Origin of the sequence: Methylobacterium variabile (genome assembly GCF_001043975.1) — a bacterium.
GTDB classification, from domain to species: Bacteria; Pseudomonadota; Alphaproteobacteria; order Rhizobiales; family Beijerinckiaceae; genus Methylobacterium; species Methylobacterium variabile.
The window spans coordinates 1-57,671 of record NZ_LABY01000055.1 but is presented as its reverse complement, the minus strand read 5'-3'; the positions used below and the strand labels follow the sequence as shown (position 1 = coordinate 57,671).

Sequence of the window (57,671 nt, the reverse complement as noted above, 5' to 3'; positions counted from 1 at the left end):
CAGGCGCCAACATCGCGCTCGGCATGTATCCGGGCCTGACCCAGGGCGCGATGGCGACCCTGCTGGTCCACGGCTCGGAGGAGCAGAAGCGCACCTACCTGCCGAGGATGGTCGAAGGGACCTGGACCGGCACGATGAACCTGACCGAGCCGCACTGCGGCACGGATCTCGGCCTGCTGAAGACCAAGGCGACACCGAACGGCGACGGCTCCTACGCGATCACCGGCACCAAGATCTTCATCTCGGCCGGCGAGCACGACCTGTCGGAGAACATCATCCACCTGGTGCTCGCCCGGATCGAAGGCGCGCCCGCGGGGACCAAGGGCATTTCGCTCTTCGTGGTGCCGAAGTTCCTGGTCGGCCCGGACGGCACGCTCGGGGCCCGCAACGGGGTGTCGTGCGGCGCCATCGAGCACAAGATGGGCATCCACGGCAACGCGACCTGCGTGATGAACTACGACGGCGCCACCGGCTGGCTCGTCGGCGAGGCCAATCGCGGCCTCAACGCGATGTTCGTGATGATGAACGAGGCCCGCCTCGCCGTCGGCATCCAGGGCCTCGGCCAGTCGGAGGTCGCCTACCAGAACGCAGTCTCGTACGCCCGCGACCGGCTCCAGGGCCGGGCGCTCACCGGCGCCGCCGCGCCCGACAAGCCCGCCGACCCGATCATCGTCCATCCGGACGTGCGCCGGACGCTCATGACCATCCGGGCCTTCAACGAGGCCGCCCGTGCCCTCGTGGTCTGGACCGCGCTCCAGGCCGACGTCGCCCACCGCTCCGAGGACCCGGCCGCCCGACAGGCGGCGGAGGACCACATGAGCCTGATGACCCCGGTGGTGAAGGGCGTGCTGACCGACCGGGGCTTCGCCAACGCGGTCGATGCCCAGCAGATGTTCGGCGGCCACGGCTACATCGAGGAATGGGGAATGTCGCAGTTCGTGCGCGACGCCCGCATCGCCCAGATCTACGAGGGCGCCAACGGCATCCAGGCCATGGACCTCGTCGGCCGCAAGCTGCCCCGCGACGGCGGCCGGGCGATGATGCGCTTCCTCGCGGAGGTCGAGGGCTTCTGCAAGGAGAACGCCGAGGATCCGACGCTGAAGGCGTACTGCGCGCCGCTGGCGAAGAGCCTCGGCCACCTGCAGCAGGCGACGATGTGGCTGATGCAGAACGCCATGGCGAAGCCCGACAATGCCGGGGCGGCGGCGACCGACTACATGCACCTGATGGGCCTCGTCGCCATGGGCTACATGTGGGGCCGGATCGCCAAGGCCGTCGCGGCGAAGCGCGAAGCCGGCGAGGGCATCGCCGAGCGCCTCGACGCCCGGCTCGCCACCGGCCGCTTCTACGTCGAGCGCGTGCTGCCCGAGACCGGCACCCGCCTCGCCCGCATCTCGGCCGGGTCCGACGCCGTCATGGCGGTGCCGGCGGAGCTGTTCTAGCCTCTTCCAACACCTGAACGCCGTCCCGGTCCCTGGCCGGGGCGGCCCGACGTGCCCGCGGTCCGCGACTGGGCCGCCCGCGAGACATTTCCGGGAAGACGCCCATGCCCGACGCCTACATCTACGACCACGTCCGCACGCCCCGCGGCCGCGGCAAGCCCGACGGCTCGCTGCACGAGGTGACGGCGCTCCGCCTCGCCGAGACGGCGCTCCGCGCGCTCAAGGACCGCAACGCCCTCGACACGACCCTCGTCGACGACGTCGTCCTCGGCTGCGTCGATCCGGTTGGCGAGGCCGGCGGCGACATCGCCCGCGCCGCCGCCCTGGTGGCCGATTACGGCACCCACGTGCCGGGCGTGCAGATCAACCGGTTCTGCGCCTCGGGCCTCGACGCGGTGAACTTCGCCGCCGCCCAGGTGATGAGCGGCCAGCACGACATGGCGGTCGGCGGCGGCGTCGAGTCGATGAGCCGCATCGGCATCGGCGCCTCGGGCGGCGCCTGGCCGGTGGATCCTGCCATCGCCATCAAGTCGTACTTCATGCCGCAAGGCGTCTCGGCCGACCTGATCGCCACCAAGTACGGCTTCTCCCGCGACGAGTGCGACGCCTACGCGGTCGAATCGCAGAAGCGGGCCGCGCGCTCGTGGGAGGACGGCCGGTTCAGCAACGCGGTCGTGCCCGTGCGCGACGTCAACGGCCTGACGCTGCTCGCCCGTGACGAGCACATGCGGCCGAGCACCGACATGCAGTCGCTCGCCAGCCTGAAGCCCTCCTTCGTCCAGATGGGCCAGATGGGCGGGTTCGATGCCGTCGCGGTCGACGCGCATCCGGACGTCGAGGCGGTCGAGCACGTCCACCACGCCGGCAACTCCTCGGGCATCGTCGACGGCGCCGCCGCGGTGCTGATCGGGTCGAAGGAGGCCGGGTCGGCGGCGGGCCTCAAGCCCCGCGCCCGCATCCGCGCCTTCGCCAATATCGGCTCGGACCCGGCCCTGATGCTCACCGGCCCGGTCGACGTCACCCGCAAGGTGCTCAAGCGCGCCGGGATGAGCGTCAATGACATCGACCTGTTCGAGGTCAACGAGGCCTTCGCGGCGGTGGTGCTGCGCTTCCTCCAGGCCTTCGAGGTCGATCCCGCCCGGGTGAACGTCAACGGGGGCGCCATCGCGCTGGGCCATCCCCTCGGCGCGACGGGGGCGATGATCCTCGGCACGGTGCTCGACGAGCTGGAGCGCACCGGCAAGCAGACGGCCCTCGTCACCCTGTGCATCGGCGCCGGCATGGGCACCGCCACCATCATCGAGCGGGTGTGAGGCCGATGCGCCGCGCCCTCTCCCTCCTCGTCGCCGGACTCGCCCTCGGCCTCTCCCTCGCGGGTGCGGCCTTCGCCCAGGACGAGCGCGTGGCGCTCGCCCGCGACATCGTGGCCAAGACGGTGGCCCGCAACCTGACCTCCGCCTTCGCGCAGGCGGAGGAGAAGACCCTCGCCTCGATGAGCGCCGAGCAGGCCGCGAAGCTGCGCCCGGAGCTGGAGAAGTCCTTCGGCCAGGAGCGCGACACCCTCGTCGACCAGCTCTCGAAGGAATACGCCCAGAAGTTCGATACCGGCGAGCTGAAGCGCCTCGCGGCGATCTACGACGACCCGACCTACCAGAAGTTCCAGGCGCTCAACGCCGACCCGACCTCGATGGTCACCTCGATCACCAAGGACGCGGTGACCAAGATGATGAACCTGCTGACCCTCGCGGTCCTGTCGCAGCAGGGCAACGGGCAGACGCCCGCCCCGCAGGGTGCGCCCGCACCGGCACCGGTGCCTGCGCCGGCCAAGCCCTGACATCGCCCACGCATCCACGAGGCCTCCTGAGATGAACCTCACGAATTTCCGCTTCGAGACCGATGCCGACGGCGTGGCGCTGGCCACATGGGACATGCCGGGCCGCTCGATGAACGTCATCACCCCGGAGGTGATGGACGACCTGAACCGGATCATCGACGCCGTGGTGGCGGATTCCGCCATCAAGGGCTGCGTGATCACCTCCGGCAAGGATACCTTCTCGGGCGGGGCCGACCTGACGATGCTGCAGGGGCTCGGCGCCGAGTACGCCCGGCTGTCGCGCGAGCGCGGCGAGGAGGAGGCGATGACCTTCTTCTTCGAGGAGTCGCGCCGGCTCACCCTGCTCTACCGCAAGCTCGAGACCTGCGGGAAGCCGTTCGCGGCCGCCGTGCACGGCACCTGCCTCGGCGGCGCCTTCGAGCTGGCGCTCGCCTGCCACCACCGGGTGGTGTCGGACGACGACAAGACCCGGGTCGGCCTGCCGGAGATCAAGGTCGGGCTGTTTCCGGGCGCCGGCGGCACCCAGCGCGTCGCCCGGCTGATGCAGACCGGCGACGCCCTGCAGATGCTGTTCAAGGGCGAGCAGATCCGCCCGCTGATGGCCCGCAACATGGGCCTCGTCCACGCGGTGGCGCCACGCGGTGAGATCGTCCAGAAGGCGAAGGAGTGGCTCAAGGCCGGCGGCTCGGCCGTCGCGCCCTGGGACCAGCCGAAGTTCAAGGCGCCGTCGGGTAAGGTCTACTCACCCGCCGGCATGATGACCTGGCCGCCGGCCAACGCGATCTACCGCCGCGAGACCCACGACAACTATCCCGCCGCGAAGGCGATCCTGCAGGCCGTGTACGAGGGCCTGCAGCTGCCGATGGACCTCGCGCTCAAGGTCGAGAGCCGGTACTTCGCCAAGATCCTGCGCTCGCCCGAAGCGGCGGCGATGATCCGCACCCTGTTCCTGTCGATGGGCGAACTCAACAAGGGCGCCCGTCGGCCGAAGGATGTCGGCGCGGTGCCGCTGAAGAAGGTCGGCGTCGTCGGCGCCGGCTTCATGGGCGCGGGCATCGCCTACGTCTCGGCCAATGCCGGCCTCGAGGTCGTGCTGGTCGACCAGTCGACCGAGGCGGCCGAGAAGGGCAAGGCCTACGCCCACAAGCTCGTCTCCGACCAGATCATGAAGGGCCGGGCCAAGACCGCGGACCGGGACGCGCTCCTCTCGCGCATCGCGGCGAGTGCCGACTACGCCGACCTCGCGGCGTGCGACCTCGTGATCGAGGCGGTGTTCGAGGACCCGAAGGTCAAGGCCGAGGTGATCGCCAAGGTCGAGGCGGTGATCGGGCCGGACGCGGTCTTCGCCTCCAACACCTCGACGCTGCCGATCAGCGGCCTCGCCAAGGCCTCGGGGCGCCCCGAGCAGTTCATCGGCATCCACTTCTTCTCGCCGGTCGAGAAGATGATGCTGGTCGAGATCATCAGGGGCAAGGCGACCGGCGAGCGGGCGCTCGCCGCCGCCCTCGACTACGTCCGGGCGATCAAGAAGACGCCGATCGTCGTCAACGACGCCCGTGGCTTCTTCGCCAACCGCTGCGTCGGCGCCTACATCCTCGAAGGCCACCTGATGCTGGCCGAGGGCGTGCCGGCGGCGATGATCGAGAATGCCGGTCGCCAGGCCGGCATGCCGGTGGGCCCGCTCTCGCTCAACGACGAGGTCGGGGTCGACCTCGCCCTCAAGATCGTCAAGGCGACGAAGGCGCAGGCCGGCGAAAATGCCGTCAACCCGACCCAGGAGCGCCTGCTCACCGCCCTCGTCGAGGGCGAGGGCCGGCTCGGCCGCAAGAACCGCAAGGGCTTCTACGACTATCCCGAGCAGGGCCAGAAGAAGCTCTGGCCGGGTCTGCGCGACCTGCAGGAGACCCGGCTCGACCCGGACGCGGTGGACTTCCAGGAGTTGAAGCAGCGCCTCCTCGTCACCCAGGCGCTGGAGGCGGCCCGGACCTTCGGCGAGGGCGTCGTCACCGACCCGCGCGAGGCCGATGTCGGCTCGATCCTCGGCTTCGGCTTCGCGCCGTTCACCGGGGGCGCCCTGTCCTACATCGACTTCATGGGGGCGGCCCGGTTCGTGGAGCTGTGCCGGACGCTCGAGGCCAGGCACGGCGCCCGCTTCAGCCCGCCGGCGACGCTGGTGGCGATGGCGGAGAAGGGCGGCACCTTCTACGGCGAGGCAGCTAGGCAGGCGGCGTGATCGAGGGACCGGCCCTGCCATCGTCCTGAGATGCGGGGCCGGCATCCTGCCCGGGCGGCGCTTCGCCGCCCGGGACAATCGCGTGACGAGACAGGATGGTGAGGCGCCGGCCCGCAGGATCGTGCTGGTGGCGAATGGGGCGGCGGGCTCCCTGATCGATGGGGGCGTGACGCCGGAGGCCCTTCATGCCCACCTGGAAGGCGCAGGCCTGCACGTCGTGCCGGAGCCTCAGCCCGACGCGCCACTGCCGGAGCGGCTCAAGGCCGCCGCCGCGATGCCGGGCATCGATGCCGTGGCGGTCGCCGGCGGCGACGGGACGCTGGCCTGCGCGGCGCAGGCCCTGGCCGGGCAGGACGTGCCGCTCGGCATCCTGCCCCTCGGCACCATGAACCTGCTCGCCAACGATCTCGGCCTGCCCCTCGATCTCGACGCGGCGGTGGCGGTGCTGGCGACCGGCATCGTCCGCGCGATCGATGCCGGCGAGGTCAACGGCCACGTCTTCCTGATCAACTCGGTGCTCGGCATGCCGGCCCGGATGGCGCGCCATCGCGAGGCGAGGCGCAGCCGGATGGGCGCCCTCGACCTCCTGCGGATGGCCTCAGGACTCCTGCGCCATCTCGGCCGCTACCCGCGGGAGCGGGCGGAGCTCACCCTCGCGGGGCGAACCCGGCGGGTCCGCTTCCGGGCGCTGGCGGTGGTCTGCGGTGACTATCGGGAAGGTTTAGGCCAGGTGTTGTCGCGAGTGGGCGTCGACGGCGGGCACCTCACGCTCTACCTCGTCGAGACCCTGTCGGCGGCGCGGCTCGTGCGCCTCAGGCTCGGCTTCGCGGTCGGCGAGTGGCGCCGCCTGCCGGACCTCGAGCGGCACGAGACCGACGCGCTGACCCTCGACGCCCGCAGACGCGCGCTGCGGGTCATGAATGACGGAGAGGTCGTGCTGATCGCCCCGCCCCTGCGCTACCGCATCCGCCCCGACGCCCTCCGGGTCCTCGTGCCCGCGGAGGACGACCGGTGAAGCGGATCGCCCACATCTCGGACCTGCATTTCGGCCGCACCGATCCGGCGGTGGTGGAAGGTCTGGTGGCGGAGCTCGTCCGCGACCGCCCGGACCTCATCATCATCTCGGGCGACTTCACCATGCGGGCCCGCACCCGGGAATACGAGGAGGCGAAGGCGTTCCTCGCCCGGCTGCCCGAGCCGTGGATCGCCGTACCGGGCAACCACGACATCTCGCCGTTCCGTCTCTGGCAGCGCTTCTTCCATCCGTTCCGGCGCTACCGCCGCTACGTCGCGCCCGAGACCGAGCCGGTCTACCAGGACGACGAGATCGCGGTGATCTGCCTCAACACCGTGCGGACCTGGGCGCCGGAAACCGACTGGTCGCAGGGCAAGATCACCCGGGGGCAGATCAAGCGGACGGAGGCCCGGCTCGACGCCCTGCCGCCGGGGCTGTTTCGCATCGTGGTCGGCCACCATCCCTTCATGCCGCCGCCCTGGGACGAGGAGGCGCGCCTGGTCGGCCGGGCCGACGAGGCCCTCGACGCCTTCCAGCGCCACGGCGTTGGCCTGACGCTGGCCGGCCACCTTCACCGCGGCTACGCCTGCTTCGCCGAGCCGACGCCGGAGGGACCGCGGGCGGAGATCGACCGGCCGGAAGCCAAGGCCACCGGCCGGCGCCTGCTCGCGGTCCAGGCCGGCTCCGCCACCTCGACGCGCCTGCGCGGCAACGAGCCCAACGCCTACAACCGCATCACCGTGGCCGACGGCGTCGCCACCGTGCAGGTGCGGCTGTGGACCGGGACGGACTGGTGCGACGCGGCGGAGTCGGGCGCGGCGCGCTGTGCGGCCGAGGAGTGATACCGCCGCGCCTTCGAACGGACCCGTTCGGAGGCGCAAGGCAAGCCCGAACGGGCGCCGGCGCTGATGCGCCGGACGCCTTCGCATCGACGTGTCGATGCGAAGGCGCGAGGGTATGAGTCACGCCGCGGGCAGCGCCGCCGTGACCTCGATCTCCACCTTCATCTCGGGCCGCAGCAATCCGGCGACCACCACCAGGGTCGCGGCCGGGCGGATCTCCCGCAGCACCCGGCCGCGGACCGTCAGCACCGCCTCGGCCTCGGCCCGGTCGGTGACGTAGTAGGTCGCCCGCACCACCCGCTCCAGCGACGAGCCCGCCTCCGCCAGCACGCCCGCGATGGTGCGCCAGCATGCCTCGGCCTGGGCGGCGGCGTCTTCCGGCATCGTCATCGCCGCGTAGTCGTAGCCGGTGGTGCCGGCGACGAACACGAAGCCGTTCTGCACCACCGCGCGGGAATAGCCGTAATCGCGCTCGAAGCTCGAGCCGCCGTCGATCCGCCGCCGCATCCCCTGCCCTCCCGATTCGCTGCCGGGCAGAGCATAGCCGTCAGCCGACCTCGCTCCAGCCCGCGAAGCCGGCGAGCGGCTCCTGGTCGTAGGCCGCCATCAGGGCCCGCATCGCGCCCTCGTCGCGCAGGCGGTCCTCGGCGGCGAGCGCCGCCAATCCCTCGAAGAAGCCCTCGCGGTGGAGCGCCGGGGTGAAGGTCAGGGTGAACCGGACCGGTTCATCGCCGCGGTTGGCGAAGGCGTGCGCCTCGCCGGGGCGCACCAGCACGAAGTCGCCCGGCCCCGCCGTCACGTCGCGATCGTTCAGCCGCAGGGTGAGTGCCCCCGCATGCACCTCGAACGCCTCGGTGAGCCGGGCGTGGCGGTGCAGCCCCGCGCCGGGCGAGCGCGCCGCAAGGGTCACGGCGTAGATGCCGATCGCGTCGCCAGTGGCGTCGCTGCGGGCGAGGTAGCGCACCTGCATCCCGCCGATCGTGACGCCGGTGCCGGGTTCGGGGGCCGTGTCCATGGCGCTTGCTCCTCGTTGATGAGCACGCCGGAATAACGCCGGTTCAGGGTTTCAGGATGCGGATCAGGGCGATGATCGCACCGATGATAGCCACAGTCTGCAAGCCGACCACACCGACCATCCACTTGATGATGTCGGTCTTTGCATCGGCGACCTGCGACCTGATCTCGGCCCGCAAGGTCGCCTCCGTCGTCCGGAGATCGTTGGCCACGACCTTGATCTCCGCGCGCAGGCTCGTCTCAACCGTCTTTATATCGGCCCTCAGCGCCGATTCAGACGCCTTCACGTCAGCTTTGGTTGCAAGATCACCCTGTACCGCCTCCGAGATTGCCTCGGCGAAGCCCTCCGCCTGATCCGGCGGGAGCTTTGCCTTGTCCCGCAGGGTACGGGCGAGCTTCAGGGTGTCGAAGGCGACGGCGGTCATGCGGAACATCCGGGCACGTCGTCGTGCCTCAGGCCGAACATAGCACCACGGCCGTTCCGCTTCCATCCTTCCCTAACGTCAAAAACCCCGCCCGGATCGCTCCAGGCGGGGCTCGTCACTCTCTAAGTTGTTGCGGCCTCGGCCTTACTCGGCGGCGACCTTGTGGGCCTGCGTGCCGTCCGTGTAGGTCTCGGCCTTCAGGCGCTGGCCCGGAGCGGCGCGGCCCGGCAGCGGCGGCAGGGCCTTGGCCTTCTCGAGGTCGATGCCGGCGCCTTCCGCGACGCGGCGGCCGTACTCCTCGTCGGCGTGCCAGAAGTGCCAGACCATCCGGAGCTGGATCGCCTCGGGGCACTCCTTCATGTCGGCCACGAGGTTGGCGATCAGGTCCTCACGCTCCCAGTCCTCGAACGAGCGGTAGCGCTCGCCGGCCTGGACGTAGTCGTCCTCGGTGCGGCTGGTCTGGTAGCGGCCGAGCTTGCCCTCGACCGGCTGGTGGTACTCACGCGCGGGCTTCGGCGCCTCGCGCAGGCCCTGGCCGATGGTGCTCGGCTCGTAGTTGATGTGCTTGTTCTCGCCGACGCCGTCGACGTAGAAGGTCATCTGGCCGTCGCGCTGGTTGGTCGAGGTCTTCACGCCCGGAGCCGGGGCGTTGATCGGCAGCTGCAGGTAGTTCGGGCCGACGCGGTAGCGCTGGGTGTCCGAGTAGGACAGCGTGCGCCCCTGGAGCATCTTGTCGTCCGAGAAGTCGATCCCGTCGACCAGTACGCCGGTGCCGAAGGCCGACTGCTCGACATCGGCGAAGAAGTTGTCCGGCACCCGGTCGAGCACCATGCGGCCGCACTTCAGGAGCGGGAACTGGTCCTCGGGCCAGCGCTTCGTGTCGTCGAGCGGGTCGAACGACAGGTGGTCGTTCGGGCCGTCCGGCATGATCTGGACCGCGAACTCCCACTCGGGGAAGTTGCCGGCCGCGATGTTGTCGTACAGGTCCTTGGTCGCGTGGCCGACGTCACGCCCCTGGATCTCGGCGGCCTGGGCCGAGGTCAGGTTGCGGACGCCCTGCTTCGGGATCCAGTGGAACTTGCAGAGATGGGCGACGCCCTGGTCGTTGACCAGCTTGTAGGTGTTGACGCCCGAGCCCTCCATCTCGCGATAGTTGGCCGGGATGCCCCACGGCGACTTCAGCCAGGTCACCATGTGGATCGACTCGGGGTGAGCCGCCACGAAATCGAAGAAGCGCCAAGCCTCCTGGCGGTTGGTCACAGGGTCAGGCTTGAAGGCGTGGATCATGTCCGGGAACTTGATGGCGTCCCGGATGAAGAAGATCTTCAGGTTGTTGCCGACGAGGTCCCAGTTGCCGTCGACGGTCTTGAACTTCACCGCGAAGCCGCGCGGGTCGCGGGCGGTCTCCGGGCTCTCCTTGGCGCCGGCCACGGTCGAGAAGCGCACGAACATCGGCGTCTTCACGCCGGTCTCGTTGAGGACGCGGGCCCGGGTGTACTTGGAGGCCGGCTCGTCGCCGATCTTGCCGTAGGCCTCGAAGTAGCCGTGGGCGCCGGCGCCGCGGGCGTGAACCACGCGCTCGGGGATCCGCTCACGGTCGAAATGGGTGATCTTCTCGATGAACTGGTAGTTCTCGAGGGTCGCCGGGCCACGCTCGCCGACCGTGCGCATGCTCTGATTGTCGCGGACCGGGTGGCCCTGGCGGGTCGTCAGGATCGGGCGTTGGTCGCTCATGGAATCTCCTCTGGCGTGCAGGCGAAGGGTGCCCGGTTGGGGACGTCTCGGGGACCCCGCGCGAGGAACCGCTCACATAGGGTCGCAGGGCTCTCACCCCAACACCCTGGAACTGGTCTCGCTCCAAGCTATGACCGCTGCATGACCTGAAAACAAATGCATCGTTGCGAAGCATGTGATAGGCGTAGCCTATGAACGTCTCCGGTTTGTCCCTGCGGGACCTCGAATACGTCGTCGCCGTCGCCGAGGAGGGTCACTTCGGCCGGGCCGCCGAGCGCTGCGCGGTGAGCCAGCCGACCCTGAGCGTGCAGGTGCGCAAGCTCGAGGAGTCCTTGAGCCTCGTGCTGTTCGAGCGCACGAACCGCCGGGTGCTGCTGACGCCGAGCGGCCAGGCGGTGGTGCGCCAGGCCCGTGCGGTGCTGGCCGAGGCGCAGCGCCTGCTGCTGCTCGCCCGCGAGGGCGGCGGCAGCGGCTTGAGCGGCCGTCTCGTCCTCGCGGCGATCCAGACGCTGGGCCCCTACCTGTTTCCCCAGGTGCTGCGCGGCCTGCGCCAGGCCTTCCCGCACCTCGCCCTGAGCTTGAGCGAGGGCCGCACCGCCGAGATCCTCGATGCCCTGCGCGAGGGCCGTGCCGACGCGGCGCTGATCTCCCTGCCGATCCCCGATTCGGGCCTGACGGTGGTGCCGCTGTTCGACGAGCCGTTCCTGCTCGCCTGCCCGGCCGAGCATGCCTTCGCGGCGGGGCCCGCGCCACGGGCCAGCGACCTCGCAGGTCCCGACCTGCTGCTGCTCGACGAGGGCAACTGCCTGCGCGACCAGGCGGTAGCGGCCTGCGGGGCTGGCCCGGCCAGCGGTCGCCACGCGACCAGCCTCGAGACCCTGCGCTCGATGGTGGCGGCGGGCGCCGGGTACACCCTGCTGCCGGCGCTCGCCGCACCGCCGGGCCCCGATCCGACCGGGCTCACCGTCTGCCGCTGCTTCGGACCGGACGGGCCGAGCCGCACGATCGCCCTGGCCTGGCGCGCCAGCGACCCGCGGGGCGAGGGTCTCGCCGGCCTCGCCGAGTTCTTCCGCCGCCATGCTCCGCACGCAACGCTGCCCCGCCGTCAGCCGGCCGAGGGCGGCACGGCGGTCGCGCGTCGCGACAGCGGCGCGATTCCCGTGTAGCGACGCGGGCGAGAAAGCCTCGCCCGCCCCGAGATCATGGACGCCATGCACCCCGCCTCGACGGATCGCCGCCGCTCGCTCACCCGCGCGGGGGCGCTGTGGGCAGGCCTCGTGCTGGCCTCCGTCGCCCTCGCGGCCCTGTTCCACCTCGCCGGCTTCCCGGCCGCCCTGCTGCTCGGCCCGATGCTCGCCGGCATCGTCTTCGGCGTGCGCGGCGCGCCGATCCGGGTGCCGGCGCTCGGCTTCCAGGCCTCCCAGGCCCTGATCGGCTGCCTCGTCGCCCACGCGGTCAACGCCTCGATCGCCGCGACGCTGCTGGAGGACGGCTTCCTGATCCTGGCGGTGGTCGGGGTCACCGTGGTGGCGGCGTCCCTCACCGGCTGGATCCTGACCCGCATCCGCCTCCTGCCCGGCACCACCGCGGCCTGGGGCTCCTCCCCCGGCGGCGCCTCCGCCATGGTGACGATGGCGGAGGAGTTCGGAGCTGATCCGCGCCTCGTCGCCTTCATGCAGTACGTCCGGGTCGCCTGCGTGGCGCTGACCGCCTCGGTGGTCGCCCGTTTTCTCGCGGTCGGTGATGGGGCGGCCCCGGGCGCCGGCATGGAGCCGGCGCCGCTCACCGTCCTCGGCACGCTGGCGGTCGCGGCCGGCGGGGCCTGGCTCGGATTGCGGCTGCGGATCCCGGCCGGCGCGATGATCGGCCCGCTGGTCATCGGAGCGACCCTGCACGCCACGGGCCTTGCCGGCATGGCGCTGCCGTCCTGGCTCCTGGCGCTCGCCTATGCGGGCATCGGCTGGAGCGTCGGCCTGCGCTTCACCCCCGCCACCGTCCGGGCGACGCTGTTCGCCCTGCCGGGCGTGCTGGTGGCGACCTTCGGGCTCATCGCGCTGTGCGGCCTCTGGGCCTGGGGGCTGACCTTCCTGCTGCCGATCGACCTCCTCACGGCCTACCTGGCGACGAGCCCGGGCGGGCTCGATTCGGTCGCGATCATCGCGGTCGGCTCCCACGCCGACGTGTCCTTCGTCCTCGCGGTGCAGACCCTGCGCCTCCTCGTGGTGCTGATCACCGGTCCCCTGGTGGCGAAGTGGATCTCCCGCAGCGTCCGCGACGCCGCCCGCTGAGGCGATTCGGCACCAGTCAAGCTCGCGTTCCGCAGCGAAACCCGCTATCCCGGCGCCTCCGGCGCAAAGCCGTCGCGACGCCTCCCCGGGGGCGCCGCCCGCCCCTCGGACGTGATTCAAGCCGTGCACGACTACATCAAGAAGATCCTGGGCGCCCGCGTCTACGACGTCGCCATCGAGAGCCCCCTCGACCCGATGCCGCGCCTGACGCAGCGCCTCGGCGCCAAGGTGCTGCTCAAGCGCGAGGACCTGCAGCCGGTCTTCTCGTTCAAGCTGCGCGGCGCCTACAACAAGATGGCCGGTCTTCCGGCGGACGCGCTCGCCCGCGGGGTGATCTGCGCCTCGGCCGGCAACCACGCCCAGGGCGTGGCGCTCGCGGCCAAGCGCCTCGGCGTCACCGCAGTGATCGTGATGCCGCGCACCACCCCGGCGATCAAGGTCGAGGGCGTGAAGTCCCGCGGCGGCCAGGTGGTGCTGCACGGCGACGCCTTCGACGAGGCCTACGCCCACGCCAAGACCCTTGAGGCCGAGCAGGGCCTGACCTTCATCCATCCCTACGACGATCCCGACGTCATCGCCGGCCAGGGCACGATCGGGCTCGAGATCCTGCGCCAGCACGGCGACCCGATCGAGGCGGTGTTCGTGCCGGTGGGCGGCGGCGGCCTGGCGGCGGGAGTCGCCACCTTCATCAAGTTCATGCGCCCGCAGACCAGGGTGATCGGCGTCGAGCCGGCAGACGCGGCCAGCATGGCCGCCGCCATCGCGGCCGGCGAGCGGGTGGTGCTCGACTCGGTCGGCCTGTTCGCCGACGGCGTCGCGGTGCGCCAGGCCGGGGCCGAGACCTTCCGGCTCTGCCGCGAACACCTCGACGAGGTCATCACCGTCGACACCGACGCGATCTGTGCCGCCGTCAAGGACGTGTTCGACGACACGCGGGCGATGTCCGAGCCCTCCGGGGCCCTCGCGCTGGCGGGTCTCAAGGAGTACGCCGCGCGGGGACGCGTCACCGGCGCGGGCGCCCTCGTGGCGATCAACAGCGGTGCCAACCTCAACTTCGACCGGCTGCGCCACATCGCCGAGCGGGCCGAACTCGGCGAGCGCCGCGAGGCCCTCCTCGCCGTCACCATCCCGGAGCGGGCGGGCAGCTACCGCGCCTTCATCCGGGCGCTCGGCCGGCGCGCCATCACCGAGTTCAACTACCGCTACGCGCCGGGTGCGGAGGCGCACATCTTCGTCGGCGTCCAGCTCGCCGGCGGCACCCCGGAGAAGCAGGCGCTGATCGAGTCCCTGCGCGGCCTCGGCTACCCGGTGGTCGACCTGAGCGACAACGAGATGGCGAAGGTCCACGTCCGCTACATGGTCGGCGGCCGGGTGCCGGGCCTCGCCGACGAGCGGCTCCTGCGCTTCGAGTTCCCGGAGCGTCCGGGCGCCCTCCTCAAGTTCCTCGACAGCCTCGGCGTCGCCTGGAACATCTCGCTGTTCCACTACCGCAACCACGGCGCCGATTACGGCCGGGTGCTCGCCGGCATCCAAGTGCCGGAGGCCGAGCGCGGCCGCTTCGCCGCGGCGCTGGCGGAACTCGGCTACGAGCACCACGACGAGACCGACAACGCCGCCTACCGGCTCTTCCTCGACGGCCATCCCCGCCAGGTCGCGGTCGCGCCGGCGGCGTGACGGCGCAGGCGCCGGGCCGTCGTCCCGCCGGGGCATGACGGCCCGGTGCCCGATGCCGGCTTGACGCCACCCCGCCGCCGGTTCACCTCTCGCGCCCGATGCCTCTGCTCCTCGCCCTGCCCTTCCCCGCCATCGACCCCGTCGCGGTCGCGATCGGGCCGCTGCAGATCAAGTGGTACGCCCTCGCCTACATCGTCGGGCTGGTGGGCGGCTGGTACTATGCCAAGCGCCTCGTCGCCGCGCCGTCGCTGTGGGGCGCGGTGCGCCGGCCAACCGCCGCCGACATCGACGACCTCATCGTCTGGGTGGCGCTCGGCGTCGTGCTGGGCGGGCGCATCGGCTACGTGCTGTTCTACAACCTCGCCGCGTACCTCTCGAACCCGGCCGAGATCCTGGCGATCTGGCGCGGCGGCATGTCGTTCCACGGCGGCTTCCTGGGCGCGGTGCTGGCGCTGCTGCTCTTCGCCCGCCGCCGCGGCCTCAACGGCTACGCGATGCTCGACCTCGCCGCCGTGGTGGTGCCGATCGGGCTCTTCTTCGGGCGGCTCGCCAACTTCGTGAACGGCGAGCTCTGGGGCCGGCCGGCGCCGGACTTCGCCTACGCCATCGTGTTTCCTCATGGCGGTCCCCTGCCGCGCCACCCGAGCCAGCTCTACGAGGCGGTGGCCGAGGGGCTGGTGCTGTTCGTGCTGATGGCCTTCGCCGTCCGGCGCTTCGGCTTCCGCCGCCCCGGCCTCCTCGGCGGCCTGTTCGTGGTCGGGTACGCCCTCGCCCGCACCGCCTGCGAGTTCTTCCGCGAGCCCGACCCGCAGCTCGGCTTCCTGTTCGGCACCGAGGTCGGGGCGCTGGGCGGCGGCATCACCATGGGGATGCTGCTCTGCGTGCCGATGCTGGTGGTCGGCGCGGTCTTCATCGTGCGGGCCCTGCGCGGCGACACCCGGCCGCGACCGCGCCTCGACGAGCGTCCCGCCGCCGAGGCGACCTCCGGGGCTGGGCCGGCGTGAGCGAGACGCCGCTCCTCGGCGAGCTGCGGCGCCTCATCGCCGTCGAGGGGCCGATCACCATCGAGCGCTACATGGCGCTCTGCCTCGGCCACCCGGTCCACGGCTACTACCGCACCCGCGACCCCCTGGGGGCGGCCGGCGACTTCACCACCGCGCCGGAGATCAGCCAGATCTTCGGCGAGCTCCTGGGGCTGTGGACCGCCGAGGTCTGGCACGGGCTCGGGCGCCCGGCCTCGTTTCGCCTCGTCGAGTTCGGCCCCGGCCGCGGCACCCTGATGGCGGACGCGCTCAGGGCGCTCCGGGCAGCGGCGCCCGGCTGCCTGGCGGCGGCCGACCTCCACCTCGTCGAGACCAGCCCGGTGCTGCGGGCCGCGCAGGCGCGGGCCCTCGCGGGCGCCGCGCCGACGGCCGTGACCCCGGCCGCTGCGATCCCGACCTGGCACGACGGCATCGACACCCTGCCGGGCGGCCCAGCGATCATCCTCGCCAACGAGTTCTTCGACGCCCTGCCGGTGCGCCAGTACCAGCGCACCGACCGGGGCTGGTGCGAGCGCCGGGTCGGCCTCTCGGCCGAGGACGCCCTCGCCTTCGGCCTGAGCCCGGACCCGACGCCGGAGATCACCGCGCAAGGCGCGCCCGGCGCGATCCTGACCCTGCCGGCCGTTGCCCTCGACCTCACCCGGCGGCTCGCCGGACGCCTCGCCCGCGAGGGCGGCGCGCTGCTGGCGATCGATTACGGCGATCTCTACGGCGGCACCGCCGACACGCTCCAGGCCGTGGCGCATCACCGCTTCGCCGATCCCCTCGCCGCCCCGGGCGAGACCGACCTCACCGCCCAGGTCGACTTCGGGGCGCTGGCCCGCGCCGCTGCAGGTGCCGGTGCCGTGGTGCACGGCCCTGTGCCGCAAGCAGACTTCCTCCTCGCGCTGGGGCTCGCCCAGCGAACCGAGCGCCTCGCCGCCCGGGCGAGCCCGGCGCAGGCAGCCGCCGTGAGGGCGGGAGCCGAACGCCTGATCGACCGCACCACCCGCGGCATGGGCAACCTGTTCAAGGTCATGGCCCTGACGGGGCCTGGCCAGCCGGACCTGCCCGGCCTGCCCCCGGCGCCCCATCCCTGATCGCGCTTTCGACACGATTTCCCGGCGATCCTGCGGGACGCCCCTCCCTGGCCGTCAGGACGACCCCGCGATGTTCATCGAAGCACCAGAGCTGAGCTCCCATCCCGGCATCCGCCACGCCTTCTTCACCCGCCGGGGCGGGGTGTCGGAGGGGCTCTACGCCTCCCTCAACGGCGGCCTCGGCTCCGGCGACGATATCGCCCGGGTGCGGGAGAACCGCCGCCGCATGACGGCGCAGCTCGGCCTGCCGGAGGAAAACCTCGTCAGCCTCTACCAGATCCACTCGGCCGAGGTGGTGGTGGTCGAGGCGCCCTTCGCCGAGCGACCCCGGGCCGATGCCATGGTTACCCGGGTACCGGGCTTGGGCCTCGGCATCCTCACCGCCGATTGCGGGCCGATCCTGTTCGCCGATCCCGCGAACCAGGTGTTGGGGGCGGCCCATGCGGGCTGGAAGGGGGCGCTCACCGGCGTGATCGAGGCGACGCTTTCCGCCATGGAGGATCTGGGCGCCGCGCGCAGCGGCATCGTGGCGGTGCTGGGGCCGACCATCGGGTCCTCCGCCTATGAGGTCGGCCCGGAATTCCGCGAGCGTTTCGAGGCGGCGGACCCGGACAACGCCCGCTACTTCGTGCCGAGCGGCGAGCGGGACGGCCACAGCCTGTTCGACCTGCCGGCATACATCGTCGCGCGGCTGGAGCGGGCTGGCATCGGCGAGGTCGCGGATCTCGGCCTCTGCACCTACGGCGACCCCGAGCGATTCTTCAGCTACCGCCGCACCACCCACCGGGCCGAGACTGATTACGGCCGCCTCGTCTCGGCGATCGCCCTGACGCCCTGAGGCTGACCCGCGGACCGGTTCGGGGCGGCCCGAATCATCCCTTTAGGGCGCCGTTCGACATTCGTTAGGATTCGCCAGGCAAGCGTAGCAAAAAAATTCGTGCGTTCGTGAACCTTGGCCGTTCGCATGCGTTGAGGGGTTAAGGAGCCAAGGGGAATGCTCGCGATGAACAGCCGTTAAGGCTGCGGTGAAACTCACCAGCGTTGTCGCGAGGACACAGCTTTCACAAGGCTGCCGGGGTATGTCGGAGACACTGCTTCGGTTGGTCGCCGACCCGCAAACGGGCGCGATCGCCGCCGCATAGTAGGAAGGACCAGTTCCATGAAGTCGCTTCTCAAGAGCGCTACCGCCCTCGCTGGCATCGTCGTTGCCGGTTCGGCCCTCGCCGCCGACCTGCCGCGCCGCGTCGCCCCGCCGCCGGTGTTCACGCCGGTGCCGGTCTTCACCTGGACCGGCTTCTACGCCGGCCTGCACACCGACTACACCTTCACCGACCGCCAGCGCATCATCACGCGCGGCAACAACGGCCCGTTCAGCGGCACCACCGACACGATCGGCAACGTCACGAGCCTGCGCCGTCCGCCGTCCGTGCGCAACGAGCAGGACGGCCTCGCCAACATCGGCGGCGGCTTCGGCTACAACTACCAGTTCACGCCGGGCTCGGGCTTCGTGGTCGGCGTCCAGGCCGACTGGGCCTGGACCGACATCCACAAGAACACCTTCTACCTCGGGCCGCGTCTCGCCGCGAACGGCTTCACGCCCGACCCGAGCGCCTTCCGGCAGGAGCTGTCCTGGCTCGGCACCGTCGTGGGCCGCGTCGGTTACGCCTTCGACCGCGTCTTCGTCTACGGCATGGGCGGCTTCGCCTATGGCGGCGTCGATTACCGCGCCAACTTCTACACCCCGGCCGGCGCACTGGCCTATACGGGCCGCTACAACGACCTCGAGACCGGCTACGCCTATGGCGGCGGCATCGAGTACGCCCTGCCGACCGACTCGTTCCTGGCCCGCTTCAGCCTGCTCAACCTGCTGGGCGTGAAGTCCGAGGCGGTGACCATCAAGGCCGAGTACCTGCACTACGACCTCGGCAGCCGCAACGTGCTGGTGAACAACACCGGCCTCGTGGTCGCCGGCGGCGTCGGCCCGCAGCCGCGCGGCTCCTACACCTCGCGCTTCCAGACCGAGGGCAACCTCGTCCGCGCCGGGTTCAGCTACAAGTTCAACGGCCTCTGATCCACCGATCAAGCTGGCCGGACCGGCGGGCCTCACGGGCCCGCCCCCTTCCACGGCCGCCGGGCACCCGCCCGGCGGCCGTTTTCGTTGCCGATCCTCCCAGCAGTGAGCGGGGCTCGACCCGCTCGGCCGGACCGGACGCGTGAGCCCCTCCGGTACCGGGCAGCCAGCCGCGCGCCACCGGCGAGGGATCGCCCACGGCGGTGGGATGGATCGTCGAGAGGGCGCCAATTTGCTCGCGTCCACGGACGGCCCCGGACGTCCGGCTACGCTTGACGAAAGACCGTCTGGACGGTAGTGAGCCTCCATGGGCCTCTCCGCCGCACAGATCCAGAAGGCAGCCGATCTCAAGCAGAGCCTGCTTCGCGCCGCGGCGCAGATCATCCTGCGGGCAGGCGTGCAGGCGCTAACACTGGAGGCCGTCGCGAAGCAAGCCGGTGCCAGCAAGGGCGCCCTGCTGCATCATTTCCGCAGCAAGTCGGAGCTGCTCGAAGCGCTGATGGACGATCTCATCGCCCGCTTCGAGGCGGACCTGAGCCGTTTCGCCCAGGCCGACCCGGATTCCCGCGGGCGACAGACCCGCGCCTTCATCAACGCGTCCGCGAACTCCCCCACGGACGAGAACCGCCTCGGCGTCGCCATCGCGGCGGCCCTGCTGTTCGATCCGGCCCTGATGCGCCGGTGGCAGGACGTCGCCACCCGGTGGCTCGAGCAGGACCTGACCGAGGCCGACCCGGTCCAGGCCACCATCCTGCGCCTCGCGGCGGACGGTCTCTGGGTCTCGGACGCCTTCGACCTCTACCCCATGGGTCCGGAGCAGCGCCGCGCCGTGGTCGAGCGGCTTCTCGCCATGACGCGCGCCTGAGGCCACCCCGTCCAAGTCAGTTCCAGCCACCCTCACGAGCATGACCATGAACACGGAGCCCCGCTTCTCCGCGACTGACATCCTGCACAGCATCGCCGGCGCCGGCCGCGCCTTGCAGCGTCGCCAGAACCGCGACGGGCACTGGGTGTTCGAGTTGGAGGCGGACGCCACCATCCCGGCCGAGTACGTGCTCCTGGAGCACTACATGGACCGCATCACGCCCGAGCGGCAGGCCAAGATCGGCGTGTACCTGCGGCGCATCCAGGGCGAGCACGGCGGCTGGCCGATGTTCCATGCGGGTGAGTTCAACCTCTCGGCCAGCGTGAAGGCCTACTGCGCCCTCAAGGCGATCGGCGACGATCCCTCCGCGCCGCACATGGCGCGGGCGCGCCAGGCCATCCTCGATCACGGCGGGGCCGAGCGCGCCAACGTCTTCACCCGCATCCAGCTCGCCCTGTTCGGCGCCCTCCCCTGGCGCGGCGTGCCGGTGATGCCGGTCGAGATCATGCACCTGCCCAAGGGATTCTTCTTCAACATCTGGGCGATGTCCTACTGGGCCCGCACCTGCGTGGTGCCGCTCCTCGTGCTGCAGGCACGCCAGCCCCGCGCCCGCAACCCGCGCCGGGTGACCTTCGACGAGATCTTCCGGACCCCGCCGGACCAGGTGCGGGACTGGATCCGCGGCCCCTACCGCTCGCGCTGGGGCGTGGTGTTCAAGCACCTCGACACGCTGCTGCGCTGGACCGAGCCGGCCTTCTCGAAGGTCGCGCGCGAGAGCGCCATCGCGAAGGCCGTCGCCTTCGTCGAGGAGCGCCTGAACGGCGAGGATGGGCTCGGCGCGATCTACCCGGCCATGGCCTACGCCCTGATGATGTACGACGTGCTGGGCTGTCCGGCGGACGACCCGCGCTGCGTCACGATCTGGAAGTCCATCGACAAGCTGCTCGTCGAGACCGACGCGGAGGTCTACTGCCAGCCCTGCGTCTCGCCGGTCTGGGACACGAGCCTGTCCGGCCATGCGATGATCGAGGCGCTGCGCAGCGGCGGCGGCGACACGCCGGCGGGCGCCGAGGCTCAGAAGAACCTGGACGCGGCCTGCGACTGGCTGGTGGCACGCCAGGTCACGGCCGTGCGCGGGGACTGGGCCGAGGTCCGGCCGGATGCCGAGCCCGGCGGCTGGGCCTTCCAGTACCGCAACGACCACTACCCCGACGTGGACGACACGGCCGTGGTCGGCATGCTGCTCCATCGCAACGGCCGGCCCGAGCATGCCGGGGCGGTCGAGAAGGCGCGGCGCTGGATTCTGGGCCTGCAGAGCCGCAACGGCGGCTGGGGCGCCTTCGACGCGGACAACGACCGCGAGTTCCTCAACCACATCCCCTTCGCCGACCACGGCGCGCTGCTCGATCCCCCGACCGCCGACGTCACCGGCCGCTGCATCTCGTTCCTGGCGCAGCTCGGCCACGCGGAAGACCGGCCGGCCATCGCGTGGGCCCTGGCCTACCTGCGGGCCGAGCAGGAGCAGGATGGCAGCTGGTACGGCCGCTGGGGCACCAACTACATCTACGGGACATGGTCGGTGCTCTGCGCCCTGAACGCCGCCGGCGTGCCGCACGACGACCCGATGGTGCGGCGGGCCGTGGACTGGCTGGTGTCGATCCAGCGCGCGGATGGCGGCTGGGGCGAGGACGAGCGCAGCTACGATGTCGGCCGCTACGTCGAGAACCCGGAGAGCCTTCCGTCGCAGACCGCCTGGGCGATGCTCGGCCTGATGGCGGTCGGGCGGGCCGACCATCCGGCGGTCCTGCGGGGGGCCGCCTACCTGCAGCGCAGCCAGGGCGCGGACGGCGAGTGGCAGGAGCGGGCCTACAACGCGGTCGGGTTCCCGCGGGTCTTCTACCTCAAGTACCACGGCTACCGGCTGTTCTTCCCGCTCTTCGCCCTGTCGCGCTTCCACAACCTGCAGCGCGGCAACAGCCGGGAGGTCAGCTTCGGCTTCTGAGCGGCAGCCGGCCGGACGCCCGATCGGAGGGCGTCCGCTCCCGTCGGGAGCCGGCCGGTCGCTGAGCCCGGCCGGGACCGGACCTACTCGCGCCCGGCCTCGCGCAGGTGGCGGATGATGCCGGAGAAGTCCGTGCCGCCCTGCCCGGCCGCCTCGAAGGCGGCGTAGATCGCCTCCGCATGGGCGCCGAGCGGGGTCGCCGCGCTGGCGCTCGCGGCGGCCTCCTGCGCGAGGCGCAGGTCCTTCAGCATCAGGGCGGCGGCGAAGCCCGGCTTGTAGTCGTTGTTGGCCGGCGAGGCCGGCACCGGGCCCGGGACCGGGCAGTAGGTGGTGAGCGACCAGCACTGGCCCGACGAGGTCGAGGCGACGTCGAACAGGGCCTGGTGCGACAGGCCGAGTTTTTCCGCCAGCACGAAGGCCTCGGCGACCCCGATCATCGAGATGCCGAGGATCATGTTGTTGCAGATCTTGGCCGCCTGGCCGGCGCCGGCCTCACCGCAATGCACGACCTTGCGGCCCATCCGGGCGAGGATCGGCTCGGCCCGGGAGAACGCCTCCGGCGTGCCCCCCGCCATGAAGGTCAGGGTCGCGGCCTTGGCGCCGCCGACCCCGCCGGAGACCGGGGCGTCGAGGCTCGCGAGCCCTCGGCCTCGCGCCTTCTCGTGCGCCGCCCGGGCGCTCGCGACGTCGATGGTCGAGCAGTCGATCAGCAGGGCGCCTTCCGCCACGTGCGGCAGCACCGCGTCGTAGACGGACAGCACGTGCTTGCCCGCCGGCAGCATGGTGACGACGACCTCGGCCCCCTTCACCGCCGCCTCGGCGCTCTCCGCCACCGCGACGCCGGCGGCGCGGGCGGCCTCCAGGGCCTCCGGCACGAGGTCGAAGCCCGAGACCGCGTGCCCCGCCGCCACGAGGTTGGCGGCCATCGGGCCGCCCATGTTGCCGAGGCCCAGGAAGGCGATCTGCGAGGCGATCTGCGTCATGGCTCAGCGTTTCCTTCGTTGGTGTCTGGTTTCGCGTCGGGGGCGGAGGCGCGGCGCTCAGCCCGCGACGAGTCCCCGCGCCACGATCACCCGCATGATCTCGTTGGTGCCCTCCAGGATCTGGTGCACCCGCAGGTCGCGGACGATCTTCTCCACCCCGTATTCCGACAGGTAGCCGTAGCCGCCGTGGAGCTGGAGCGCCTCGTTGGCGACCCGGAAGCCGATGTCGGTGGCGAAGCGCTTGGCCATGGCCGAGCGCTGAGTGGCATCGGCATCGCCGCGATCGAGGCTGGCCGCGGCGCCGTAGAGGAGCGCGCGGGCGGCCTCGAGCTCCGTCGCCATGTCGGCGAGGCGGAACTGCAACGCCTGGAACTGATCGAGGTGCTGCCCGAAGGCCTTGCGCTCGCCCATGTAGGAGAGGCTCTTGTCGAGGGCGGCCTGCGCCCCGCCCAGCGAGCAGGCGCCGATGTTGAGCCGGCCGCCGTCGAGCCCCGCCATGGCGATCCGGAAGCCGATACCCTCCTCGCCGAGGCGGTTCTCGACCGGGACCCGGCACTCCTCGAAGATCACCGCCCGGGTCGGCTGGGCGTTCCAGCCCATCTTGCGCTCGTTCGGGCCGAAGGACAGTCCCGGCGCGTCGGCCGGCACCACCAGGGTCGAGATGCCCCGCGGTCCGGCCTCGCCGGTGCGGACCATCGTGACGTAGACGTCGGCCGCGCCGGCGCCGGAGATGAACTGCTTGGCGCCGTTGAGGACGTAATGGTCGCCCTCGCGCCGGGCGGTGGTGCGCAGGGCCGCGGCGTCGGAGCCCGAGCCGGGCTCGGTCAGGCAGTAGGCCGCGATCATGTCCATGCGGCACAGGGACGGCAGGAAGCGCTCGCGCTGGGCGCCGGAGCCGAACTTGTCGATCATCCAGGCGGCCATGTTGTGGATCGACAGGAAGGCCGCCACCGTCGGGCAGCCGAGGCTCAGGGCCTCGAAGATCAGGGCGGCGTCGAGCCGGGTCAGGCCGGATCCGCCGTGCTCCTCCGAGATGTAGATGCCGCCCATGCCGAGGCCCGCGGCCTCCCGCAGCGCATCGACCGGAAAGTGCTTGCGCTCGTCCCAGTCGAGGGCGTGCGGCGCGATCCGCTCGGCCGCGAAGCTGCGCGCCATGTCGCGGATGGCGACCTGGTCCTCGGGGAGGGTGAACAGGGTCATGGCGGCGGTTCCTCCCGTTCTGATTCTTAGGTCTGATCCCCGCTGTTTCACGGGTGCAGGATCCCCTCTCCCGTGCGGGAGTGGGGAGACAGCGCTACTGCATCACCGGCATCGAGAACTGCGCGCCCTCCTTCACCCCCGACGGCCAGCGCTGGGTGACCGTCTTGGTCTTGGTGTAGAAGCGCACCGCGTCCGGGCCGTGCTGGTTGAGGTCGCCGAAGCCCGAGCGCTTCCAGCCGCCGAAGGTGTAGTAGGCCAGCGGCACCGGGATCGGCACGTTGATGCCGACCATGCCGACCTGCACCTTGGCGGCGAAGTCGCGGGCCGCGTCGCCGTCGCGGGTGAAGATCGCGACGCCGTTGCCGTACTCGTGCTCGTTGGGCAGGCGCAGGGCCTCGGCGTAGTCCTTCGCCCGCACCACCGAGAGCACGGGGCCGAAGATCTCCTCCTTGTAGATCCGCATCTCCGGCGTCACGTGGTCGAACAGGCAGCCACCCATGTAGAAGCCGTTCTCGTAGCCCTGCATCTTGAAGGCCCGGCCGTCGACCGCGAGCTTGGCGCCTTCCTTGATGCCGATCTCGACGTAGTTGCGCACCCGCTCCAGCGCCGCCTTGGTGATGAGCGGGCCGTAATCGGCGCTCGGGTCGGTCGAGAGGCCGATCTTGAGGCTCTCGACCCGCGGGATCAGCTTGCTCATCAGCGCGTCGGCGGTCTTCTCGCCGACCGGCACCGCCACCGACACTGCCATGCAGCGCTCGCCGGCCGAGCCGTAGCCGGCGCCCATCAGGGCATCGACGGCCTGGTCCATGTCGGCGTCCGGCATGATGATCATGTGGTTCTTGGCGCCGCCGAAGCACTGGGCGCGCTTCCCCGTCGCGGTCGCCCGGGCGTAGACGTACTGGGCGATGTCGGAGGAGCCGACGAAGCCGACCGCCTGGATGATGTCGTCGTCGAGGATCGCGTCGACCGCCTCCTTGTCGCCGTTGACGACGTTGAGGATGCCGGCCGGCAGGCCTGCCTCGATCATCAGCTCGGCGAGCCGCATCGGCACGCCCGGGTCGCGCTCCGAGGGCTTGAGGATGAAGGCGTTGCCGCAGGCGATGGCGGGGGCGAACTTCCACATCGGGATCATCGCCGGGAAGTTGAACGGCGTGATGCCGGCGACGACGCCGAGCGGCTGGCGCATCGAGTAGATGTCGATGCCGGGGCCCGCTCCTTCCGTGTACTCGCCCTTCTGCAGGTGCGGGACACCGCAGGCGAACTCCACCACCTCGACGCCGCGCTGGATGTCGCCCTTGGCGTCGGGAATGGTCTTGCCGTGCTCGCGGGCGAGGAGATCCGCGAGGCTGTCCATCTCCCGCGCCACGAGGTCGAGAAAGCGCATCATCACGCGCGCCCGGCGCTGCGGGTTGGTCGCGGCCCAGGCGACTTGCGCCTTGGCGGCGTTCTCGATCGCGGCGCGCATCTCGGCCTGGCTCGCCAGGGCCAGGCGGCCGATCACCTCGCCGGTCATCGGCTGGTAGATGTCGGAATAACGGCCCGAGCGGCCCGGGACGTGCTCGCCGCCGATGAAGTGCCCGACTTCGCGCGCCATGGGGGATCCTCCCTGGATCAGATCTGTGTTGGGGCCACCTTGCCCTGGCGGCCCACATAGCGGAAGGGGCGGGAGAGCGGAACGGGTGTGCGCGGATGCGGGAACCGGATAGCGCGGGATGGGACGATTACCGCTTCGTGCTGGCGGTGCACCGGGCCGGCACGGTCTCGGCGGCGGCGCGCCGTCTCGGGGTCGACCACGCCACGGTGATCCGGCGCATCGACCGGCTGGAGCGGCGGCTGGCTGAGCGCCTGTTTCACCGCCGGGCGACCGGCTACACCGCGACGCAGGCCGGCCTGGCGCTCGCCGCGACGGCCGACGCGGTCGAATCGGCCATCATCCACGGCGAGGCCGCGGTCGGCCGGGCGGCGTCGCAGCTCGTCGGCACGGTACGGATCGGCACGCCGGACGGCTTCGGCAGCTACTTCCTCGCCCCGCGCCTCGCCGGCCTGGTCGAGCGCCACCCGGAACTCGACATCGAGCTCGTCGCGACCGCCCGGCTGTTCAGCCTGTCGAAGCGCGAGGCCGACATCGCCATCGGGCTGAGCCTGCCGCCGGAGGGGCGGATCGTCGGGCGCAAGCTCACCGACTACGCGCTCAAGCTCTACGCCGCCCCGTCCTACCTCGCCCGCCACGCGCCGATCCGGCACCGGCGCGACCTCGAGGGCCACCGCTTCGTCGGCTACATCGACGACCTGCTCTACTCGCCGGAACTCGACTACCTGCACCAGGTCGCGCCGGGCGCCGGCGCCCGCCTGCGCAGCGCCAACCTCAACGCCCAGCTCCAGGCGACGGTGGCGGGGCTGGGCCTCGCGGTGCTGCCCTGCTTCATGGCCTCCTGGCGCCGCGACCTCACCTGCGTGCTGCCGGACGAGGTCACCCTCACCCGCAGCTTCTGGCTGATGATGCACGCCGACAGCCGCGACCTCGCCCGCATCCGCGCGGTGGCGGAGCACATCTACGCGACGGTCGAGGCGGAGCGGGAGCTGTTCGCGCCCGCAGGGTGAGAAGAGCCTGGCGTCAGTCGTCCAGGATCGCCACCGCCCGGGTCCAGCCCGCGGACGCGCCCTTGATCTTCACCGGGAAGCACGCGACCGTGAATCCGGTCGCCGGCAGGGCGTCCAGGTTGGCGAGCTTCTCGATCTGGCAGTAGCCGGCCTCGCGCCCGGCCTTGTGGCCCTCCCAGATCAGGCTCGCGTCGCCGCTCTCGGCGTAGCGCCGGGCGGTGTGGGAGAACGGAGCGTCCCAGCTCCAGCCGTCGGTGCCGACGACGCGCACCCCCTGCCCCGTCAGGTGCAGGGTCGCGGCCCGGCCCATGCCGCAGCCGCTGTCGACGTAGTCCGCCTGCCCGAAGCGGGCGCCCGCCCGGGTGTTCACCAGCACGATGTCGAGGGGCCGGAGGGCGTGGCCGATGCGGGCGAGCTCGCGGTCGATCTCGTCGGGGGTCACGACGTGGCCGTCGGGCAGGTGGCGGAAGTCGAGCTTCACGCCGGGGCGGTAGCACCAGTCGAGGGGCACCTCGTCGATGGTGATGGCCCGGGCGCCGCCATCCATGGTCGGGTGGTAGTGCCAGGGCGCGTCGAGGTGGGTGCCGTTGTGGGTGGAGAGCTGCACGCTCTCGACCGCCCAGCCCTGGCCCTCCGGCAGGTCCTCCGGCCTGAGGCCCGGGAAGAGCCCGGCGACCATCGGCGCCGAGGCGGCGTGATCGACGTAGGTCACGGTCGGGCGCTGGAACGGCGGGTCGGCCGGCACGTCGTTGTCGATCGCGATCGAGAGGTCGATCAGGCGGGGCATTCCGGCGGCTCCTCGGATGATGGTGCGGCATGGTTCGCCCCGCCGGGCCGGCGTGGCAAGAAGGCGCTCTGGCAAGGCAGTGCACCGGCAGGACGGCGCACCGGAGAAGGAGCCCGCATGACGCCGACGATCCGCGAGATCCGGGATGCCGACGTGCCCGCGGTGATCGCCCTGTGGCACGCGGCCGGGGTGGCGCGCCCCTGGAACGATCCGGCCACCGACATCGCCTTCGCCCGGCGCGGGCCGCACGGCACCGTGCTGGTGGCGGAGATCGCGGGGCAGGTCGTCGCCAGCGTGATGGCCGGCGAGGACGGCCACCGGGGCTGGCTCTACTACGTGGCGGTGGCGCCCGCGCAGCAGGGCACCGGGCTCGGGCGGGTCATGGTCGAGGCGGCGGAGGCGTGGCTCGCCGCGCGCGGCGTCTGGAAGGTGCAGCTGCTGGTGCGCCGGGAGAACGAGGCCGTGCTCGGCTTCTACGACCACCTCGGCTACCGCGACACCAATTCGGTCTGCCTGCAGAAGGTCATCGCGAAGGCGTGACACTCCCTCAGCCGTCGAGCCCCGGCCAGATCACCCAGTGCAGGTCCGGCGTCTCGGGAAACAGCCGGCGGTGCTGGCTCACCGCGTAGTTGTCGGTCATGCCGGCGATGTAGTCGGCGACGCGGCGGGGGGTGCGGGGGTCGTCCGGGCCCGAGAGGCCGGCGCTCCACTCCTCGGGCATCCGGTTCGGGTCGCGCCGGAAGGTGGCGAACAGGTCCTCGACGATCGAGGCGGCGCGGCGACGCACCGCCATCACGCCGGGATGGCGGTACATCCGGGCGAACAGGAAGGTCTTGATGTCCCGGTCGGCCGCGGCCATCGCCTCGGAGAACGCCGCCACCGGGCCCGGGGCGTGCCGCACCGCGGCGGCGTCCGCGGGCTGCAGCGCCGCGAGGCGCCGCTCGGTCTCGGCGATCACGTCCTCGACGAAGCGGGTGATCACCCGGCGGGCGAGTTCGTGCACCACCCGCGAGCGCTCCAGGCCCAGATAGGCGCCCCGGATCTCCGCGAGGAGGCCGTGCAGGAACGGCACCTCGCGGAGGTCGTCGAGGCCGAAGAGGTCGGCCCGCAACCCGTCGTCGAGGTCGTGGGCATCGTAGGCGATGTCGTCGGCGAGCGCCGCCACCTGGGCCTCCGGCCCCGCGAAGGTCGCGAGCTCGAGGTCGTTGAGGGCGTTGTACTCGGTGATCGCGACCGGGATGCCGCTCGCCTCGTAGTGCGGCGTAGGCCGGCCGTCGCGGGTGAGGAGCGGGCCGTTGTGCTTGACCAGACCCTCCAGGGTCTCCCAGGTCAGGTTGAGCCCGTCGAAGGTGGCGTAGCGGCGCTCCAGCCGGGTCACCAGCCGCAGGGCCTGGGCGTTGTGGTCGAACCCGCCGTGGTCGGCCATGCAGGCGTGGAGCGCGTCCTCGCCGGTATGGCCGAAGGGCGTGTGGCCGAGGTCGTGGGCGAGCGCCAGGGCCTCGGCGAGGTCCTCGTCGAGGCCGAGCGCCCGGGCCAGCGCCCGGGCGATCTGGCTCACCTCCAGGGTGTGGGTCAGGCGGGTGCGGTAATGGTCGCCCTCGTGGTGGACGAAGACCTGGGTCTTGTGCTTGAGGCGCCGGAAGGCGGCCGAGTGCACGATCCGGTCGCGGTCGCGCTGGAAGTCGGTGCGGGTCGGCGAGGCGTCCTCGGGGATCAGCCGCCCGCGCGACGCGAAGGGGTCGCTGCCGTAGGGGGCCCGCCAGCGCTCGCCTGTCCGTCTCACGTTCCAGATCCCCCCTGCCATCCCCCGGCCGGCCGCGGCTGTTGCAGCGCAGGCCGTCCATTCCTATGTTGCCATCGCACGCCGGACCCCTACCCGAGAAGCCGTCGATGACCCCGATCACCCTGACGTCCCGCGCCGCCCGCCGCATCAACGAGATCATGGGCGCCGAGCCGCCCGGCTCGATGCTGCGCATCAGCGTGAATGGCGGCGGCTGCTCCGGGTTCCAGTACGCCTTCGACATCGCTCAGGATCGCGCCGAGGACGATCTGGCGGTGGAGCAGGACGGCGCCACCGTGCTGGTCGATCCCATGTCCCTCCCGTACATGGAGGGCGCGACGATCGACTTCGTCAACGACCTGATCGGCCAGTCCTTCAAGATCGAGAACCCGCAGGCGACCGCCTCCTGCGGCTGCGGCACCTCGTTCTCCCTGTAGACTTCCAGCTCCTCACGATCCGGGACGCTCCGCCATGACCCGCTTCTCGACAACGGGCGTGGCCCGGGCTGCGCTCGGGGTTCTCGCCTGCGCGACGCTGTCCGCCGCCCTGCCGGCCGGCCTGCCGCTTCTCGCGGGCCCGGCGCTGGCACAGGACGCCACGGTCGCCCTCGACGAGGTGGTGCTGCCCCTCGGCCCCGTCACCCTCAAGGCGCCCAAGCTCGAGCTGCGCGGCACCGCCCTGTCGCGGGACGAGGCGCGGGCGATCCTCGATCCCGCCGGGCCGGCGCCGTGGCGGACCCGGCTCGAGCGGCTCTCCGCCCGCGAGATCGTGATCCCGGTGCTGCGGGTCGAGCAGCCGTCGGGCGGGCGGGTACAGGTCGCGGTCTACCACGACGTCGCCGCCCGGGACGTGGCCGCGGGCCGCATCGGAATCGTGGAGGCCGGTGGCGCCACCCTGACCGTCGAGGGGCCGGGCCCGGACGCCGCCGGCGCCTACGGCCGCCTGAGCGTCCGCGAGATCGACTTGCCCGGCCTCGCCCGCCTGTTCACCGAGGCCGGCGGCCCGGACGCCGTGCCGGTCCGGGTCTATGGCGGCGTCACCGCCGAGGACATCGCGCTGACCGGCCCCGACGGGGCGGCCTTCCGCATCGCCCGCATCGACGCCCGCGACCTCACCGGCCGGCCGACCGCGACGCCCTGGGGCGACGCGGCCCGGGTCCTCGCCGAGGGGCCTGGCCCGGCCGAGGGGCCCGAGCGGGCCCGCCGCGCCGCCCTGGCCGCCGACCTGATCGACGGGATCAGCGTCGGCGGGCTCGAGATCAGCGGCCTCACCCTCGCGGCGCCCGGAGGGCCCGGCGCCCGGCCGGCGCCGGTCCAGGCGAGCCTCGCCCGCCTGACCTACGCTCCCGAGGCCGGGAGCGGCCAGGTGCGGGCCGAGGGCCTGGCGGTCGACGCTCCCGCCGGCCGCTTCGCCCTCAAGGGGCTGACCCTGTCCGGCCTCTCGCTCAAGCCGGTGCTGGAGGGCCTGCGCCGCGCCGCCGCCGGCCCGCTCGACCGGGCCGACCTGCGCCGCTACGCCCCCGCCCTCGGCCGCATCGCCCTGGAGAACCTCGACGTCGACCTGCCGGCGCAGGCCCCGGGCCCGGACCCGCTCGCGGCCTCGGGCCCGCTGCGCTTCGCCGTGCGGAGCAGCGCCCTCGACATGAGCGAGCCGCGCGACGGCGTGCCGACCGCCTCGCGCCTCGCCGTCGACGGCTTCACCTGCGCGGTCGCGCCCGGCACCACGGCGCCGGTCCTCGCCGACCTCGCCGGGCTCGGCTACACCGCCCTCGACCTCTCCGGCCTGATCGACGCCCGCTGGAACGAGGCCGCCCGGGAGGTGACGCTGCGGGAGGTGACGCTCTCCGGCAAGGACATGGGCACCGCCCGGATCACCGGCACGATCGGCGGCATCGGCAAGGAGGTGTTCGACCCCGAGCCGATGATCTCGTCCCTGGCGCTGCTCGGCGCCAGCGCCAAGTCCCTGGCCCTCACCCTGGAGAATGGCGGCCTCTTCCAGCGCTTCGTCGACCAGCAGGCCAAGGCCCAGAGCCTCAAGCCCGAGGAGCTGCAGCGGGAATACGGCACCGCCGCGCTGCTCGGCATCCCGGCGGTGCTCGGCAACTCGCCCGCCGCCAAGGCCCTCGGCCAGGCGGTGTCCCGGTTCGTGGTCAAGCCCGGCCGACTCTCGGTCAGCGCCGCCGCCAAGGACCCGGCCGGGCTCGGCCTCGTGGATTTCAGCACCGCCCCGAGCCCGGGCAAGATCTTCGACCGCCTGACCGTCACCGCCACGGCGGAGTGATCCGCCGTCACCCCACCTTGCGCACCGGCTGGCGCGCTAGCACCGCGTCGGCGGCGCGGCCGGTCAGCTCGGCCCGGTGGTCGAAGCGGGTGGTGAAGGTGCCGACTCCGGCGGTGGCCGAGCGCAGCTCGACGATGAGGTCGGTCATCTCGGCCTCTGGGATCAGGGCCTCGACCACGTCCCAGCCGGCCCAGCCGGGCCGCGCGTCGAAGCCGAGGATCTGGCCGCGGCGGGCGGTGACGAGGCCGGTGGCCCGGGCGGTGGCGCCGCTCGGCACCGCCATCGAGACCGCCAGGATCGGCTCGAGCAGGACCGGCCCGGCCTTGGTCAGCGCCTCCTCGAGGGCGAGGCGGGTGGCGGCCTGGAAGGCGGCGTCGGAGGAATCGACCGCGTGGGCGGCGCCATCCTTCAGGGTGACCGCGATGTCGACGACGGGAAAGCCGAGGGGCCCCTTCGCCGTCACCGCCCGGGCGCCGGCCTCGACGGAGGCGATGTACTGGCGCGGCACCGCGCCGCCCACCACCTCGTCCTCGAACAGGAACCCCTCGCCCCGCGGCAGCGGCCGCACCGCGAGCGCGACGTCGGCGAACTGGCCGTGGCCGCCGGTCTGCTTCTTGTGCCGCGCCCGCGCCTCCGCCGGGCCCCGGATCGTCTCCCGGTAGGCCACCCGGGCCGGCTCCGTCTCGACGCCGATGCCGAACCGGGAGGCGAGGCGCTCCACCGCCACGCGCAGGTGCATCTCGCCCTGGCCGGACAGGCGCAGCTCGCCGAGCTCGGCCCGCTGCTCGACGGCGAGGGCCGGGTCCTCGTCGGCGAGCTTGGCGAGGGCCGCCGAGAGGCGCACCTCGTCCTTGCGGTCGCGTACCCGGAGCGCGAGGGCGTGGACCGGCTCGGGCGGCGGCAGGGCCGCGAGGGCGGGCGGCGCCTCGGCGCCCACCGCCAGGGTCTCGGCGGTGGCGACCGGGTCGAGCTTGGCGAAGCCCGCGACCTCGCCCTCCCGCGCCTCCGGCAGGCGGCTGCCGGAGGCGCCGGTGAGCAGGGTCAGCCCCGCCACCCGGGCGCTGCCGCTGCCTGAACCGGTCACCGACTCGCCCTCGCGGACGGCGCCCCGCAGCACCCGGCCGACCGAGAGCTTGCCGCCGAAGCCGGTATGCAGGGTCTTCATCACCTGGACGAGGGGCCCGCCCTCGGCCGCGACGCCGAGGCGCGCCCGCGTCTCGGTGAGGCCCGGCGCCTCGTGCCGGAGCGCTTTCAGCAGGCGGGTGACGCCGTGGCCGTGCTCGGCCGAGCCGAACAGCACCGAGACCACCTGGCCCTGGCGCAGCTCCCGGGCGAGGTCGGCGAAGACACGGTCCCGCGCCGGCTCGACCTCGGCGATCAGGTCTTCCATCAGCACGTCGTCGTGGTCGGCCAGGCGCTCCAGCATGGTGAAGCGCTCGGCCTTCTCCCGCGGCAGCTCGCCCGTCGGCAGCGCCACCACCTCGCTGGGCGCCTGCTCGCGCCAGATGAAGGCCCGCTCAAGGGCGAGGTCGATGAAGCCCACCGCCGCCTCGCCCTCGATCAGCGGGATCTGACGCATCAGCAGCGGCACCCGGGAGGCGGGCTGGAGCAGGGCCAGGGCGTCGCGCAGGGAGCCCGGCGCGGTCTCGGCCTTGTTGATGAAGAGGAGGCGCGGCAGGCCGGCGGCCTCGAGCTCGCGCAGCGTCAGCTCCAGGGCCGGCAGCTTGCGCTCGTCGGCCTCGCAGACCACGACCGCGGCGTCGCAGGCAGGCAGCATCGCGCGCAGGTCGTGGGCGAACTCGATCGAGCCCGGGCAGTCGACGAAGGTGAAGGACTCGCCGAGGAACCGGGTGGTGGCGAAGGCCGGCTCCACGCTCATGCCGTGGGCCCTCGCCTCGGGGGAGGTGTCTCCCACGCGGGCCCCCGCGCGGCCGGGCCGGTCGATGGCGCCGGTGCGGTGGAGGATGGCCTCGAGCAGGGCGGTCTTGCCGCTCTGGAACGGACCGACGATCGCGATGCACCTGTGCTGCGCAGCCACGTGACGTCTCCCACCCTGTCTTTGTTGACAGCGAGTTAAGCACCGGGCCGGGGCGCGGTCCAGGCGGCAGGTGTGCGGGCGCGAAGGCGTGCCATGCCGGCGGGGCATCCATGCCGGCTGGGCACCGGTGACGGTCCGTCCGCGCGTTGGACCTGCGGCGACCGGCCCGGCATGATGGGGCGAGAGACACGACAGGGAACCTTCGATGCCCCCGATCGACATCGACCATCTGCGCGGCTGGATCGGCCGCACCCGGGAGGTCGAGGACCTGGTCACGCCCCGCCTGGTGGCCGAGTACCGGGCGACGCTCGCGCCCCACCTCGCCCCGGTGCCGGAGGGCGAGGCGCCGCTCGCCCTGCACTGGTGCCTCGCCCCCGAGACCCCGCCCGCCGACACGCTCGGCCCCGACGGGCACGCCGCCAAGGGCGGCTTCCTGCCCCCGGTGCCGCTGCCGCGCCGGATGTGGGCCGGTGGCGAGGTCGAGATCCTCGGCCCCTTGCGCCTCGGCGACCGGGTCGCGCGGCGCGAGACCGTCTCGGACGTCGCCGTGAAGGAGGGGCGCACCGGCACGCTGTGCTTCGTCACCGTGCGGCACGAGTACCTGACGGAACGGGGACCGGCGATCCGCGAGCGGCAGGACATCGTCTACCGCGAGGCGAGCCGGCCGGGGGAGGCGCTGCCTGCGCCGAGGATGGCCCCCGCGGAGGCGGAGGCGGCGTGGTCGGTCGAGGCGAACCCGGTGCTGCTCTTCCGCTACTCGGCCATGACCTTCAACGGCCACCGCTTCCACTACGACCACCCCTACGCCACCGGGGTCGAGGGCTATGCCGGCCTGGTGGTGCACGGGCCGATGCAGGCGAGCCTGCTCCTCAACCTCGCCGCCGTGCGCCTCGGGCGGGCGCCGGGACGCTTCCGCTACCGGGGCGTGGCGCCGATGACCGCCGGCCGGCGCTTCACGGTGGCGGGCCGGCGCGAGGGCGACGGCGTCCGCGCCTGGACCGAGGCCGAGGGCGCCGTTCACATGGAGGCGGAGGCGAGCGGGACTTAGGCGATCGTCGCCTTGCGGCAGCCGGGCCGAGCTGTCAGGCTCGCGACCGAGCCAACGAGAAACGACACCGAGGAAACGCCATGACGAAGTCGTCCCGCGCCGCCCGAGCGCTGACCCGCCGCGCCCTCTCGGCCGGCGCCGCCCTCCTGCTCCTGTCGGGCGCCGCCCTGGCGCAGGGAGCGCCGATCCTGATCAAGTTCAGCCACGTGGTGGCCCCCGACACGCCGAAGGGCCGCGGCGCCGACAAGTTCAAGGAGCTGGCGGAAAAGTACACCAACGGCCGGGTGAAGGTGGAGGTCTACCCGAACTCGCAGCTGTTCAAGGACAAGGAGGAGGTCGAGGCGCTCCAGCTCGGTGCCGTGCAGATGCTGGCGCCGTCGCTGGCGAAGTTCGGGCCGCTCGGCGCCAAGGAGTTCGAGGTCTTCGACCTGCCCTACATCCTGCCCGACAAGGCGGCCCTGCGCCGGGTCACGGACGGGGCGCTCGGCAAGCGCCTGTTCGACAAGCTCCAGTCGAAGGGCATCACCGGCCTCGCCTACTGGGACAACGGCTTCAAGGTGATGAGCGCCAACAAGCCGCTGCGGATGCCGGCCGACTTCCGCGGCCTGAAGATGCGGATCCAGTCCTCGAAGGTTCTCGAGGCGCAGTTCCGGGCGCTCGGCGCCATCCCGCAGGTGATGGCCTTCTCGGAAGTCTACCAGGGCATGCAGACCGGCGTGGTCGATGGCTCGGAGAACACGCCCTCGAACATGTTCACCCAGAAGCACCACGAGGTGCAGAAATACGTGACCCTGTCCGATCACGGCTACATCGGCTACGCAGTGATCACCAACAAGAAGTTCTGGGACGGACTGCCGGCCGACGTCCGGACCGAGCTCGACAAGGCGATGAAGGAGGCGACGACCTACGCCAACGAGGTCGCCGGCAAGGACAACGCCGACGCCCTCGACGAGATGAAGAAGTCCGGCAAGACGACCTTCATCGAGCTGACCGCCGACGAGAAGGCGGCCTGGAAGGCGGCCCTCGAGCCCGTCACCGCCGACATGGCCAAGCGCGTCGGCAAGGACGTGATCGAGGAGTTCCAGAAGGAGGCGAAGGGCGGGACGCAGTAGGCGCCGCACCGCAAGCCGCCCCACAGACCTGCCGCACGACCGCGCCCCGCCATCGACAGCCCGATGGCGGGGCGCTTCGCGTTGGAGCCACCCGTCCCGACCGGCGCGGTCGCGAGGAGGCGCGACGCGTGATCGGGCCCAGGCCCGGGGGCCTGCCCGCTAACCTTCACAGCACTGTCGCAAAACGCCCATACAGAGCGATCACAGTCCGAAACAAGCTGTAACAAGGCAGTCTCGCCCGGTCCGATCCGACACGTCGAACGATCGCGGGCGAGCCCAATGCCGCTGCGCGCCTCCCTGAACCGACAAGCCCTAACAGCCCTCGCGCTGAAGGGTGGCGCCCGCCTTGGCGCCGCCGCCGTTCACGCGCGCCCGGAGACACTGGAACACATGGCCACGACGCTTGCCGCCGGCGACATCGCCATCGTCGGTTACGATGCCACCAACCCCGACGACTTCGCCTTCGTGGTCCTCAGGGACGTCGAGGCCGGCACGGCCATCAGCTTCACCGACAACGGCTGGAACTCCGCGACCAACGCGTTCCGGACCGGCGAGGGCACCTACACCTACACGGCACCGACGGCGCTCGCCGCCGGCACGGTGATCCGGCCGACCACCGACACGGCCGCCGGCGGCACCAACTCGCCGGTGTTCACGGCGCCGAACTTCGCGCTGAACGCCTCGGGCGACCAGATCCTGGCCTACCAGGGGACGGCCGCGAGCCCGACCTTCCTGTACGCGATCAACTTCGCCGACGGCGGCACCACGTTCGCCGCCAATGCCACCACCGCCAGCACCTCGGCCCTGCCGCCGGGCCTGACCCTCGGCCAGACCGCGGTGGCCCTCCCCTCCACCAACGGCCGCTACGCCGGCCCGACCTCGGGCACCCGCGAGCAGATCCTGGCCTCCGTCGGGTCGACCTCGTCCTGGACGCAGAACAACACGACCCGCATCGGCGCCGGCAGCTACGACGGCTTCACGGTGACCGCAGCCCAGCCCCTGCCGACCCTGTCGATCGACGACGTCCAGGCGACCGAGGGCGATTCCGGTACCAGGCAGCTCACCTTCACGGTGTCGCTGAGCGCTGCGGCCCCCGCCGGCGGCGTCACCTTCGACATCGCCACCGCCGACGGCAGCGCGACGGCCGGCAGCGACTACACCGCCCGCAGCCTGACCCGCCAGACCATCGCCGCCGGCCAGACCAGCGCCACCTTCGCGGTCGACGTCGCCGGCGACACGGTCGTCGAGCCGACCGAGACCTTCACGGTGACGGTCGCGAACGTCTCGGGCGCCACGGTGGCGAAGGGCCAGGGCACCGGCACGATCCTCAACGACGATGCCGGCACCCGGATCAACGGCACCGCGATCTACGACGTGGCGCCCTCGCTGCAGGGCCTGTCCGGCGCCACCGCCACGACGCCGCCCACGGCGACGAACGCGCTCCAGCTCGTGCGGCTCGGCGCCTATGCGACCACCAACGATGCGGCGACGTCGGCCGCCCCCAACGCCGAGGTCGTGGCCTACGATTCGACGACCAGCCGGCTCTACGTCCAGAACACCAACGAGAACCGGATCGAGATCGTGGCGCTGGATGCCGCCGGCGCCCTCACCAAGACCGGCGAGATCCTGCTCTCCGGCCTCGAGCAGTACGGCGCGGTGAACTCGGTCGCGGTCTTCAACGGCCTCGTGGCGGTCGCCTACGCCAACACGACCGGGGACGCGGCGGGCCGCGTCGCGCTGTTCAACGCCGACGGCACGCTGCTGCGCTCGCTCACCGTCGGGGTCGGCCCCGACCAGATCGTCTTCACCCGCGACGGCAGCCGCCTCCTCGTCGCCAACGAGGGCGAGCAGGCGAGCGCCGGAAGCAACCCGGTCGGCAGCGTCTCGATCATCGACGTCTCGGGCGGGGCCGCCTCGGCGGCCGTCACCGGGACGGTCGGGTTCGAGGGGCTGAACGGCGCCGAGGCGACCCTGCGGGCCCGCGGCCTCGCCATCACCCCCGGCAACGCGGCCGCGGCCGACATCGAGCCCGAATACATCGCGATCTCACCCGACAACCGCTTCGCCTACGTCACCCTGCAGGAGGTGAACGGCGTCGCGGTGATCGACCTCGCCAACCCGGGCACGGCGCCGATCGCGATCCAGCCGCTCGGCGCGGTCAACCACTCGCTGCCCGGCAACGAGTTCGACGCCTCCGACCGCGACGGCACGGGCGGCACCGCCTCGATCCGCATCGCCTCGACGCCGGCGAACGCCCCGATCTACGGCCTGCTCCAGCCGGACGCGGTGGCCTCGTTCACCGCCGGCGGCGCGACCTACTTCGTCACGGCGAACGAAGGCGACCAGCGCGTCATCGGCGGCGCCGACGACACGGGCGACGTCGCCCGCCTGAGCACGATCGCCAACAGCCGGCTGACGCCCGAACTGCAGGCGCTCAAGGCCGATCCGGCCTATGCGCGCCTCAACGTGCTCCTGCGCACCGGCGACACCAACGGCGACGGGGTGATCGACCAGCTCAACACGCTCGGCGGCCGCGGCATCTCGATCTTCCGGCAGAACCAGGACGGCACCATCACCAAGGTGCGCGAGACCGGCGGCGAGTTCGAGAAGATCTTCGCCCAGATCGCCCCCGAGCGCTTCAACAACGACCAGACCGTCGCCAACACGCCGGACGACCGCTCGGACAACAAGGGCCCGGAGCCCGAGGGCATCACGGTCGGCACGGTGAACGGCCGAACCTACGCCTTCGTCGGCCTCGAGCGCCAGAGCGGCGTCCTCGTCTACGACGTGACCGATCCGGCGAACGCCAGTTACGTCTCCTACGTGCCGCCGCTCGCCGGCTCCCCCGCGGATCTCGGCCCGGAGGTGCTCACCTTCATCGCCGCCGACCGCAACCCGACCGGCACGCCCCTGGTGATCTCGGCCAACGAGGTGGCCAATGGCGGCGCCACGCTCTACGCCGCGCTGCCGCAGGGCTACACCCAGGAGATCTCCTTCGCCCCGAACTCGCTGAACGTGAGCCAGGCGGAAGGCAACAGCGGCACCACGACCGTCAGCTTCACGGTCCAGCGCAGCAACGGCACCCTCGGCGCGGTCACCTTCACCGCCGAGCTCACCGGCACCGGCCCCAGCGCAGCGAACGCCGCCGACTTCGCCGGCGCTCCCGGCCTGCCGCTGACCATCACCGGGACGATCCCGGCGGGCGCCGCCTCGGCGGTGGTGAACGTCACCGTGCAGGGCGACGCGACCCCCGAGCCGAACGAGACCTTCGGCTTGACGCTCCGCAGCGCCACCTCGAACCAGGCCGGCGTCACCGCGGCGGTGAGCACCAGCGCCGGCACCGCGACCGGCACCATCCTCAACGACGACGTCACGCTGATCTCGGCGGTGCAGGGCACCGGCAGCGCCAGCCTGCTCGTCGGCCAGACCGTCACGATCGAGGCGCTCGTCGTCGGCGACTTCCAGAACGGCGACGCGGACGCCAAGCGCAGCATCGGCGGCTTCTACCTGCAGGAGGAGCGGGCCGACCAGGATTCCAACCCGCTGACCTCGGAGGGCGTGTTCGTCTACGAGGGCACCGGCAACCGCCTCGTCGACGTCAACGAGGGCGACCGGGTGCGGGTCACCGGCACGGTCACCGAGTTCAACGGCGAGACGCAGGTGACCGTCAACGCCGCCTCCGGCATCCAGGTCGTGCAGGCCGGGGCGCTGTCCGCCGCCGAGGTCAAGGCGCAGGCGGTCGACGTCACCCTGACGGCCGCCGGGGTCGTCGGCACCGGCACCACCGCGCAGCCGGACCTCGAGCGCTACGAGGGCATGCTGGTCCGCCTGCCCCAGACCCTCTCGATCACCGAGCAGTTCAACCTCGACCGCTTCAACGAGATCCGCCTCGCCGCGGGCGGGCGGCCCGAGACCTTCACCAACGCGTTCGAGCCGAACGCGGCCAACTACGCCGCCTACCTCGCGCAGACCGCGGCGCGCTCGATCACCTACGACGACGGGCAGAACTCGCAGAACCTGCCGATCGAGAACCTCGACGGCTTCGGCCCGACCTATTCCACCGCCACGGCGCCGCGGATGGGCGACACCGTGACCGGGCTCACCGGCACCCTGGGCTACGGCCCGACCGGCGCCTTCCGGGTGCGGGCGATCAACGACGGCGACAACACCTTCGTGAAGGCCAACCCGCGCCCGGCGACCCCGGACGCGGTCGGCGGCACGCTGAAGGTCGGCAGCCTCAACGTCCTCAACTACTTCACGACGCTCAACGCCTCGTCGAGCTCGCTGACGGCGATCGGCCAGGCGCCGCGGGGCGCCAACACGAGCGAGGAGCTGGCGCGCCAGACCGAGAAGCTCGTCACGACGCTGATCGGCACCGGGGCCGACGTCCTCGGCCTGACCGAGCTCGAGAACCAGTTCCAGCCGGGCAACCCGGGCAACGCGCTCGAATACCTCGTCGGCCAGCTCAACGCCCGAACTGGTGCCGGCACCTACGCCCACGTCAATCCGGGCAGCCAGCTCGACCAGGGCCAGTTCCTCGGCGGCGACGCCATCGCGGTCGGCTTCATCTACAAGCCGAGCAAGGTGAGCGTCGCGCTCAACACCACGATCGAGAAGCTCGACGACGCCGACGTGGCGCAGATCGACCCCGCCCTGCTGCAGCAGAGCACGGTCGGCCACATCTTCAACGGGGTGAACACCAGCCGCGCGTCCCTGGCGGTGACCTTCCGGGAGACTGCGACGGGCGAGGACTTTACGGCGGTCATCAACCACCTGAAGTCGAAGAGCGGCAGCGGCACCGGGGCCGACGCCGACCAGGGCGACAGCCAGGGCGCCTGGCAGCAGCAGCGCGAGCTCGCCGCCAAGGCGCTGACCGAGTGGGTGGCGACGAAGCCGACCGGCACTCAGGATTCCGACACGATCCTGCTCGGCGACTTCAACGCCTACATCAAGGAGGACGCCCTCGACACCATCAAGGCCGGGGGCTTCACCAACCTCGCCGAGGATCGCCTCGCCGACCCGTATTCCTACGTCTTCGACGGGGCCTACGGCGCCCTCGACCACGCCTTCGCCAATGGCAGCCTGAACGGCCAGGTGACGGGCGTGACCGAGTGGCACGTCAACGCCGACGAGGCGGACGCGATCGACTACAACCTCGATTTCGGCCGGTCCCCCTCGTACTTCGACGGCCGGGTCGCGGCGCGCGAATCCGACCACGACCCGATCCTGGTCGGCCTCAAGCTCGACCAGACCGCGCCGACGCTGGTCTCGGCCACCCCGGCCGACAACGCCACCGGGGTCGCACCCGGCGCCAACATCACCTTACGCTTCAGCGAGGCGGTGAAGGCCGGCACCGGCTCGATCACCATCACCGACGGGGCGGGCGACACCCGCACCATTGCGGTCTCCGATACCGCTCAGGTCGCCGTCAGCGGCGACACCGTGACGATCAACCCGAGCGCCGACCTCGGGGCGGGCAAGGCCTACGACGTCATCGTGCCGACGGGCGCGATTACGGACGCGGCCGGCAACGCCTTCGCGGGCCTGGCGCAGGACCAGCTCGACTTCACCACGCAGCAGGCTGCCCCGATGACCTACACGCTCCAGATCCTGCACGCCTCGGACTGGGAGGCCGGCCTCCTGGCGACCCAGCGCGCCGCGAACTTCGCGGCGATCGTCGACAAGCTCGAGGACGCGACCCCGAACTCGATTACTCTCTCGACCGGTGACGGCTGGATCCCGAGCCCGTTCTTCATCGCCGGCGCCGACCCGCAGCTCAACGCGACCTATAACGGCGTCTACAACCAGCTCTACGGGCTGTCGGGCGCGGGCGCCTACAGCCGGCTCACCGCCTCGCCGGGCCGGGCCGACATCACGATCCAGAACATCATCGGCGTCCAGGCCGCGGTGTTCGGCAACCACGAGTTCGATTCCGGCCCGACCGAGGTCGCCAACATCATCGGGGCCAACCTCGGCACCGCGGCCGGCGCGGCGGACGATACCTGGGTCGGGGCGCAGTTCCCCTACCTGTCGGCGAACCTGAACTTCTCGAAGGAATCGGCCCTCTCGGGCCTCGTCCACGCCGACGGCGACGCCGCCACCTTCGCCCAGACCGGCCCGACCTCGACCCAGACCGGGACCGGCGCCGACAAGATCGCCAAGTCGACGATCATCACCGAGAACGGCGAGAAGATCGCCTTCATCGGCGCCACCACCCAGCTCGAGCCGCTGCTGACGACGCTCGGCAACGTCACCCTCGAGGGCTTCACCGGCAAAGACGAGATCGCGCTGCTCGCCCAGCAGATCAACGCCGAGGTCGACCGGGTGCTCGCGGCCAATCCGGGCCTCAACAAGGTCATCGTCGGCACCCACCTGCAGCAGCTCGCCAACGAGCAGGCGCTCGCTCCCCTGCTGCGCAACGTCGACGTGCTGATCGGCGGCGGCTCGCACACCCTGCTGTCGGACTCGAACGACCGGCTCCTGCCGGGCGACACCTCGGGCGGCGCCTACCCGCAGTTCTTCACCAACGCCACCGGCCAGACCCTGGCCCTGGTCAACACGGCTTCCGAGTACTCCTATGTCGGCCGCCTGACCGTCACCTTCGACGACCAGGGCAACGTCATCCGCGACTCGGTCACGCCGCAGAACTCGGGCGCGGTCGCGGTCGACGACACCTCCGTGGCGCAGCTCTGGGGGTCCACCGCCGCGGCCTTCACCCCCGGCAGCAAGGGCTTCCTCGTCCGCGAGATGATCGAGGGTCTCGACGTCAACAACGACGGCGTGCAGGAGACCGCCGGCGTCGCCGACATCATCCGCCAGCAGGACGGCAACATCCTGGGCCGCACCAGCGTCTACCTTGAGGGACGCCGCGGTGAGGTCCGCACCGAGGAGACCAACCTCGGCGACCTCAGCGCCGACGCGAACCTCTGGTACGCCAAGCAGTACGACAGCTCGGTCGCTGTCTCGATCAAGAACGGCGGCGGCATCCGCGACTCGATCGGCTCGTTCTCGACCTCCGGCGGCGGCACCGCCGAGTTGCCCCCGGCCGCCAATCCCTCCGCGGGCAAGCAGGCGGGCGACATCTCCCAGCTCGACGTCACCAACTCGCTGCGCTTCAACAACGCGCTCGCCGTCACCACGGTCTCGGCGCTGGAGATGAAGCGGATCCTCGAGCACGCGGTCTCGGCCACCGCCGCCGGCGCGACCCCGGGCCAGTTCCCGCAGATCGGCGGCCTGAGCTTCTCCTTCGACGCCACGAAGCAGTCGCAGACCGTCGATGCCAACGGCAACGTCACCCGCGAGGGTCAGCGCATCCTCAACGCGGCGATCGTCGACGAGAACGGCCGGATCCTCGACACGCTGGTGCAGAACGGCCAGCTCGTCGGCGACCCGAACCGCGGCATCCGCACCGTCACCCTCGACTTCCTGGCCACCGGCACCGCGGCCGCGCCGGGCCTGGGCGGCGACAACTACCCGTTCCCGGCCTACGGCGAGAACAAGGTGGCGCTCGCCTCCGCCACCCCGGGCTCCTCGCTGCCGAACTCCGCGACCTTCGCGGCGCAGGGCACCGAGCAGGACGCGATGGCCGAGTACCTGCGCGCCTTCTACGCCACCACGCCGTTCGGCACCGCCGACACTACGCCGGCCGGCGACACCCGGATCCAGAACGTCGCCGCCCGCGGCGACACGGTGCTGGCCCGCGGCATCAACCGGGTCGGTACCAACGGTGACGACGTCATCACCGGCACGCCGTATGACGACCGCCTGTCCGGCCGCGGCGGCACGGACACCCTCGTGATCAACGCCAACTTCGCCGACGTCACGGTCTCGCAGGCCAACAGCCTGACGCTCATCAGCGGACCGCAGGGCCGTGACCTGGTCAGCGGCTTCGAGCGCTTCCGCTTCAACGACGCCACCATCGCGGTCGACGACGCCAACCGCCTGGTCGACGACCTCCACTACCTGTCCCGGAACCAGGACGTGTTCCGCGCCGGCGTCGATGCCGACGCCCACTACGCCGCCTTCGGCTGGCGCGAGGGCCGCGACCCTAGCGCCTTCTTCTCCACCACCGGCTACCTCGCCGCGAACCGCGACGTGCGCACCGCCGGCGTCAACCCGCTCGAGCACTACGACCAGTCAGGCTGGAAGGAGGGCCGCGACCCCTCCGCCGCCTTCGACAACGAGCTCTACCTCGCCCGCAACCCCGACGTGCGCGCCGCCGGCGTCGATCCCCTCGCTCACTTCCTGACCTACGGCCAGGACGAGGGACGCCAGGCCTACGCCGCGATCGGCAAGGCCGCCGACGTCGGCACCGCCGGCGGCTTCGACGCCGAGTACTACCTGCTGTCAAACACCGACGTGGCGGCGGCGGCACTGGTGCTGGGGGCGGACGGGGCGACCTTCGCGCGCCAGCACTACCAGCTGTATGGCTGGAAGGAGGGCCGCAACCCGAACGCAGTGTTCGACACCAAGGGCTACCTCAACGCCTACCAGGACGTGGCGAAGGCGAACGTCGACCCGCTGCTGCACTACGACCTGTACGGCTACAAGGAGGGCCGCGACCCCTCCGCCGGCTTCGACACCACCGACTACCTGGCGGCGAACCCGGATGTGGCGTCGGCCAAGGTGGACCCGATGGTGCATTACCTGATGTTCGGCGCCGTGGAGGGCCGTCAGGCCTTCAACGACGCCCGGATCGATCCCTTCGCCACCGCCTGATCACCAGGCGAAACGTGCCCCCGAACCGGCGTCCGGGGGCACGCGGTAAACAGCACACGGCAACCGGGATGCGAGCGAAGGGCGGGGCGCCAAGCGTCCCGCCCTTCGCCGTCACGCCGCCGCGCGGTCGTGGCGGCCTTACTGAACCTCCTCAATGATCTTGGCCGAGAAGGCGTCGAGGTCGCCCGGGTTGCGGCTCGTGATGATTCCCTTGTCGGTGACGACCGGCTGGTCGTGCCACTCGGCGCCGGCATTGATGACGTCGGTCTTGATCGAGGCGAAGGAGGTCATCTTGCGGCCCTTGGCGGCACCGACCTCGACCAGCAGCCAGGGCGCGTGGCAGATCGCGGCGACGACCTTGCCGCTCGCCAGGAAGCCGCGCAGGATCTCGAGGGCCTTGGGCTCAAGGCGCAGCTTGTCCGGGTTGATCTGCCCGCCCGGCAGCACCAGGGCATCGTAGGCGGCCGCATCGAGGCTCTCGATGTCGGCGTCGACCGTCACCGGGCGGCCCCAGTCGGTCTTGTCCCAGCCGCGGATGCTCTCCGGCTTCTGGCGCGATCTCGGCGCCGCTACGGTCACCTGGGCGCCGGCCTCGGCCAGCTTGGCCTTCGGGACCTCGAGCTCGGCCTGCTCGAAGCCGTCGGTCGCCATGATGAGGATCTTCGCCTGCGTGATGCTGGGCATCGGCTTATTCTCCGCGGGAGTATGGGATGCCCTGGCAACGACCTTGGGTCAGGCCGGTTCCGGCCGCCTGCCGCGACGGAACTGCGCCGCGCCGGGCCGGTTGACTCTCATACCCCCAACCCGAGAGGAGGCACGACCATGGCCAATCCAGGCATGCCCGGGCACGAGCCGAACCCCGGCGGCGGCATTCCGGGCGACATCCCGCCGCCCGTCGCACCCGACGAGCTGCCCGATACCGGCCCGACCGGGCCGCGCTCGCCCTATCCGGTGAACGATCCGGGCATCACCGACCCGACCGGGCCCGGCTCCGAGCCGGACTACCTGCCGGGCGGCCCGACCAATCCCGGCACACGCTTCTGAGTCTGCTGCGCCGCCGAACGGAGCCGTTCCGCGGCGCGGGATGAGCCTGAACGGGCGCCGAGCGCTCACGCGTCGACGCGTGAGCGCTCCGGGATGAGACGCACGAAGGGCGCCCGCTCGGGGCGCCCTTCTCGCTGTCGGGTCCCGTCGTCAGTGGCCGCCGTGCGAGCTGCGCACATCCCGCGGCGCGTTCAGGATCTCGTTGAGGCTGGTGGCGACGTGCCGCGCCTCCTCGTCGGTGAGGCGGAGCTGGAACGGGGGCAGTCCTCCGGCCTGGAGGGCGACGACGGCCTGGCCCTGCTCGTCGGTGCCGACCTCGATCGCCGCGGAGGTCACGTCCAGCATCGCCGCCTCCTCGTCGCCGAGGTCGTCCATGTCGGCCTCGTCCGGCTCGTGCATGACCGTGAGGAGCTGGCCGACTGCGCGCACGAGGGCGCGGGCCGCGCTGGCATCCATGATGACCGCGGTGGCCTGATCGTCCTTCTGGAACGAGAGCTGGATGTTGGAACCTTCGAGGGAGACCGAGATACCCGCCATGGAGCGTCCGAAACTGCACGATGTCGCCCGTATATGGGAGCAATCTGCCGGACGCGACAGGGAATTCCACGCAAGCCCGTCCTGCATACCCCGAAACGCGCCGGCATCGGCGGCGTTGATCGTGCGAGAGGGCGCGCACGGCGCCCGCGGACGGAGCAGGCCGATGGCCAGGACCACCGAGGCCCAGAAGGGCACGATCGCCCGGGTGATGCACGAGTTCAAGGAAGGCGAGCTGGAGCGCCGCGACGGCGAGCCGGTGAAGGACCGAAAGCAGGCGATCGCCATCGCCCTGCGGGAGGCCGGCGCATCGAACCAGGAGAGTCCGGCGGACAACCGGGCGCACTTCCGCCGGACCCGCGCCAAGGAGCGCGACACGCGGTCCCAGGCTACCCGCGCCGCGCTCTACGACGAGGCCAAGCGCCGGGACATCAAGGGCCGCTCGCGGATGAGCCGCAGCGAACTGGAGCAGGCCCTCAACCGTTGAGCGGGCTCACTCGAGGAGAGCCCCGCATGACCTCCAAGCAGCCGAAGACCACGACACCGACCGACGCCGACCTGAAGGGCAATCCTGGCATCGGCACCTCGAAGGGCATGAGGATGTCCGGCGGCGATCCGGAGGATCTCGCCGGCGCCAACACCGCCGAGGGCGACGTGGCCAACGACACCACGCCGCAGGGCGGCGTCGACCCCAACCAGCGCGGGCGCACCAACCGCTGACACGCCTTCCGCGCATTCGAGGCCGCCCTGCCTTGTTCCGGACAGACTGGGTTCCTACATGGGGTTCAGCGACAACGGGCGGACGGCCTCGGGCGATTAAGCCCCGCGTGGGCTTTTCGGGCCCCGCGACACAGCCCCCTCCCGGACAATTGGCGCCGTCGCGCCGCGCTGCTCTCGCCTGAGGGCGGCCCGTCGCGACTTCTAACGAGACGAGGACGACCGCGTGAATACTGGTACTGTCAAGTGGTTCAACGACCAGAAGGGCTTCGGCTTCATCCAGCCGGATAACGGAGGCAAGGACGTCTTCGTCCACATCTCCGCGGTGGAGCGGGCTGGCCTGCGCGGCCTCGTCGAGGGCCAGAAGGTCTCTTACGAGCTGCAGGCCGACCGGCGCGACAGCACGAAGATGTCTGCCGTGAACCTGCAGGTCGCCTGAGGCGGCCACGGCCTAGGTTAACGTGATCTTAACGGGTCTACCGTTAAGGTTACGGAACCTTGGCCGTACTGGAGCGTTGTGAGCCCGCGGGCTCATCGCATGCTCCGCTGGCGGCCACCCGGCCGCCTGCCACGCACAGTCGCTCCGATGAGGAGCGGCGCAATGATAGAAGAAAAGACATCCATGTTGTTCGAGTTTACCCGGCGCGACGGCGCGCCGACCGTCTTCAACGACGGCACCACTTTTCACGTCGACCAGATCAGCCGCTTCGGCGAGGGCAAGAACCCGACCGACGTCAGCCACCTGATCGACCGTAGCTACGGCTATCACTCGTCCCGCGAGCTGCGTTGGCATCTCGCCGAGCGCTTCGGCCTGAAGCCGAACGCGGTGGCCCTACGCGAAGCCCATTAAGGGCTGAGCGGGACATCATCCGCCGTCACCGTACGAGGCGGGCCGCACGCGAGTGCGGACCCGCCTTTGTCATGTCCAGGGCTCGGCCTCGAAAGCGTCCCGGCCCGGAACGGGCGGGGCGGGAGAGATCGGTGCGGCGGCCTCAAGCCTGCCGCAGCAGCCCGGCCAGAGCCGCCACGTCTCCCGGATTGCCCGACAGGAGTGCATCGACCTCGCCGTTGGCCAGCGCCCGGACGTGCCGGCAATCGGGCCGGAACCGCGCCCCGGCGCAGGAACAGCGCAGGCGCGGCCCGTCGCGTCCCTCGATCAGCCGCACGTCGTAGGGCGTACCGGTGCTGCCCCGGACGACGAAGTGCAGGAGCGGCGTTCGGCTGCGAATCGGCGCCACCGCCCGCAGGGCCCGGGCCGCGATGCCGTCCGGCGACGGCGCCCCCTGCCCGGCCCGCTCCCGGACGAGGCCGAGGCGCCGAGCGAGGCTGGCGATGTCCGGTGCCCCGGCCTCGCGCGTCACCGCCAGCGCGATCTCGGCGCACGCATAGGCGTCCTCGCCGGCATCGTGGTGGCGAAAGGTCACGCCGACCCGGGCGGCCAGCGCCGAGAGCCGGTAGGTCCCTTGCCCCTGTCCGCCCTCCCCCGGCCAGTGCCGCCGGGCGAGCTGCACGGTGCAGAGCGAGGTGTAGGCCGGCTGCGACAGCCCATAGGCCTGGAGCGTCGCGGCGAGCACCCCGACGTCGAAGCTCGCATTGTGGGCGAGCACGAGGCTGCCGGCGATCTCCGGCAGGAACGGCGCCATCGCCTCGGGGAAGGACGGCGCGTTCGCCACGTCCCGCGGCCGGATGCCGTGGACCCGGATGTTTCCGGGCGAGAAGCGCATCTCCGCCGGGCGGATCAGCCGCGCTTCCCGCCGCACCACCCGCCCGCCCTCGATCCAGGCGAGGCCGACGGCGCAGGGGCTGTCGCGGCGCTCGTTGGCGGTCTCGAAGTCGATCGCGAGGGTGCGGAGGCTGGTCATGCCGGCGCTTTTCCCAGCGAAGGCGCCGTTTTTCAGGCGGCCGCCACCATCGCCAGCCACTCATCCTCCGAAACCACCTTGACGCCGTGCTTCTCGGCGTCCTTGAGCTTGCTGCCCGCGCCGGGCCCCGCCACCACGAGGTCGGTCTTGGCCGAGACCGAGCCCGAGACCTTGGCGCCGAGGCGCTCGGCCGTCGCCTTGGCCTCGCTGCGGGTCATGCGCTCCAGGGTTCCGGTGAACACCATGGTCTTGCCGGCGAAGGCGGCGGCCTGTGCCACCGGCGCTGCCCGCTCGGTCTCGACCTCGGCGAGCAGGGCCTCGACCGCCGCGACGTTGTGACCTTCCGAGAAGAACTGGATCAGCGAGGCGGTGGTGACGGCGCCGATCTCGCCGTCGTCGGCGAGCGCCCGGTAGGCGTCGCCGGGAACCTGGGCCGCTGCCCGCTCCACCGCCGCGCGCACGCCGGCGGCATCGCCGTAGGCCTCGACCAGGGCCTCGCGCTGCGGCGCCGACAGCCGCGCCACGGCGCCGCCGGCCAGGAGGTCGAGATCGGGCGCCTCCGCGGCCGCGGCGAGCAGCCGGTCGCGGGTGGTGGCGCCGACGCGGTTGAGGCTCGCGAGGGCGATCCAGTCCGGCCCGGGCTGGCAGGCGGCCGCGGCCGCCACGCCCGCCATCAGGGCCGGCATGTCGGGAAAGTGCTTGGCCAGGGCCTTTGCGGTGGCCTCGCCGACCTGCTCGATGCCGAGCGCGAAGATGAACCGGTTGAGCGGGATCGTCCTGCGCGCCTCGACCCCGGCGAGCAGGTTCTTGATCGCCTTGTCCTCGTCGTCCTTCTTCTTGGCCGCCTTCTTGACCTCCTTGCCGGCGGCGAGCGCCCGCTCGGCCGAGAGGGCCTGGCGCCGCGCCACCACGGCGGCCTTCAGGGGCTCGAAGTCGAGGCGGAAGAGGTCGGCGGGCTGGCGCACCAGGCCGGCCTCGAACAGGGTCTCAATGTAGGTCTCGCCGAAGCCCTCGATGTCGAAGGCGTTGCGGGAGACGAAGTGCTTGAGCCGCTCCTGGCCCTGCGCCGGGCAGATCAGGCCGCCGGTGCAGCGGCGCACCGCGTCGAGCTTGCCCGTGCGCGGGTTGAGGCCCCTCACCGCGTGGCTGCCGCAGGCCGGGCAGGTCTCGGGGAAGCGGTAGGGCACAGCGTCCTGGGGGCGGCGCTCCAGCACCACGTCGGCGACCTTCGGGATCACGTCGCCGGCGCGCAGGACCACCACCGTGTCGCCGACGCGCACGTCGGAGCCCTGCGCGAGGTCGGCGTCCTCCCGCAGGGACAGCCCCTGCCAGATCGGCACGCCGCTGCGGATCGCGTTGCCGTCGGCATCGACGCCGTGGACGTAATCCTCGTTGTGGAGCGTGGCGTTCGACACCACGACGCCGCCGACCGTGACCGGCCGCAGACGCGCGAGCGGGTTGAGCGAGCCGGTGCGGCCGACATTGATGTCGATCGCCTCGACCACCGTCGTCGCGCGCTGGGCCGGGAACTTGTGGGCGAGCGCCCAGCGCGGCGCCCGGGCGACGAAGCCGAGGCGGCGCTGGAGCGCGAAGGAATCCACCTTGTAGACGACGCCGTCGATGTCGTAGCCGAGCTCGGCGCGCTGCGCCTCGATCATCCGGTAATGCGCCAGCATCCCGGCGGCATCGCTGCAGAGCACCGTCAGCGGGTTCACGGGCAGGCCCCAGGCGCGGAACGCCTCGATCATCCCGTACTGGGTCTCGGCCGGCTGCGCCGACATCTCGCCGGCGGCGTAGGCGAAGAAGCGCAGGGGCCGCGAGGCGGTGATGCTGGAATCGAGCTGGCGCAGCGAGCCGGCGGCGGCATTGCGCGGATTGGCGAAGAGCGGCTTGCCGGCCTCCTCCTGGCGCGCGTTGATCCCGGCGAAATCGGCGTGCGACAGGTAGACCTCGCCGCGCACCTCGCACACGGCCGGCCAGTTCGTCCCGGCCAGCACCTCCGGGATTTCCTTGATCGTGCGGACGTTGGCGGTCACGTCCTCGCCGACCTCGCCGTCGCCCCGCGTCGCCGCGGCGACGAGGCGTCCGTCCTCGTAGCGCAGGGACAGGGACAGGCCGTCGATCTTCGGCTCGGCCGTGAAGCCGACCGGCTCGCTGGAGCCGAGGCCGAGGAACCGGCGCACCCGGTCGACGAACTCGCCGATCTCCTCGTCCGAGAAGGCGTTGCCCAGCGAGAGCATCGGCACCGCGTGCCGCACCTTGGCGAACTTGTCCGACGCCTTGGCGCCGACGCTGGCCGAGGCCTCACCGGTCCCGGCGAGATCGGGGAAGCGTGCCTCGATCGCCTCCAGCCTGCGGCGCAGAGCGTCGTACTCGGCATCCGAGATCGTCGGCGCGTCCTCGCCGTGGTAGCGCCGGTCGTGCTCCGCGATCTCCGCCGAGAGGGCGGCGTGGAGGCTCTGGGCGCTCTTTTGGTCGAGGTCGTCGAGGGCAGGGGCGCGGGTCGGGGGCATGGACGCTCTTGGGCGAATTAACGATTGCAGCGTGTCATAGCGGATGTGGGTTATGCAGATCCTGACGCTTGCTGCATCAGCGCCTCGGCCTCAGCGTGCCTCCGTTTCACGGCCTGGATCCGTCTCGGACAGCAGCGCGTCGACGGCAGTCCGCAATGGTGGAAGCTCATCGACGACGATGCCCCAGATGATAGGGTCGGCGAGGCTGTGATACTCGTGCCGCAGCACGTTCCCGATCCCGCGAATTTTGCGCCATGGGATTTCCGGCCGTCGCGCCTGGATGTCCGCCGGTACCGCACGACTGGCTTCCGAGATGATCTCTATGCCGCGTTGAACGCCGTGCTTCAGAAGCCAGTCACCCGCGTAATCCGTGAGGTCCTTGCCTGCTGTCGCGCGCAGAATGCCATCGATCGCGGTCAGCATGTCGTCGAGAGCGTGCCGGTACTCACGCGGAGCCATCAGAAAACCCTGATCGCCGATCGTTCGATGCGCTCGCGAAGCCGCGGGTGCAGGCTGTCGCGGGTAGTCACGTCGACCGGCGTGCCGAGCCTGTCCTCCAGGAAGAGCTTGATGCCGACGAGGTCGAAGCCGTTGAACCGGCTCTCGGGATCGTAGTCGATGAACAGGTCGAGATCGCTGTCGACCTGGGCTTCGTTCCGGGCGGTCGAGCCGAACAGGTGGAGCGACGTCGCGCCCATCGCCCGCACGCCGTCGGCATGGGCCTTGAGTCGAGCAATGGCGTCGTCGCGAGTCATGCACTCATGATACCGCGCGCCCGGGCGACAGGCCACGGCCGGACGGCGCTCAGGCCAGCGCCTCGCGCCGCTTCCCCATCACCCTGGCCTTCCACCCCAGCGCCGGCCGCTCGACGAAGCGCCAGGACAGGGCCGCCACCGCGAGGGTGAGGACGAGCGACGGCCCCAGCAGCAGCCAGGCCGAGGCCGTCGGGAACAGGGCGTGCAGGCTCTGCTGCACCGGCCAGCCGTACAGGTAGGTGCCGTAGGAGAGGTCCGCCCGCGGGTCGAGGACGGGGTGGCGGATCGGCGGGGCGAGGCCGAGGCAGAGCACGCCGTAGGCCTCGGCGAGGAAGAGCACGGGCGGGTAGAGGGCCGTGCCATGCACGAGCGCCGCCAGGGCCAGGAGCGCGAGCGCCAGCGGCCAGCTCAAGGTGGCGCGGTCGGCGTAGAGGAACAGGGCCGCGCCGGCGGCGAAGATCAGCGGCAGGCGCAAGGACGTCTCGAGGCCCTTGGGCATCTCGCCCTCGCGCAGGCCGGCGGCGGCGAGCGCCACCGCGAGGCCGGCGACCAGAAGGGGGGCGAGCCAGCGCCAGCGGAGCGTCCCGAGGAGCCCCGCCGCCAGGAGGCCGAGATAGCACAGAACCTCGTACTTGAGCGTCCAGACCGTCCCCATCGGGAAGCGGAAGGGGTTCTCGGAGAAGACCCCCGGCAGGGCGGCGTTGCTCTTGAAGGTGGTGAGCGTGCCCTGGATGAACCGCCACAGGGCCGGATCGCCCCAGTAGGCGGAGAGGTTCAGGCTCGTCATCAGGCTGCCGAGGCCGAGCGCCACGGCGAGCGTCGCCGCCACCAGCCCGGGGACGATGCGCAAGGCCCTGGCGACGACGTAGTCGCGGGCGCCGCGGCGCATCAGGCTCATGGTGACGAGGAAGCCCGAGACGGCGAAGAAGCCGTTCACCGCATGCTCGCCGAGCGTGTAGCCGGTCGCCCGCGCCAGCGGCTCGTCGAGGACGAGGCCGGTGGTGACGCTGAAGCCGTGCGACACCACGACGAGGAGGGCCAGCGCCAGCCTTGCCGCGCCGAAGGCGTTGTGCGGCCGGGCGAGGCCGGCCGCGACGGTGATGCCCTTCACCATGATGCCCCATCCGGCCGCGCCGCCGGCTCCTCCTCCAGCCCCTCCCGCGCCAGGGCGCTGCGGCCGCGCCGCGCCGCCCAGGCGCCGGCGACCGAACCGCCGTAGCGCTCGATCCCGGACCGCCGGAAGGCGAGCGCCGCCAGCAGCGCCTTCACGCCGTTCTTCGCCAGCATGGCGCCGGTCGGGTCGGGCAGGCCGTACTTGCGCGAGACGTAAGATCGCGACCAGGCCTGGTGCCAGCGGGAGCGGCGCACCCGGCCGGGCTCGGGCGCGCTCGAGGCCCCGCGCCCGTGGAGCGCCACCGCGCCGTGGACGTGGACGAGCGCCCTGCCCGCGTCGGCGATCCGGCGGCAGAGGTCGTCGTCCTCGTAGAACAGGAAGATGTTGGGGTCGAACCCGCCCAGCGACAGGAAGAGGTCGCGGCGCACCATCAGGCAGGCGCCGGACAGGAACGGCGCGCAGGCGTCGCCCTCGGGCGGGGTCAGGCGCCCGTGCGGGTTGGTGAGGTAGGGCGCGAGCAGCGAGCGCGGCTGGTAGAAGAAGCGCCCGTCGGCCTCGACGATGCGGGGCGCGAACAATCCCGCGTCGGGATAGGCCTCGGCTGCGGCGAGCAGCGCGTCGGCGGCGCCGGGCTGGAGCTCGACGTCGGGGTTGACGATGAGCGCGTACTCGGCCCGTCCCGCCGCCCAGATCCCGGCATTGTTGCCCCGGCCGTAGCCCTCGTTGCGGGGCAGCCGCAGCACCCGCGCACCGAGCCGGGCGGCGAGGTCCGCCGAGCCGTCGCGGCTGGCATTGTCGACGACCAGCGCCGGGACGTGCTCGCGGGCGAGCGCCGCCAGGCAGGCCGGCAGCACGCCGGCACTGTCATGGGCGACGACGACCGCGACGAGACCGGGCACCCGGGCGCGCCGGTCAGGCCTGCTTCTGCGGCAGGTTGAGGCGGATGTGCAGCTCGCGCAGCTGCTTAGGGCTAACCTCCGAGGGCGCGCCCATCATCAGGTCCTCGGCGCGCTGGTTCATCGGGAAGAGCACGACCTCGCGGATGTTCGGCTCGTTGCAGAGCAGCATCACGATGCGGTCGACACCCGGCGCGATGCCGCCGTGGGGCGGAGCGCCCATGCGCAGCGCGTTCAGCATGCCGCCGAACTTCGCCTCCAGGACCTCCTTCGGGTAGCCGGCGAGGGCGAAGGCCTTCTCCATCACCTCGGGGCGATGGTTGCGGATCGCGCCCGAGGACAGCTCGATGCCGTTGCAGACGATGTCGTACTGGAACGCCTTGATGCCGAGGATCGTCGCGTGGTCCTGCGGGTCGAGGGCCAGGAAGGCGTCGTGGTCGAAGTTCGGCATCGAGAACGGGTTGTGCGAGAAGTCGACCCGCTTCTCGTCCTCGTTCCACTCGTACATCGGGAAGTCGGTGATCCAGCAGAACGCGAACTGGTCCTTGTCGGACAGGTTCAGCTCGTCGCCGACGCGGATGCGGGCCTTGCCGGCGAGGCCCGCCGCCTTGGCCTCGGGCCCGGCGGAGAAGAACACCGCGTCGCCGGCCTTGAGCCCGGCCTTGGCGGCGATGGCGGCCTGCGCTTCCGCCGGCACGAACTTGGCGATCGGCCCGCGGCCGGTGAGCTGTCCGCCCTCCTCCTCGAACACGATGTAGCCGAGGCCGGGCGCGCCCTCGGAGCGGGCCCAATCGTTGAGCTTGTCGAAGAACGAGCGCGGCTGGGACGCCGCGCCGGGGGCGGGCACGGCGCGGACCACGCCGCCGGCCTTGATGGCGTTCTTGAACGCGTTGAAGGTCACGTCCTCGCGCAGGAACTCGTCCGTGACGTCGGCGATGACGAGCGGGTTGCGCAGGTCCGGCTTGTCGACGCCATACTTCAGCATCGCCTCGGCGTAGGGGATGCGCACGAAGCTCGGCGAGACGCGCTTGCCGTCGGCGAATTCCTCGAAGACCGAGCGCAGCACCGGCTCGACGGCCTGGAAGACGTCCTCCTGCGTGACGAAGCTCATCTCGATGTCGAGCTGGTAGAACTCGCCCGGCGAGCGGTCGGCCCGGGCGTCCTCGTCGCGGAAGCAGGGCGCGATCTGGAAGTACCGGTCGAAGCCGGCGATCATCGTCAGCTGCTTGAACTGCTGCGGGGCCTGCGGCAGGGCGTAGAACTTGCCCGGATGCAGGCGCGACGGCACCAGGAAGTCGCGGGCGCCCTCCGGCGAGGAGGCGGTGAGGATCGGGGTCTGGAACTCGAAGAACCCGCCCTCGCGCATCCGCCGGCGCAGCGAATCGATGATCGCGCCGCGCCGCATGATGTTGGCGTGCAGCTTCTCGCGGCGCAGGTCGAGGAAGCGGTACTTGAGCCGCGTCTCCTCCGGGTATTCCTGGTCGCCGAAGACCGGCATCGGCAGCTCGGCGGCGGCGCCCAGCACCTCGAGGTCGGTGATGTAGACCTCGACCGCGCCGGTCGGGAGCTCCGCGTTCTCGGTGCCGGAAGGCCGCTGGCGCACCCGCCCGTCGATGCGGATCACCCACTCGGAGCGCACCGCCTCCGCCGCCTTGAAGGCCGCGGAATCGGGGTCGATCACGCATTGCGTGATGCCGTAATGGTCGCGCAGGTCGATGAACAGCACGCCGCCATGGTCGCGGACGCGGTGGCACCAGCCGGAGAGGCGGACGGTCGCGCCGACGTCGGACGGGCGGAGCGCCCCGCAGGTATGGGAACGATAGCGGTGCATGGGCGTGTCTTCGCTGTCCAGAGTCTCGGCTGCCTCGATCGGGCCGGCAGGCCGGGCGCGCGGGCGGGCCGCCCGCACGTTAAAGCGTGCCGGCACCCATTCACGAAGGGGGGAAGCGAAGTCAAGCGCGGGGCGTCGCGCGGGCCCCGCGGACGGGTGTTCCGCGCTTGCGGAACAAACAACGAACAACTATATTATCCCCATGGATCAGCACAGCTTTTTCGGCTCGTTCGAGCCCCCGTCCGATACCCTGCCCGACCCGCCCGGCGGCACCGCCGCGACGGGCCGCGCGTCGCCCGCCATGCGCGAGGACGAGCCCGTCCAGCGGCAGGACACGTTCCTCGAGCGCCAGGACGGCGCCTGGCGCGTCCTGCCGATCGAGGGCCGGTTCGAGCTCGTCTACGAGGACGGCAACGGCGCCTGGAGCGTGCGCCGGCTGCAGGCGCACGAGCTCAAGATCGGCCCAGGGCGGGTGCTGGTCGGCGGCACCGACCGGGACCGCGACGGTTACCGGGGCTTCCGGGCCGATCGCATCCACCGCCTGACCGACCGGGATTCCGGCGAGCGGGTGGAGCGCAACATCCTCGACTGGCTCACCCGCCGGGCCGAGGCGACGCGGCGCGCCCGGGCGACGGCCCTGCGCAAGGCGGCGCGCCGGGACGGCGGATCGCGCGCGGCCTGACGGGCGCGTGCGGCGCATGGGCGCGGTGCCTTTGGGCGCACTGCGTTGAGCGCGGCGCCGTCCTGGGCCGCGGCGAACACTCTCGTTCACCACGCCGCCCAATCCCCATGACTCACGCCGTCGGCGTCTCGCCCTCGGCGGCCGGCTCCGTTATAGCCGAACCTATGAAGCTGATTACTTCGACGGAAGAACTCGCCTCCGCCTGCGCGCGCTTCGCCACGCAACCCTTCGTGACCGTCGACACGGAGTTCATGCGCGAGACGACCTACTATCCGAAGCTGTGCCTGATCCAGATCGCGGCGCCGGACGGGTCGACCGCGCTCGTCGATCCGCTGGCCGCCGACATCGATCTCGCGCCGTTCTTCGCCCTGATGGGCGACGAGCGGGTGCTGAAGGTCTTCCACTCGGCCCGGCAGGATCTCGAGATCATCTGGCTGCTCGGCGGGTTGCTGCCCCAGCCCTTCTTCGACACCCAGGTCGCCGCGATGGTCTGCGGCTACGGCGACTCGGTCTCCTACGAGCAGCTCGTCAACGACGTCGCCAAGGCGAAGATCGACAAGTCCTCGCGCTTCACCGACTGGTCGCGCCGGCCGCTCTCGGACGCGCAGCTCAGCTACGCCCTGTCGGACGTCACCCACCTGATCAAGGTCTACGAGGTCCTGGGGAAGGAACTCCTCGCCACCGACCGCGGCGCCTGGCTCGACGAGGAGATGGCCGTCCTCACCTCCCCCGACACCTACCGGGCCGACCCGGACCAGGCCTGGCGGCGCCTGAGCAGCCGGATGCGCAAGGCGCGCGAGATCGCCGTGCTGATGGAGGTGGCGGCCTGGCGCGAGCGCGAGGCGCAGACCCGCAACGTGCCCCGCGGGCGCATCCTGAAGGACGAGGCGGTGATCGACATCGCCACAGCCGCGCCGCGCAGCGTCGAGGCGCTCGGCCGCCTGCGCACGATCCCGGCCGGGTTCGAGCGCTCGCGCACCGGGGCGGACATCCTGGCCGCCGTCGAGCGCGGCCTCTCCCGCGATCCCTCGACGGTGCCGATGCCCGAGCGCGGCCGCCCCCGCAGCGGCGGCAACGGCGCGCTGGTCGAGCTCCTCAAGGTGCTGCTCAAGGCGGTCTGCGAGGAGGAGCGCGTGGCCCCGAAGATCATCGCCACCGTCGACGACCTCGAGGCTCTGGCGGAGGACGACGCCGCCGACGTGCCGGTGCTGCACGGCTGGCGCCGCGGCCTGTTCGGCGAGAAGGCCCTGGCGCTCAAGGCCGGGCGCCTGGCGCTGTCGGCGGAGAGAGGGCGCGTGGTGGTGCGGGAGCTGCCGGAGGACCGGTGAGACCCGGCGGCCCCGGAGCCGCCGCCGGGCGAGATCGGGACCCGCACGGCAACCGCGTGCAGCGATCGGCCTGATCCCCCGCAGGGACCGGGCGCAGCCGAACCGTCTTCCGCGAGGAGGCTCGTCGGCAGCGCTCCCCCACTCCGAATCTGCCAGCGACACCGTAATACCGCCGCGCCTTCGAACGGACCCGTTCGGAGGCGCAAGGCAAGCCCGAACGGGCGCCGGCGCTGATGCGCCGGACGCCTTCGCATCGACGTGTCGATGCGAAGGCGCGAGGGTATAAG

At 71.6% G+C, this 57,671-nt stretch carries 48 protein-coding genes (1 of these 48 running past the window's edge); 29 read left to right on the top strand and 19 right to left on the bottom strand.

All coding sequences use genetic code 11. From position 1 onward, the window contains the following. The 6 genes from VQ02_RS09505 to VQ02_RS09480 form a co-directional block, all read left to right on the top strand. Positions 1–1,442 carry the 3' portion of an acyl-CoA dehydrogenase C-terminal domain-containing protein gene (locus VQ02_RS09505; RefSeq protein ID WP_048443938.1) on the top strand. The gene continues 352 nt to the left of window position 1, outside the view, so the window shows 1,442 of its 1,794 coding nt (coding positions 353–1,794); the start codon falls outside the window, past its left edge; it ends in the stop codon at positions 1,440–1,442. Between the two features lie 104 nt (positions 1,443–1,546). Beyond that, the gene (locus VQ02_RS09500; protein WP_048443937.1) at positions 1,547–2,755 is read left to right on the top strand and encodes an acetyl-CoA C-acetyltransferase; all 1,209 of its coding nucleotides are present in this window, start codon (positions 1,547–1,549) and stop codon (positions 2,753–2,755) included. Between the two features lie 5 nt (positions 2,756–2,760). After that, positions 2,761–3,276: a DUF2059 domain-containing protein gene (locus VQ02_RS09495; RefSeq protein WP_048443936.1), complete on the top strand. Its 516-nt coding sequence runs from the start codon at positions 2,761–2,763 to the stop codon at positions 3,274–3,276. Between the two features lie 31 nt (positions 3,277–3,307). Continuing rightward, on the top strand, positions 3,308–5,509 hold the full coding sequence (locus VQ02_RS09490) for a 3-hydroxyacyl-CoA dehydrogenase NAD-binding domain-containing protein (protein WP_048443935.1): 2,202 nt from the start codon (positions 3,308–3,310) through the stop codon (positions 5,507–5,509). Positions 5,510–5,591: 82 nt separating this feature from the next. After that, positions 5,592–6,524 carry a diacylglycerol/lipid kinase family protein gene (locus VQ02_RS09485; RefSeq protein ID WP_048443934.1) on the top strand — a complete coding sequence of 311 codons (933 nt, stop codon included), beginning with the start codon at positions 5,592–5,594 and terminating at the stop codon, positions 6,522–6,524. Beyond that, positions 6,521–7,366 (top strand): metallophosphoesterase family protein, encoded by an 846-nt coding sequence (locus tag VQ02_RS09480; protein WP_048443933.1) that lies wholly within the window; start codon positions 6,521–6,523, stop codon positions 7,364–7,366. The genes VQ02_RS09485 and VQ02_RS09480 overlap by 4 nt, the downstream gene beginning before the upstream one ends. Positions 7,367–7,486: 120 nt before the next feature. On the opposite strand, the gene VQ02_RS09475 is transcribed toward VQ02_RS09480, so the two are convergent. The 4 genes from VQ02_RS09475 to VQ02_RS09460 all read right to left on the bottom strand — a co-directional run bounded on the left by VQ02_RS09475 (position 7,487) and on the right by VQ02_RS09460 (position 10,539). Continuing rightward, complete coding sequence (locus VQ02_RS09475) at positions 7,487–7,873, bottom strand: RidA family protein (protein ID WP_048443932.1); 387 nt, start codon at positions 7,871–7,873, stop codon at positions 7,487–7,489. A gap of 40 nt (positions 7,874–7,913) precedes the next feature. Continuing rightward, positions 7,914–8,381, bottom strand: coding sequence for a cupin domain-containing protein (locus VQ02_RS09470; protein WP_048443931.1), 468 nt, complete (start codon positions 8,379–8,381; stop codon positions 7,914–7,916). Between the two features lie 43 nt (positions 8,382–8,424). Then, positions 8,425–8,805, bottom strand: coding sequence for a CCDC90 family protein (locus VQ02_RS09465; protein ID WP_048443947.1), 381 nt, complete (start codon positions 8,803–8,805; stop codon positions 8,425–8,427). Between the two features lie 144 nt (positions 8,806–8,949). After that, the gene (locus tag VQ02_RS09460) at positions 8,950–10,539 is read right to left on the bottom strand and encodes a catalase (RefSeq protein WP_048443930.1); all 1,590 of its coding nucleotides are present in this window, start codon (positions 10,537–10,539) and stop codon (positions 8,950–8,952) included. Positions 10,540–10,730: 191 nt separating this feature from the next. On the opposite strand from VQ02_RS09460, the gene VQ02_RS09455 reads away from it, so the two are divergent. The 9 genes from VQ02_RS09455 (at position 10,731) to shc (ending at position 21,561) form a co-directional block, all read left to right on the top strand. Beyond that, positions 10,731–11,705, top strand: coding sequence for a LysR substrate-binding domain-containing protein (locus VQ02_RS09455; RefSeq protein ID WP_048443929.1), 975 nt, complete (start codon positions 10,731–10,733; stop codon positions 11,703–11,705). A 45-nt stretch (positions 11,706–11,750) separates the two neighbouring features. Then, positions 11,751–12,827, top strand: a complete 1,077-nt coding sequence (locus VQ02_RS09450) for an AbrB family transcriptional regulator (protein ID WP_048443946.1) — start codon at positions 11,751–11,753, stop codon at positions 12,825–12,827. A 123-nt stretch (positions 12,828–12,950) separates the two neighbouring features. After that, complete coding sequence (gene ilvA / locus VQ02_RS09445; protein WP_048443928.1) at positions 12,951–14,501, top strand: threonine ammonia-lyase, biosynthetic; 1,551 nt, start codon at positions 12,951–12,953, stop codon at positions 14,499–14,501. A gap of 98 nt (positions 14,502–14,599) precedes the next feature. Further along, positions 14,600–15,505 (top strand): prolipoprotein diacylglyceryl transferase, encoded by a 906-nt coding sequence (lgt, locus tag VQ02_RS09440; protein ID WP_048443927.1) that lies wholly within the window; start codon positions 14,600–14,602, stop codon positions 15,503–15,505. Then, entirely contained in the window at positions 15,502–16,623 is a 1,122-nt protein-coding gene (locus VQ02_RS09435; RefSeq protein WP_048443926.1) for a class I SAM-dependent methyltransferase, read from the top strand. The genes lgt and VQ02_RS09435 overlap by 4 nt, the downstream gene beginning before the upstream one ends. Before the next feature lie 70 nt (positions 16,624–16,693). Further along, complete coding sequence (gene pgeF, locus VQ02_RS09430; protein WP_048443925.1) at positions 16,694–17,461, top strand: peptidoglycan editing factor PgeF; 768 nt, start codon at positions 16,694–16,696, stop codon at positions 17,459–17,461. A gap of 321 nt (positions 17,462–17,782) precedes the next feature. Beyond that, positions 17,783–18,694, top strand: coding sequence for an outer membrane protein (locus tag VQ02_RS09425; protein WP_048443924.1), 912 nt, complete (start codon positions 17,783–17,785; stop codon positions 18,692–18,694). 307 nt (positions 18,695–19,001) lie between these two features. After that, the gene (locus VQ02_RS09420) at positions 19,002–19,559 is read left to right on the top strand and encodes a TetR/AcrR family transcriptional regulator (RefSeq protein WP_048443923.1); all 558 of its coding nucleotides are present in this window, start codon (positions 19,002–19,004) and stop codon (positions 19,557–19,559) included. Between the two features lie 46 nt (positions 19,560–19,605). After that, positions 19,606–21,561, top strand: coding sequence for a squalene--hopene cyclase (shc, locus tag VQ02_RS09415; RefSeq protein ID WP_083469127.1), 1,956 nt, complete (start codon positions 19,606–19,608; stop codon positions 21,559–21,561). A gap of 83 nt (positions 21,562–21,644) precedes the next feature. Here the strand turns inward: shc and mmsB are convergent, their stop codons facing one another. The 3 genes from mmsB to VQ02_RS09400 all read right to left on the bottom strand — a co-directional run bounded on the left by mmsB (position 21,645) and on the right by VQ02_RS09400 (position 25,338). Beyond that, a complete protein-coding gene (gene mmsB, locus VQ02_RS09410) occupies positions 21,645–22,544 on the bottom strand; it encodes a 3-hydroxyisobutyrate dehydrogenase (protein ID WP_048443921.1) in 900 nt (299 codons plus the stop codon). A gap of 57 nt (positions 22,545–22,601) precedes the next feature. Further along, positions 22,602–23,744 carry an acyl-CoA dehydrogenase family protein gene (locus tag VQ02_RS09405; RefSeq protein WP_048443920.1) on the bottom strand — a complete coding sequence of 381 codons (1,143 nt, stop codon included), beginning with the start codon at positions 23,742–23,744 and terminating at the stop codon, positions 22,602–22,604. A gap of 94 nt (positions 23,745–23,838) precedes the next feature. Continuing rightward, a complete protein-coding gene (locus tag VQ02_RS09400; RefSeq protein ID WP_048443919.1) occupies positions 23,839–25,338 on the bottom strand; it encodes a CoA-acylating methylmalonate-semialdehyde dehydrogenase in 1,500 nt (499 codons plus the stop codon). Positions 25,339–25,433: 95 nt separating this feature from the next. Here VQ02_RS09400 and VQ02_RS09395 point away from each other — a divergent pair, with 95 nt between their 5' ends. Further along, the gene (locus VQ02_RS09395) at positions 25,434–26,345 is read left to right on the top strand and encodes a LysR family transcriptional regulator (RefSeq protein ID WP_048443918.1); all 912 of its coding nucleotides are present in this window, start codon (positions 25,434–25,436) and stop codon (positions 26,343–26,345) included. 13 nt (positions 26,346–26,358) lie between these two features. Here the strand turns inward: VQ02_RS09395 and VQ02_RS09390 are convergent, their stop codons facing one another. Next, entirely contained in the window at positions 26,359–27,132 is a 774-nt protein-coding gene (locus VQ02_RS09390; RefSeq protein WP_048443917.1) for a cyclase family protein, read from the bottom strand. A 117-nt stretch (positions 27,133–27,249) separates the two neighbouring features. Between VQ02_RS09390 and VQ02_RS09385 the strand changes: the two genes are divergently transcribed. Continuing rightward, positions 27,250–27,672 (top strand): GNAT family acetyltransferase, encoded by a 423-nt coding sequence (locus tag VQ02_RS09385; RefSeq protein WP_048443916.1) that lies wholly within the window; start codon positions 27,250–27,252, stop codon positions 27,670–27,672. Between the two features lie 7 nt (positions 27,673–27,679). On the opposite strand, the gene VQ02_RS09380 is transcribed toward VQ02_RS09385, so the two are convergent. Continuing rightward, on the bottom strand, positions 27,680–28,915 hold the full coding sequence (locus VQ02_RS09380; protein WP_425339890.1) for a deoxyguanosinetriphosphate triphosphohydrolase: 1,236 nt from the start codon (positions 28,913–28,915) through the stop codon (positions 27,680–27,682). Positions 28,916–29,022: 107 nt separating this feature from the next. On the opposite strand from VQ02_RS09380, the gene erpA reads away from it, so the two are divergent. Beyond that, positions 29,023–29,349, top strand: coding sequence for an iron-sulfur cluster insertion protein ErpA (gene erpA, locus VQ02_RS09375; protein WP_048443914.1), 327 nt, complete (start codon positions 29,023–29,025; stop codon positions 29,347–29,349). Between the two features lie 34 nt (positions 29,350–29,383). Further along, positions 29,384–31,192: a hypothetical protein gene (locus VQ02_RS09370; RefSeq protein WP_053080298.1), complete on the top strand. Its 1,809-nt coding sequence runs from the start codon at positions 29,384–29,386 to the stop codon at positions 31,190–31,192. A gap of 7 nt (positions 31,193–31,199) precedes the next feature. Here the strand turns inward: VQ02_RS09370 and VQ02_RS09365 are convergent, their stop codons facing one another. Then, on the bottom strand, positions 31,200–33,230 hold the full coding sequence (locus tag VQ02_RS09365; RefSeq protein WP_048443913.1) for an elongation factor G: 2,031 nt from the start codon (positions 33,228–33,230) through the stop codon (positions 31,200–31,202). 205 nt (positions 33,231–33,435) lie between these two features. On the opposite strand from VQ02_RS09365, the gene VQ02_RS09360 reads away from it, so the two are divergent. The 3 genes from VQ02_RS09360 to VQ02_RS09350 all read left to right on the top strand — a co-directional run bounded on the left by VQ02_RS09360 (position 33,436) and on the right by VQ02_RS09350 (position 44,108). Then, complete coding sequence (locus VQ02_RS09360; protein WP_048443912.1) at positions 33,436–34,278, top strand: HTD2 family dehydratase; 843 nt, start codon at positions 33,436–33,438, stop codon at positions 34,276–34,278. A gap of 80 nt (positions 34,279–34,358) precedes the next feature. Further along, positions 34,359–35,390, top strand: a complete 1,032-nt coding sequence (locus tag VQ02_RS09355) for a TRAP transporter substrate-binding protein (RefSeq protein ID WP_048443911.1) — start codon at positions 34,359–34,361, stop codon at positions 35,388–35,390. A 390-nt stretch (positions 35,391–35,780) separates the two neighbouring features. Further along, on the top strand, positions 35,781–44,108 hold the full coding sequence (locus VQ02_RS09350; protein ID WP_048443910.1) for an ExeM/NucH family extracellular endonuclease: 8,328 nt from the start codon (positions 35,781–35,783) through the stop codon (positions 44,106–44,108). 138 nt (positions 44,109–44,246) lie between these two features. Here the strand turns inward: VQ02_RS09350 and VQ02_RS09345 are convergent, their stop codons facing one another. Continuing rightward, the gene (locus VQ02_RS09345) at positions 44,247–44,792 is read right to left on the bottom strand and encodes a type 1 glutamine amidotransferase domain-containing protein (RefSeq protein ID WP_048443909.1); all 546 of its coding nucleotides are present in this window, start codon (positions 44,790–44,792) and stop codon (positions 44,247–44,249) included. A gap of 138 nt (positions 44,793–44,930) precedes the next feature. Between VQ02_RS09345 and VQ02_RS09340 the strand changes: the two genes are divergently transcribed. Beyond that, entirely contained in the window at positions 44,931–45,152 is a 222-nt protein-coding gene (locus tag VQ02_RS09340; RefSeq protein ID WP_048443908.1) for a hypothetical protein, read from the top strand. A 150-nt stretch (positions 45,153–45,302) separates the two neighbouring features. Here VQ02_RS09340 and VQ02_RS09335 read toward each other — a convergent pair whose 3' ends face one another. Further along, positions 45,303–45,689, bottom strand: a complete 387-nt coding sequence (locus VQ02_RS09335) for a hypothetical protein (protein WP_048443907.1) — start codon at positions 45,687–45,689, stop codon at positions 45,303–45,305. A 163-nt stretch (positions 45,690–45,852) separates the two neighbouring features. On the opposite strand from VQ02_RS09335, the gene VQ02_RS09330 reads away from it, so the two are divergent. From VQ02_RS09330 to VQ02_RS09315, 4 genes are all read left to right on the top strand, one after another. After that, positions 45,853–46,173: a DUF6496 domain-containing protein gene (locus VQ02_RS09330; protein ID WP_048443906.1), complete on the top strand. Its 321-nt coding sequence runs from the start codon at positions 45,853–45,855 to the stop codon at positions 46,171–46,173. 26 nt (positions 46,174–46,199) lie between these two features. Then, positions 46,200–46,406 (top strand): hypothetical protein, encoded by a 207-nt coding sequence (locus tag VQ02_RS09325; RefSeq protein ID WP_048443905.1) that lies wholly within the window; start codon positions 46,200–46,202, stop codon positions 46,404–46,406. A 223-nt stretch (positions 46,407–46,629) separates the two neighbouring features. Next, complete coding sequence (locus VQ02_RS09320; RefSeq protein WP_048429112.1) at positions 46,630–46,842, top strand: cold-shock protein; 213 nt, start codon at positions 46,630–46,632, stop codon at positions 46,840–46,842. A gap of 183 nt (positions 46,843–47,025) precedes the next feature. Beyond that, the gene (locus VQ02_RS09315) at positions 47,026–47,253 is read left to right on the top strand and encodes a hypothetical protein (protein ID WP_048443904.1); all 228 of its coding nucleotides are present in this window, start codon (positions 47,026–47,028) and stop codon (positions 47,251–47,253) included. Between the two features lie 142 nt (positions 47,254–47,395). Here the strand turns inward: VQ02_RS09315 and VQ02_RS09310 are convergent, their stop codons facing one another. From VQ02_RS09310 to aspS, 7 genes are all read right to left on the bottom strand, one after another. Then, positions 47,396–48,265, bottom strand: coding sequence for a 3'-5' exonuclease (locus VQ02_RS09310; protein WP_048443903.1), 870 nt, complete (start codon positions 48,263–48,265; stop codon positions 47,396–47,398). A 32-nt stretch (positions 48,266–48,297) separates the two neighbouring features. Continuing rightward, positions 48,298–50,778 (bottom strand): NAD-dependent DNA ligase LigA, encoded by a 2,481-nt coding sequence (ligA, locus tag VQ02_RS09305; RefSeq protein WP_048443902.1) that lies wholly within the window; start codon positions 50,776–50,778, stop codon positions 48,298–48,300. Between the two features lie 90 nt (positions 50,779–50,868). Further along, entirely contained in the window at positions 50,869–51,237 is a 369-nt protein-coding gene (locus VQ02_RS09300) for a HepT-like ribonuclease domain-containing protein (protein ID WP_048443901.1), read from the bottom strand. After that, the gene (locus VQ02_RS09295) at positions 51,237–51,533 is read right to left on the bottom strand and encodes a nucleotidyltransferase family protein (RefSeq protein WP_048443900.1); all 297 of its coding nucleotides are present in this window, start codon (positions 51,531–51,533) and stop codon (positions 51,237–51,239) included. The genes VQ02_RS09300 and VQ02_RS09295 overlap by 1 nt, the downstream gene beginning before the upstream one ends. Positions 51,534–51,582: 49 nt before the next feature. Further along, a complete protein-coding gene (locus VQ02_RS09290) occupies positions 51,583–52,647 on the bottom strand; it encodes an acyltransferase family protein (protein ID WP_048443899.1) in 1,065 nt (354 codons plus the stop codon). After that, entirely contained in the window at positions 52,641–53,546 is a 906-nt protein-coding gene (locus VQ02_RS09285; protein ID WP_048443898.1) for a glycosyltransferase family 2 protein, read from the bottom strand. The genes VQ02_RS09290 and VQ02_RS09285 overlap by 7 nt, the downstream gene beginning before the upstream one ends. 13 nt (positions 53,547–53,559) lie before the next feature. Next, positions 53,560–55,374, bottom strand: coding sequence for an aspartate--tRNA ligase (gene aspS, locus VQ02_RS09280; RefSeq protein ID WP_048443897.1), 1,815 nt, complete (start codon positions 55,372–55,374; stop codon positions 53,560–53,562). 301 nt (positions 55,375–55,675) lie between these two features. On the opposite strand from aspS, the gene VQ02_RS09275 reads away from it, so the two are divergent. Next, complete coding sequence (locus tag VQ02_RS09275) at positions 55,676–56,056, top strand: hypothetical protein (RefSeq protein WP_048443944.1); 381 nt, start codon at positions 55,676–55,678, stop codon at positions 56,054–56,056. Between the two features lie 164 nt (positions 56,057–56,220). Next, a complete protein-coding gene (gene rnd / locus VQ02_RS09270; protein WP_048443896.1) occupies positions 56,221–57,384 on the top strand; it encodes a ribonuclease D in 1,164 nt (387 codons plus the stop codon). Positions 57,385–57,671 lie beyond the last annotated feature (287 nt).

Coding starts and splice junctions, on each gene's coding strand:
- VQ02_RS09500 (WP_048443937.1), top strand. CDS start 1,547: ATGCCCGACGCCTACATCTACGACCACGTCCGCACGCCCCGCGGCCGC.
- VQ02_RS09495 (WP_048443936.1), top strand. CDS start 2,761: ATGCGCCGCGCCCTCTCCCTCCTCGTCGCCGGACTCGCCCTCGGCCTC.
- VQ02_RS09490 (WP_048443935.1), top strand. CDS start 3,308: ATGAACCTCACGAATTTCCGCTTCGAGACCGATGCCGACGGCGTGGCG.
- VQ02_RS09475 (WP_048443932.1), bottom strand. CDS start 7,873: ATGCGGCGGCGGATCGACGGCGGCTCGAGCTTCGAGCGCGATTACGGC.
- VQ02_RS09470 (WP_048443931.1), bottom strand. CDS start 8,381: ATGGACACGGCCCCCGAACCCGGCACCGGCGTCACGATCGGCGGGATG.
- VQ02_RS09465 (WP_048443947.1), bottom strand. CDS start 8,805: ATGACCGCCGTCGCCTTCGACACCCTGAAGCTCGCCCGTACCCTGCGG.
- VQ02_RS09460 (WP_048443930.1), bottom strand. CDS start 10,539: ATGAGCGACCAACGCCCGATCCTGACGACCCGCCAGGGCCACCCGGTC.
- VQ02_RS09455 (WP_048443929.1), top strand. CDS start 10,731: ATGAACGTCTCCGGTTTGTCCCTGCGGGACCTCGAATACGTCGTCGCC.
- VQ02_RS09450 (WP_048443946.1), top strand. CDS start 11,751: ATGCACCCCGCCTCGACGGATCGCCGCCGCTCGCTCACCCGCGCGGGG.
- lgt (WP_048443927.1), top strand. CDS start 14,600: ATGCCTCTGCTCCTCGCCCTGCCCTTCCCCGCCATCGACCCCGTCGCG.
- pgeF (WP_048443925.1), top strand. CDS start 16,694: ATGTTCATCGAAGCACCAGAGCTGAGCTCCCATCCCGGCATCCGCCAC.
- VQ02_RS09425 (WP_048443924.1), top strand. CDS start 17,783: ATGAAGTCGCTTCTCAAGAGCGCTACCGCCCTCGCTGGCATCGTCGTT.
- VQ02_RS09420 (WP_048443923.1), top strand. CDS start 19,002: ATGGGCCTCTCCGCCGCACAGATCCAGAAGGCAGCCGATCTCAAGCAG.
- shc (WP_083469127.1), top strand. CDS start 19,606: ATGAACACGGAGCCCCGCTTCTCCGCGACTGACATCCTGCACAGCATC.
- mmsB (WP_048443921.1), bottom strand. CDS start 22,544: ATGACGCAGATCGCCTCGCAGATCGCCTTCCTGGGCCTCGGCAACATG.
- VQ02_RS09405 (WP_048443920.1), bottom strand. CDS start 23,744: ATGACCCTGTTCACCCTCCCCGAGGACCAGGTCGCCATCCGCGACATG.
- VQ02_RS09400 (WP_048443919.1), bottom strand. CDS start 25,338: ATGGCGCGCGAAGTCGGGCACTTCATCGGCGGCGAGCACGTCCCGGGC.
- VQ02_RS09395 (WP_048443918.1), top strand. CDS start 25,434: ATGCGGGAACCGGATAGCGCGGGATGGGACGATTACCGCTTCGTGCTG.
- VQ02_RS09390 (WP_048443917.1), bottom strand. CDS start 27,132: ATGCCCCGCCTGATCGACCTCTCGATCGCGATCGACAACGACGTGCCG.
- VQ02_RS09385 (WP_048443916.1), top strand. CDS start 27,250: ATGACGCCGACGATCCGCGAGATCCGGGATGCCGACGTGCCCGCGGTG.
- erpA (WP_048443914.1), top strand. CDS start 29,023: ATGACCCCGATCACCCTGACGTCCCGCGCCGCCCGCCGCATCAACGAG.
- VQ02_RS09370 (WP_053080298.1), top strand. CDS start 29,384: ATGACCCGCTTCTCGACAACGGGCGTGGCCCGGGCTGCGCTCGGGGTT.
- VQ02_RS09360 (WP_048443912.1), top strand. CDS start 33,436: ATGCCCCCGATCGACATCGACCATCTGCGCGGCTGGATCGGCCGCACC.
- VQ02_RS09355 (WP_048443911.1), top strand. CDS start 34,359: ATGACGAAGTCGTCCCGCGCCGCCCGAGCGCTGACCCGCCGCGCCCTC.
- VQ02_RS09350 (WP_048443910.1), top strand. CDS start 35,781: ATGGCCACGACGCTTGCCGCCGGCGACATCGCCATCGTCGGTTACGAT.
- VQ02_RS09345 (WP_048443909.1), bottom strand. CDS start 44,792: ATGCCCAGCATCACGCAGGCGAAGATCCTCATCATGGCGACCGACGGC.
- VQ02_RS09340 (WP_048443908.1), top strand. CDS start 44,931: ATGGCCAATCCAGGCATGCCCGGGCACGAGCCGAACCCCGGCGGCGGC.
- VQ02_RS09335 (WP_048443907.1), bottom strand. CDS start 45,689: ATGGCGGGTATCTCGGTCTCCCTCGAAGGTTCCAACATCCAGCTCTCG.
- VQ02_RS09330 (WP_048443906.1), top strand. CDS start 45,853: ATGGCCAGGACCACCGAGGCCCAGAAGGGCACGATCGCCCGGGTGATG.
- VQ02_RS09325 (WP_048443905.1), top strand. CDS start 46,200: ATGACCTCCAAGCAGCCGAAGACCACGACACCGACCGACGCCGACCTG.
- VQ02_RS09315 (WP_048443904.1), top strand. CDS start 47,026: ATGTTGTTCGAGTTTACCCGGCGCGACGGCGCGCCGACCGTCTTCAAC.
- VQ02_RS09310 (WP_048443903.1), bottom strand. CDS start 48,265: ATGACCAGCCTCCGCACCCTCGCGATCGACTTCGAGACCGCCAACGAG.
- ligA (WP_048443902.1), bottom strand. CDS start 50,778: ATGCCCCCGACCCGCGCCCCTGCCCTCGACGACCTCGACCAAAAGAGC.
- VQ02_RS09300 (WP_048443901.1), bottom strand. CDS start 51,237: ATGGCTCCGCGTGAGTACCGGCACGCTCTCGACGACATGCTGACCGCG.
- VQ02_RS09295 (WP_048443900.1), bottom strand. CDS start 51,533: ATGACTCGCGACGACGCCATTGCTCGACTCAAGGCCCATGCCGACGGC.
- VQ02_RS09290 (WP_048443899.1), bottom strand. CDS start 52,647: ATGGTGAAGGGCATCACCGTCGCGGCCGGCCTCGCCCGGCCGCACAAC.
- aspS (WP_048443897.1), bottom strand. CDS start 55,374: ATGCACCGCTATCGTTCCCATACCTGCGGGGCGCTCCGCCCGTCCGAC.
- VQ02_RS09275 (WP_048443944.1), top strand. CDS start 55,676: ATGCGCGAGGACGAGCCCGTCCAGCGGCAGGACACGTTCCTCGAGCGC.
- rnd (WP_048443896.1), top strand. CDS start 56,221: ATGAAGCTGATTACTTCGACGGAAGAACTCGCCTCCGCCTGCGCGCGC.